This is a genomic window from Sphingomonas sp. URHD0057 (genome assembly GCF_000620665.1).
GTDB lineage: Bacteria > Pseudomonadota > Alphaproteobacteria > Sphingomonadales > Sphingomonadaceae > Sphingomicrobium.
In genome coordinates, this window is the sequence record NZ_JIAU01000006.1 from 1 (window position 1) to 54,665 (window position 54,665).

Here is a 54,665-nt window from a genome sequence, read left to right on the forward strand (position 1 = left end):
AAAGCGAGGTCATGAGCGCCAATGCGCCGGCAGCGCGTACCAAATACAGGCTCTTCATGACGCCTCCTTATCCTGGGCTAACCGATGACGTTCCTGATCAGGCCGGGCTGTTGGAATTGTTGTTGTTCTTGCGGACCAGGAAGTAAATGAGCGCACCCGCGGCAAGGGCGCCGAGCCCAAGCAGCAGCGGGTCGAACGCCAAGCCACCACCCGCGGCCTCGACCGGCGGAACCGGGATCGGGGCCGGCGGCACGCTTTGCGCCACCGGCGGCGCAGCGTCGGTCACCGGAAGCACGCAATTCGCGGGCGCCTGAGCAGCTGCGGCAACCGCGGCGGCACCGCACAAAGCGGCAGCCGGAGCGCCGCCGGTCATCGCCGACAATGTCGCCCACGGATTGGCAAAAACGGGGGCAGCGCTCGATGCGGCAACCGCACCTGTCGAGCTGACGAACAATGATCCCGCGATCAACGCGCCTACAACGCCCTTCAACTGCATCACGCTTCTCCCGGCTTTACGGTCGCGCCCCGGTGCCATAACCATCGTCTGACCGCAAACACTTACTTCGGATGAAAGTTCACCCGATCCTGTTAATAAGGCGGATCATCCGAGATTCTGTGACAATCATGCCGCATTTTCGATCCTCGCCTCGCGACTCCTGAGCCAGGCCTGGAACATCAGGATCGCCCATAAGGCCGGAGTCGACTCGCGGCGGCCGTCCAAATGCTCCCGCCACCGCCGCCCGACGATCTCCGGATCGAAGAAGCCTTCGAACCGCATTGCCGCGGGATCGAGCAGACTCTCTGCCCACGGCCGAAGCGGGCCCTTGATCCACTCTCCGACCGGGATGCCGAAGCCGGCCTTGGGCCGTTCCACCAGCTCGCGCGGGACGAGCCCATGGAGGAGTTGGCGAAGGATGAACTTGCCGCTGCCATTGCGAACCTTGAGGTCGAGCGGGATCCGCGCCGCAAGCTCGGCAACGCGGTGATCGAGGAACGGGACCCGGGTCTCCAGCGCCACCGCCATCGAGGCCCGGTCCACCTTGGCCAGGATGTCGTCCGGGAGATAGCTGACCGCGTCGCAATACATCATGCGCACGGCGTCCGGCGCATCCTCGCCGACGTCGAGATCGAATCCAACATCGTCGCCAGCACCGATCACCGGCAACGGCTCGTTGCCCCACTCATCGAGGAAGCTGCAATAGACCTGGTCGAAGTTGTCGGCGGATGCGGCAAGGCGAAGAGCCTTCTGAAGCTTGCCGCCGAGATGCGGCTGGTGCCGGCCCGGGAGGATGTTCGCGAGGCCGCTCCAGAATTGCGCCGGGAGTCGGCTTAGCGGCAGGCCCCCAGCCCGCAACGGCCGGGGAAGCTTTTGTAGCTGCGCCCACAGTCTTGGCGCGGTGACGTGCCGGTTGTAGCCGGCGAATAGCTCATCCCCGCCGTCACCCGTCAGCGCGACCGTCACCTGCTCGCGCGCGAACCGGCTAACGAGGTGAGTAGGGATTTGCGAAGAGTCCGCGAATGGTTCGTCGTACATCGAGGGTAGCAGCGGGATGACCTCCCGCGCCTCCTGGACCGTCACGTAGCGTTCGTGGTGGACGGTCCCAAGATGCTCGGCGACGCGCCGGGCATCGGCGGCTTCATTGTACCCGGCCTCCTCGAAGCCGATCGAGAAGGTGCGGATCGGGACGTCGGAATACTTCTGGTAGAGCGCACAGATCGTCGAGCTGTCGATGCCCCCGGAGAGGAAGGCGCCGACCGGTACGTCGGCCATCGACTGGCCGCGGATCGCGGATGCCAGCGTTCGTTCGAGCTCCTCCACCACTTCCGTCTCGTCCCGGATCGGGTCGCGAAGGCCGCCGCGCACGACGTCGCGGTAGGACCAATAGCGCTCGAGCGTAAATCCGCCCCCGGCCACTCCTTCGCCGGGCGCGTCGTCCCGAGGGTGGCTCGCAGCGTCGAGATCGATCGTCAGAACGCAGCCGGGCGGAAGCTTGAAGATGCGCCGGTAGATCGACAGCGGTGCGGGAATGTAGGTGCGCGAGGCGAACAGCCGGAGCGCGCGGCGGTCGATCGCATTGTCGAAACGCGGATGCGCCGTGAGCGCCTTCAACTCGGAGCCGAAGATGAAGTCGGTTCCGGCCCAGCCGTAGTAAAGCGGCTTCTCGCCAAAACGGTCGCGGACGAGCGTAAGGGTGCGGTCTCTGCGATCCCACAACGCGAAGGCGAACATGCCCGCGCTTCGGCGAAGGGTTTCGGCGAGGCCCAGGGTGGCGATACCTTGCAGCAGAACCTCGGTGTCCGAATGGCCGCGCCAGCCCCCTTCGGGGACCGCGCCACGCTGCTCGAGCTCGCGCCTGAGCTCGGCGTGGTTGTAGATCTCGCCATTGAAAGTGATGACGAACCGCCCCTCGGCCGAGCTCATCGGCTGGTGCCCCGCGGGCGACAGGTCGACGATCGCGAGCCGGCGATGCCCGAGGCCGATGCCGGCATCGACGTCGACCCAGATGCCATGATCGTCCGGACCGCGGTGAGCGATCGGACGGATCATCCGCGCGACCGACTGCTCGTCGATCCTTGCGCTGCTGAAAATGCCCGCGATCCCACACATTGCGATGGCTCAACCTTTATCCGGGCCAGTAGGGCGCAGGCCGATGGCCGACGTGTCGATGCCGATGACCCGCCGTACATAGATTAGCATGGCCAGATTCCAGCAGGACAGAGCCGTAGCGGAGGCGATTGCAGCGCCGACAATGCCGAACGGCGGAATGAGCAGGAGGTTGAGCGCGATGCTCACGATCAATCCGGCGGCGAAAATCAGCAGCCCCTGGTTCTGGCGTCCGGTCAAGGTCAGCAAATAGCCGACGATCCCGGTGAAGGCATTGACGATCGCGCCGCCGAGCAGGATCGCGAGCGCCGGATAGGCCTGGGGAAATTCGGGCCCGAACAGCGCCAGCAGCGGGCGCCCGACCACCAACAGCAGGCCCGACGCCACTACCGCAAAGGCCAGGCCGATCCGCGCCGACAAGCTCGTAATACGGTGCAGCTCGGCCCGGTCGCGGCGGTGATAGGCCGAGGCAACGAGCGGGCCGCTGACCACGCTCAACGAGACGAGTGCGAACGGAGCCAGGCTGGCCAACCGCCAGGCGGCCGAAAACAGTCCGGCTTCACGCGGGCCGGCGAGCGTTCCGAGGAGAATGATCTCCAGCTGATTGAGCAATTCCTGCATCGCGCCCATGATCAGCAACGGGATGCTGAGCGAAAACCACTCGCGCCAGTGCGAATAGTCGGCGGCCGTCCGCAGCTGTGGGGCCAGGACCCGCAGGAGATGAACGAGGAGCGCTCCAAGTGCCAGTGCCGCGGCGAGCGCGGTGAACATGAGCGCCGTGGCGGCATGGAGCGCAAGTCCGGCGACCGCAGTTCCACCGACCAGCAGGATGAGCAGCCCCGGGCGAAGCAACTGGTCATAGAATTGCGCGGCGAAGATGCGCCTGGTCGTGCGCAACAGCGCGGACCCGACGCCGAGCAGGGCAAGCGGGAGGATGGTCACCGCCCCCCAGACCAGCGTGGCGAACGGGATGCCCTTCCCGAAGCGGCTGGCCAACAGAACCATCAGGATGCCGGCGAGGATTGAGCTCAGACCAACCGCGACGGCCGCCACCTGGACGTAGCCGCGAAGGCTGCCGAACCGCCCGTCCTCGAGATAAATGGTGGAAAAGCGCAGCGCGCTGTTATCGAACCCGACGCGGGCCGGCAGGGCCAGGACCAACGCCCAGCCGAGAGCGACAACATATTCGCCGTAATTCTGAAGACCGAGGAGCCGCGACAGCAGAACATGCGCAAGATAACCAAGGGCTACTCCGCCAATGCGCAGCGCGATCGAGACGAAACTGCCCTTCAGGAGGAATCGCGTCACCGAATCCGACTGGCGCAATGGGTCCGCGCTCAAATCCGGTTTCCTTTGGTCACGATCGCCGTGTAGCCGACCGGACGAGGATTTGGAGCAGCATCATTGATGTCGAGCGAGCTCAAGAGAATTGTTCCGCGCGCCCTGTGGGTTGGGGGGCGACGAGCCGCGAATTACGTTCGGCGACTGCGCCACTGGCGGGCGGTCGTCCGCGAAGTCCACGGCGTCACCCTGGACGACACCGCCATCATCCAGCGCTCCGTCCGCGCCGGCGTGCGCGGCGCGGGGTCCGATCTCGATCGCTGGCGCGACCCGGTGCTCATCGCAGATGCGACGGTCCGCCTGGCCGGCATCGGCGAGTTCGCGATTCGCGGCCAAAGCGACGATCTGTTCGCCGTGCTGCCCTCACGCGAACGGGCGGTGGTGGCCGCCTTCCGGACGCACCTGAAGAGCGGGTCGACCTTCATCGATGCCGGCGCCAACATCGGCTTCTTCACAATTCTCGCCGCGCGCCTGGTCGGACCGGCCGGGCGCGTGATCGCGATCGAGATGATGCCGGATACCGCCGTCCAGCTGCGTGCCAACGTCGACCGCAATGGCCTGAGCAACGTCACGATCGTCGAGCATGCGCTGTCCAACCGCAGCGGGGAAGAGGTCGTGGCGACGATGCCGGAGGACCAGTTCGCACGTGCCAGCATCGCCGGAGCGACGATCCGCGGCGGCCGTCAGGTCCGCGTCCGCACGAAAACGCTCGATGACCTGCTGGCCGGCTTTCCCGAAGAGATCGATCTCATCAAAATGGATTTGGAAGGCGCTGAAGCGATGGCCATAGAGGGCGCCGGCGAGGTGCTCGCTCGAACGCGGGCCGTCATCTTCGAGCAGCTGGAAGGCGACGCGGCGGGCCGGCTATTGGCAAGCGGCGGCTTTGCCTTGCGAATGCTCGACGCAAACAACTTGCTGGCCGCGCGGGTCATGCCATAAAACAAGGGCGGCGGCGCCTTCCGGCACCGCCGCCCGAACTCTCAGAAGTAAGGGTGACTTACTTCAGGCTGTTCGACACGTTGTTGAACGTGGTGTTCAGCTTGTTGCCGATGCCCTGCATGGCGCCAATCGCCGCAACGGCGATCAGAGCGGCGATGAGACCGTATTCAATAGCGGTCGCACCCTCTTCATTGCGGATCAGCTTGATAAACTTGATCATGGTCTAGCTCCTTGGTTCCAAGTACCGAGGCGTTCGACGCCCCAACCTGCAGTCCACTGGCAGGATGGGTGGAAATTAGAGGGTGACCGGTTGAGAAAGAGTTACGCGCTAGGGTTGACGCGCATTAACCGAAGAAATCCCGGTTTTCAGGCGATTTTCTGGCCCGTCGCCTGCCAATCCTTGAGGAAGCTGGCGATTCCCGAGTCGGTCAGCGGGTGCTTGAACAGCTGATGGATGATTTTCGGCGGCGCCGTCATCACGTCGGCGCCGATCCTGGCGGCTTCGACGACGTGGATCGGATGACGCACGCTGGCGACCAGGATCTGGGTCGGGAAATCGTAATTGTCGTAAATCAGGCGGATGTCGGCGATGAGCGCCATGCCATCGAAGCCAACATCGTCGTGGCGGCCGACGAACGGCGAGATGAAGGTTGCCCCGGCCTTGGCCGCGAGCAGGGCCTGAGCCGCCGAAAAGCACAGGGTCACGTTGACCATCGTGCCGTCGGACGTGAGCGCCTTGCACGCTTTGAGGCCGTCGGGGGTCAGCGGGACCTTGATCGCGATATTGTCGCCGAGCTTCCGGAGGACGGCAGCCTCGCGCATCATCCCGTCATAGTCGAGCGCAACTACCTCGGCCGAGACCGGCCCGGCGACCACGCCGGCAATCTCCTTCACCACCTCGAGGAAATCGCGGCCCGACTTGTGAATGAGCGACGGGTTGGTGGTGACGCCGTCGAGCAGCCCGGTCGCCGCAAGCTCACGGATTTCGGCAATTTCGGCGGTGTCGGCGAAGAACTTCATGATTTGCGTGCGCCCCGGCTTTGGTCGATTGGCCGGCGATAGCCGCTGGCGGACGGTCCGTCATCCGATTCGAGGGAGCAGCGATGAGCGATCATGTGCGGGTCGAACGGGACGGCCCGATCCTCGGCATCACCCTCAACCGGCCCGAGCGGCGGAACGCGATCACGGTGGCGATGTATTCGGCGCTGGCCGAGGCGGTCGAGGAGGCAAGTGGCGATCCCTCCATCCGGGTCATCGTCTTTCGCGGCGAAGGCCCGGATTTCGCCGCCGGCAACGACCTCGCCGATTTCCTCACCGCCTTGCCGCGCGACCTCGACGAGATCCCCGTCTGGCGGCTGCTGCGGGCGCTGGTGAATTGCGACATCCCGATGGTGGCGGCGGTCCACGGCAATTGTGTCGGCATCGGCACCACGATGCTGCTCCATTGCGACCTGGTGATCGCGGACGACAGCGCGCGCTTCTCCCTGCCCTTCGTCGATCTGGGCCTGGTGCCGGAGGCCGCCAGCTCGCTGCTGCTGCCGCGCCTCGCCGGTCGTCGCCGCGCCGCTCGTTATCTGCTGCTGGCAGAACCGTTCGGGGTCGACGAGGCGATGGCGATCGGCCTCGTCAGCCATCGTGCGGCATCGGGATCGTTGGACGAGACCTTGGGGCAGGTGGTCGACGGCCTCCTCGCCAAGCCGCCCGAAGCCCTGCGCCAGGCTCAACGTCTGCTGCGTCATGGCACGCGCGAGGAACTGATCGAGCGAATGAACCTGGAGGGCGCGGCGTTCGCGGAGCGGTTGGCTTCCCCTGAGGTCAAGGAAGCGATCAGCGCATTCTTCGAGAAACGGAAGCCGGATTTCTTCCGGCTCGGCTGAAGTCAGGTCGCGGACGGAGTATAGACGAGCTTGCTCCGCGTCAGCGTGATCGCCGGCCCGGTGAAGAACAGGAAGTTCATGGTCCGGGTATAGGTGACCGTCAGCGTCTTGCTGCTGGTGCCGTCGACGACGTCCTGAACGGTGAAAACGCCGCCCACCGGCCCGAACAGCTTGGCATTCATCTTCGCCTTGATGTCGTCGTCGGTCTCGGCATTGCAGCCGGTCCCGGTCGGCACGCAGAGAGTGGCAAACCGCGCGCCTTCCCCGAGCGCGTGCTGCATTCCGGCATTCGCCTCATAGAGCTGGCTGAATTCGAAGATGCCATAGATCAAGGTGATGAGGATCGGCACCGACAAAGCGAATTCGACGGCTCCGGCGCCGCGTTCGTCGCGGCGGAGTTGGAACAGCTTGCTCATTGCGTCCTCAGTCCGGCCTTGCCGTGAAGGGTGTATGTGCCGTCGGCGTTGGAGCCTGGCCATTTGGACGACGCGAACATGGGCGTGAACGTCCCGCTGATGTCGACTGTGATCCAACGGTTCTCAGTCTGACCCGCGCAGATCGTGTTGTATGTCGCCTGCCGAGTGCCGTTGCACTCGAGGAAATAGTCGACGACGACGGTCGGGCTGGTGAACCCCGCGGCAGTCGCGGCGGTCGTCGCTTCCGACGAAATCGTGCTAAACGTGCTGCTGGTATCCCGATACTGCTGCACCTTCTCGATCGAGCGATAGGCGGCCTGCTCCAACCTGAGCTTGGCCGAATAGGCGCGGCTGATGTCGGCGACGCCGATGATCATTGTCGCAAAGAACGGCATGACCAGCGCCAGCTCGATGACCGAGGCGCCGCGGTCGTTGCGCGCGAAGCGTTTGATCAGGCGGATCATGCGACCAGCCTGACCTTCTTGCCATCGAACGCGCCGGAGCCCGAGCCTGCCGGGCAGGTGTTGCTGATGGCGCTGTTGCCGGAGAATTCCAGGATGAGCGCGACCATCTGCAGGCAGTTCGTATTCATTCCCGACGTGCCTTTGAAGGTTAGTTGCTGTTTGGGGACGTAAATGGCGCCCTGCAAAATGGAGCTGGCGTTACCGTTGATCAGGTTGCAGTTCCCCGAGCAGCTGGAAGCGTTTCGGTCCTGGTAGATCGCCAGGCCCTTATAGACGCCGGTATCGGGCGCGCTCAGGTCCAGCTTCCCCCCTTGCAGGCTGATATTGCCCGCTCCCGTTCCAGTGGCGCTCGTCAGGACGAACGTGCACGAATGGCATGTCAGGCTGGCATTGTTGTTGGTCATGCTCATGCTGGTTCGATCGAGGACGTAAGTCCCGCTGGGCAGGATGATGTTGCCCTTGATATCGAACGAGCCCCCGCTCTCCTTGAGGCAGTAAGTGCCCCCGGCGGTGATCGGCGACCCCGCGGCGGTCAGGTCGACCGTGCCACCCGGCTTGTTGTTGTTGCCGGTGTCCCAGTCGGAAAACTTCTGACAGCCGCTTGGAGTCGGCGGGTTCACGCTCGCGAACGGGTCTTCGGCGGCGATCGTGAACGGTTGCAGCACGGTGCCCGCGCCCCAATTGTCGGTGGCATCGATACCGCCGACTGCTGCGATCGGGCTCGCCGTCACGGTCGACGAGCCGAAGGCCACGGCCGCATCCATCGAAATCGAATTGGTGATCATCCCGCAGCCAAGATTGAGGTTGGTGCTGCCGCCCGCGCTGATGCCGGTCGTGCCGGTATTGATCAGGCTGATCGCGCAATATTTGCCCGAGGGTACGACCGTCGCGGTCGCGCTCGCGCTGATCACCGGCGCCGAGCTCATGAACATGCCGGAGAAGCTCAGTTGCTTCTGAACGGACAGGTCGACCCTCACCGCATCGGGGTCCGCCGCGAAGGCGCCCGTCGGCGCCGGCATGGTGCAGGTCGGGGTGATGTTGACGTGAACATTTTTCTGCAGGTCGTAGGCGACCGGATTGGCGTAGGTCGCGCCGGCGATGTCGGAACAGGTGCCGACTGTCTTGCCCTGGACGATCGCATAGACGCCGGCCATCGCGGCCGAATCGGCGGCGCGCTGGATCTGGCGCTTCCACAGCGCCCACTGAATGGTATCGCTGGCGAGGCCGGCCGAACCGACGATGAGCGGAAGGGCCGCGCCGGCAAGAACCAGCGCATTGCCGCGCTTGTTGCGCCACAGCTTCTTCAGAAACCCGATCATCGGCCGACTGCCCGGTTGTTATTGCGCATGACGCCGATTTAGCCGGGTTACGGTGAGCGAACCGTTGAGGGCTGTGGTTAACCCGAATTAGTCATGTTTGGCGGGTTCGCCTTGAACCGGCGTGTCTTAGGCTTATAATACAGCCGAGAAGTCCCTTGCGTGGCAAGCGGGAGCCGTTCACCGTCCCCGCGAGCCGTAACAGGGCGTTGAAAGGATGGGATTGATGGCCACCGAACCCACGGCGGAAGCCCAAGCAACGAAGACCGCGAGCAAGCTCAAGCTCGATCCGCCCGATGCCTTGCAGGCGGTGGCGCCGGCCGAAGCCGCCGGGCTGGTTCCGCTGAAGACCGAGGAGACGACTGAGCTCGACAAGCGCGTCTCCCAGTTCGTTGACGAGCTCGCCGCGCTGGACTCGAACAGCCCGGAGTTCGGCAAGAAGGTCGACCAGCTAACCGCGATGGGCCGTAAGGAGATCGCGGAAGCGGCCGGCGCCTCGAACCGTTTTCTCGACCGCCCGGTGAAGGCGATCGACAAGGACACCGGCATTGGCGCCGACTTGACCGAGCTTCGCCGCACGGTCGAAGCGCTCGATCCCAAGGAAGCGACCAAGACGCGCAAGTTCCTCGGCATCATCCCGTTCGGGAACCGGATCGACCGCTATTTCGACAAATACCGCAGCTCGCAGACCCACATTTCGAAAATCCTCAGCAGCCTCGGCAACGGCAAGGACGAGCTGCTGATGGACAATGCCGCGATCGACACCGAGCGCGCGAACCTGTGGAAGACGATGCACAAGCTCGAGCAGATGGTGCACATTTCGAAGAGCCTGGACCAGAAGCTCGAGGACAAGGCCAACGAGCTGGATGCGACCGATCCCGCCAAAGCCAAGGCGATCCGCGAAAGCGCGCTTTTCTATACGCGGCAGCGCACCACCGATTTGCTGACGCAAATGGCGGTGACGGTTCAGGGCTATCTCGCGCTCGACCTCGTCAAGAAGAACAATGTCGAGCTGGTGAAGGGCGTCGACCGGGCATCGACGACCACCGTCTCGGCACTGCGCACGGCGGTCACCGTCGCCCAGGCGATGACCAACCAGAAGCTGGTCCTCGAGCAGATCAGCGCGCTCAACACGACGACGGCGGGGATGATCGATTCGACGGGCGAATTGCTGAAGACGCAGAGCGCCGCGATCCACGAGCAGGCGGCGTCATCGACCATCCCGCTGGAGGTGCTGCAGCGCGCGTTCCAGAATATTTACGACACGATGGACCAGATCGACCAGTTCAAGCTCCAGGCGCTCGGCAACATGAAGCAGACCGTCGACACCCTGGGCAAGGAAGTCGAGAAGTCGCGCGGCTATATCGCCCGCGCCGAAGGCGTGAACCAGGCCAAGCTGGAGAGCGGCCCCTCGCCGCTCACCCCCATTGAGAGCAAATGACCGAAGTCACGGAGAAGGTTGAACGCGCGATTGCCCGTTTCGAGCGGGTCACCAGCCAGCTCGACCAGCGCAAGGGCCCTGTCCGCGACGCTGCGCGGCGCGAACGCCAGCGCCTGAACTCCGACCTCAAGGGACGCGCGGCACGCGTCGGGCTCGCGATCGGGATCGTCAGCCTGGCGGCGATCGTCATCGGGCTGATCATTCCGATCGGCATGTTCGGCTTTCTCGCCGCGGTCGGGCTGGCGATCGGCATCGCCGCGCTGCTCGCCTTCGCGCCCTCGCCCGATCGCAGCATTGCCGCCCCGTCCCCCGACCTGCCCAACGGCACGATGGTGCAGCGCTTCGATTCCTACCTTTACCGCACGCGCGCGGGGCTTCCCCCGCCGGCGCAGGGGGAGGTGGATGCGATCAGCGCCGCTTTGCCCTCGCTCAAGCAGACGCTGGAGCGAGTCGAGGAGCTCGATCCCAACGCCCAGGATGCGCGGCGCCTGATGTCGATCCACCTGCCCGGGCTGATCGACCGCTATGCCCACGTGCCAACCGCGTTCCGCGGCGAACAGGATGGCGAGGGGAAGACCGCGGACGAGCGCCTGGTCGAAGCGCTCGCGGCGGGCCGATCGGCGCTGCACGAAATCTCGGAGAGGCTGGCGCGGGCCGACATGGCGGCGTTCGAGACTCAGGGACGCTTCATCCAGTCGCGCTACGCCGATGACGGACCCGAGGCAGTCGACCCCGCCGAGACTCACTGATCAGCCGACGACGCCCGCCGACTTGAGGCGGGCGACTTCCGCCGAATCGAGACCCAGGCCCGACAAGACTTCGTCCGTGTGCTCGCCGAGCGCCGGCGGCGGCAGTTCGGAGTCTGTACGCTGACCATCCAGACGGAGCGGCGAGCCGACCACCGGCACCCCTGCGATCGTGCGCACCATCCCGCGATGCTGGGCCTGGACGTCGGATAGCGCCTGGCTGATCGTGTTGATCGGCCCGGCGGGAATCCCCGCATTCTCTAGCTGATCGAGCCATTCGGCCGCGGGCCGCTGGCGAATCACGTCGCTGACCAGCCGCACCATTGCTTCGCGGTTGGCGACGCGCAAACCATTGTCACGGAAGCGTTCGTCCGCCGTCCATTCGGGATGGCCGCAAATGTCGGCGAGGCGGGCGAACTGGCGGTCGTTGCCGACGGCGATGATGATCGGCTGATCCGCCGCATCGAACGGCTGGTACGGCACGATGTTGGGGTGGGTATTGCCCTGCCGAGGCGGGTCCCGGCCCGAGACGAGCGCATTCGACGCCTGGTTGGCGAGCATCGCCAGCTGGGTGTCGAACAGCGCCATGTCGATGTGGGCGCCCTCGTCGGTCTTCTCGCGGGCGTAGAGGGCGGAGAGAATGGCGATCGTCGTATAGAGTCCCGTGAACAGATCGACGACCGCGACGCCGACGCGCATCGGCCCGCCGCCGGGCTCGCCGTCCGGCAGGCCGGTGACGCTCATCATCCCGCCCATGCCCTGGATGATGAAGTCGTAACCCGCCCGGTCGGCGTAGGGCCCGTCCTGACCGAAGCCCGTGATCGAGGCGTAGACCAGCCGCGGGTTGGCGGCGCGCAGCGAGCCTGCGTCGAGGCCGAACTTCGCGAGTCCCCCGACCTTGAAATTCTCGACGACGACATCGGCCTGCTGCGCCAGCTTGCGGACCAGCGCGGCGCCTTCGGGTTGCGCGAAATCGATCGCGGCGGACTTCTTGCCGCGATTGCAGCTGAGGAAATAAGCGGCGACTCGCTGCTCGCCTTCGCCGTGCCACGGCGGGCCCCAGTGCCGGGTGTCGTCGCCGGCGCCGGGCCGCTCGATCTTGATGACCTCCGCGCCAAGATCGGCGAGCAGTTGCGTGCACCACGGCCCGGCGAGCACGCGGGAGAGATCGAGGACCTTGATGCCCTCGAGCGGCTTCAATGCCCGCGGGTCCAGAAGCGCCGGTCGCCGAGGATCGCCTGCGCGGCGTTATGGCCCGGCGCTCCGGTGACCCCGCCGCCCGGATGGGCGCCTGAGCCGCACAGGTACAGCCCCTTGAGCGGCATTCGGTAATCGGCGGCGCCGATCATCGGCCGCGCACTGAACAGTTGGTCGAGGCCCATCTTGCCGTGGAAGATATCGCCGCCGATGAGGCCGAAGCGGCGTTCGAGATCGAGCGGGGAATGGATCTGTCGTCCGATCACGGATTTGGCGAAGCCCGGCGCATGCGCATCCACCGTCGCGACGATCTGATCCGCGGCCTTCTCCCGCTCATCATCCCAGCTTCGTCCGGACCCGAGGTCGTAGCGGAAATGCTGACAGAACAGGCTCGCGACATGCTTGCCCTTGGGCGCGAGGCCCGGATCGAGCGTCGAGGGAATCAGCATTTCGATGATCGGCTGCCTGGCCCATCCGGTGTTGGCGGCATCGAGCCAGGCGCGGTGCATGTAGCCGAGGCTCGGCGCCATGATGATGCCGGCCGTCAGGTGATTGCCCTTCTTCGGCAGCACCGTGAACTTCGGCAGCTCCGACAGTGCGACGTTCATCCGGAAGGTCGCGCTCTCGCATTTCCAGCCGTGCATCCGGCTGGCGACGTCGTCGTCCACGGCGCCTTTAGGCACGAGGCGGTCGAACAGCAGCTTGGGGTTCACGCCGGCGACGACGCTGTCCGCCCGCCAAGCCTTCCCATCGGCGACGACACCCACCGCACGCTTGTCGGCGACGATAAGCTCCTCGACCGGCGAGTTGAGGACGATGTCGACCCCCGCCTCGCGGCACGCCCGCGCCATCGCCTGGGTAATCGACCCCATTCCGCCGATGGCGTGGCCCCATGCCCCGGGCACCCCCGCGGCCTCGCCGAACAGATGGTGGAGGAGGACGTAGGCGGTGCCCGGCGTTTCCGGCGATGCGAAATTGCCGACCACGCCATCGAAGCCGAACAAAGCCTTGGTGAGCTCGCCCTGGAAGTGCCGTTCGAGGATCTCGGACGCGCTGCGCACCGCGAAATCGTGGACGATGCGGGTCTCGGCGAGCGACAGCCCGGCCATGTCCTTCCCCAGCGTGAGCAACTTAGGCAGCGCGCTGACCTTCCGCCCGACGTTGGGCGGCGCGCGCAGCAGCCATTTCTTGAGCAGTCGGACGACCGTCTCGAGCTCGGCGACGTAGCGGTCGTAAGCCTCGGCGTCGGTTTTGACATGGCGCGCAATCTCCTTGCGCGTCAGGCCGCCACGGCCGGACAGCAGATAGTCGCCGTCGCCGGGCAGGAAATTGTCGGTCTTGCGCAAAACGACCTTGAGGCCGTGCCGCTCGAGCTGGAGGTCGCGGATGACCTTGGGGTTGAGCAGGCTCACGGTGTAGCTCGCCGCCGAGTTCCGGAAGCCAGGCAGGAACTCGTCGGTCACCGCCGCGCCGCCGACCGTGCCCGCAGCCTCGAGGATTGCGACCTTGAGGCCCTTTTTCGCCAGGTAATAAGCGCAAGTCAGGCCGTTGTGACCGGCGCCGATGATGATCGCGTCGTGCAAATTTTCCCCCAAAACTTCCGAATTAGCGCATCAGGACCAGCTCTTCGGCCATGGTCGGGTGAAGCGCAACCGTGGCGTCGAAATCCGCCTTCTTGAGCTTGGCCTTCACCGCAATCGCCGCTGCCTGAAGGATTTCCGGGGCATCGGGGCCGATCATGTGCAACCCGACGATCTCCTCCGTCGCGCCGTCGACCACAAGCTTGTAGAGCGAGCGCTCGTTGCGGCCCGCAAGCACATTCTTCATCGCCCGAAAGTCGGAGGTGTAGACCTTGACCGATCCCAAGCGGTTGCGCGCCTCGCCTTCGGTCAGGCCAACGCTGGCGAGCGGCGGATGGCTGAACACCGCCGATGGGACGCATTGGTAATCGACCTGCCATGGCTTGTTGCCGAAAAAGGTGTCGGCGAATGCCTGGCCTTCGCGGATCGCGACGGGGGTCAGCTGGATGCGGTCCGTCACGTCGCCGACGGCGAAGATCGAGGACGCCGACGAGCGATTGTCGGCATCGACCTTGATCTGGCACGTCTCGCCCAGCTCGACGCCGGCGGCTTCGAGCCCCAGGTCCTCGATGTTGGGGCGGCGACCGGTCGCAAACAGCACGGCGTCGGCCTCGATATCGTCACAGCCGGTCATCGCGACATGGAGGCGGCCGTCATCCCGCCGCTCGATCCGGTCGAGCGTCGCGTTGAACTTGAAGTCGATCCCCTTGCGCAGCGAAATCTGGACCAGCCGGTCGACCAGCTGCTGGTCGTATTGGCGCAGGATCACGTCGGTGCGGTTGACCAGAACAACCTGGCTCCCGAACTCCTGGAAGATCCCGGCGAACTCGCAGGCGATGTAACCGCCGCCGACGATCACGATCCGTTTGGGCAGTTCCTCGAGGTGGAACACCTCGTTCGAGCTGATCGCGTGCTCGATGCCCTCGATTTGCGGCATCTGCGGCCGGGCGCCGGTGGCGATCAGGATCTTGTCCGCGCTCACTTCGCGGCCACCCGCCAGATTCAGCGAATTTGGTCCGGTCAGAACCGCGCGCTCGTGGAAGATCGTCACGTCGTGGCTGGTCAGAGTCTCGGTGTAAGCGCCCTCGATCCGCCCGACCTCGGCGAGCACATTGTCGCGCAGCACCGCCCAGTCGAAGCGCTTTTGCGGAATGTCCCAGCCGAACATCGCGGCATCATCGAGGTCCTCGGCGAAATGCGCGCCATAGACGAGCAGCTTCTTCGGGACGCAGCCGCGGATGACGCAGGTGCCGCCGACCTTGTATTCCTCGGCGATGCCAACGCGCGCGCCATAGGCTGCAGCGACCCGGGCAGCACGGACGCCGCCCGAGCCGGCACCAATCACGAAGAGGTCGAAGTCGGCCATCAGAGCCCCGCCCTCTCCATCAGCGCCCGCGTCGAGGCATCGAGATCGTCGTCGCCCTTCCCTTCCGCGAGCGCGCGCGCGATGTCCTTGCCGAGCTCGACTCCGAACTGGTCGAACGGATTGATGCCGAGCAGCACGGCATTGGCGAAGGTGCGCTGCTCGTAGAATGAAATCAGCGCGCCCAGCGTGCGCGGGTCGAGCCGATCGAGGAGGATGGTCGCACTCGGGCGGTTGCCGGGATACGCGCGCTGAGGATCATCGCTTGCCCGGCCGGCCATGAGCGCGGCGCCCTGGGCGAAAGCGTTGAGAAGGAGCAGGCGGTGGCGCTCCGGATCCTGCTGGTCCTCACTCTCACGGACGGCAACGAACTCGACCGCCACCTGCACCGTGCCCTGGTGCAGAAGCTGGAACACCGCATGCTGCGCATCGGTGCCGACTCCGCCCCAGGTGACCGGCGCCGTGGCCTCCGCCACCGGCTTGCCAGCGCTGGTCACCGACTTGCCGTTCGATTCCATTTCGAGTTGCTGCAGATAGGGCGGCAGCAGCCGCAACCGTTCGTCATAGGCAAAGACGGCGCGCGTCTGGAACCCGCGCTCGACGTACAGGCGGTCGGCGAAGGCGGCGATCAGGGGCACGTTCTCCGCTGTATCCGCGAAGCGGAAATGGCGGTCCATCTCGGCCGCGCCCTCGAGCAGCTCCTCGAACGCCTCCCAGCCGAGCGCGAGGGCGGCACTCACTCCGACCGCGCTCCACAGCGAATAGCGCCCACCGACGCCCTCGCCGAACGGGAGGATGCGGGTTTCGTCGATGCCGGCGTCGAGCGCCTTATCGGGCTTGGCGGTGACCGCGATCAGGCGGCCTTCGGGGTCGGCAATCCCCGCTCCGCGCAGCCAGTCGAGCGCCGCGTCCATGTTGGCCAGGGTTTCGAGGGTCGTGAACGATTTCGACGCGACGACGACGAGCGTGGTCGCCGGGTCGAGGTCCTTGACCGCATCGTCGACCGCCGCCCCGTCGATATTGGCGAGGAAACGCACGTCGAGCTTTGCCGAGCGCCGTTCGAGGGCGTCGACGAGCAAGGCCGGGCCAAGCACCGACCCGCCGATGCCGATGTGCAAGACCCCCGTAACCGCCCCGAACGCGCCGGCCTCGATGGCGTCGACCAGGGCCCGCATCCGCTGCCGGTATTCGGCCGCGATGGCGACCTCGTCCGGCGACCCATTGCCGCGCTCCGCGACATGCGTCGCCGGGCGGCCCTCGCTCGGGTTGGCGATGCCGCCGCCGAACAGCGCATCGCGCGCTGCGGCAAATCCCGCCTTGTCGGCGCGCGCCGCGAACTCCGCCACGACGGCTTGGTCGAGGTTCGTCTTCGACCAGTCGAAATAGATTCCGGCGACGTCGAACGTCAGCCGCGACAAGCGGTCGGGCTCCGATTCGAACAGCTCGCCCAGCCGCTGAAGCTCATCCGTTCGCCGTTCCGCCATGGCCGGCCTCATAGTCGGCGGCGGGCCAAATGCCACCCCGGCTTGACCTTCATGGCCGGGGCGGAAACAAGCGGCCCGGCATGCGCTGGCCATTCCTTCGCGGCGGACGCCATGACGCCGCCAACCTCCCCGACGAGAAGCCCAAGGAGGAAGGCGGAAGCCTCCTCCGCTTCATCGTGACGCTCGTTCTGTTGGCGTGGGCGCTGCGCAGCTTCATCGTCGCCCCCTTCAGCATCCCCTCGGGCTCGATGCTGCCAACGCTCTACATCGGTGACTATCTCGCGGTCGCCAAATGGCCGTACGGCTATTCGCGCTACAGCTTTCCATTCGGCTTTCCGTCCTACGACGGCCGCGTTTTCAGCAACCTGCCCGCGCGCGGCGACGTCGTCGTCTTCCGCCATCCGAGCGAGGACGCGGACCTGATCAAGCGCGTGATCGGGCTGCCCGGCGACACCATCGAGGTCCGCGGCGGCGACCTGATCCTGAACGGCAAGCCGATCCCGCGCCAGGCCATGCGGCCCTACGCGATGCCGATCAGCGCCAACAGCCCGTGCAAGGTCGTGCCGCCGGCAACGCCGGTCGTGTCGGTGGTCAGGGGCCAGCCCTATTGCACCTATGCCGCCCATCGCGAGACCCTTCCCGGCGGCGTCGGCTTCACCGTGTTCGATCAGGTCGACGACGGCCCGGCCGACGATTTCGGCCCCGTGAAAGTGCCCGCGGATCACATCTTCCTGATGGGCGACAACCGCGACGACAGCCTCGACAGCCGCTTCGGCGCGGCCGAAGGGGGGATCGGCATGGTGCCGATGGAAAATTTGATCGGACGCGCGGTGTTCACCTTCTGGTCGACGGACGGAAGCGCGTCCTACGGGAAGCCGTGGACCTGGTTCACCGCGCTTCGCGGAACGCGCATCGGCAACGGTTACAAAGGCGAGGCGGAATGAGCGGCGGTCAGGACTTCGTGCGCAACCGGCTGGGCCATGACCCGAACGACGCAAAGCTGTTCGACCTTGCGCTGACCCATGCCAGCGTCGGCGGAGACAGCTACGAGCGGCTCGAATTCCTCGGCGACCGGGTGCTCGGAATGGTCATCGCTCGCGCGCTCTACGAGCGCTACCCGAGAGAGCCCGAAGGCAAGCTGTCGCGGCGCTATAATGCGCTGGTCGCGCGCGAAACCTGCGCTGAGGTGGGCCGCGAGCTCGGCATCCCGGCGCTGGTCCGGCTTGGACGCCAGGCGCGCGACGATCATGCCGCGCAGAGCGAGAATGTCGTCGGCGACGTCGTCGAATCGCTGATCGGCGCGCTGCTGCTCGACGGCGGGCTCGCGGTCGCGGAGAAATTCATCCTGCAGGCCTGGGGCGACTATCTCGACGAACAGGTTCGCGCGCCCGAACATCCCAAGTCGGCGTTGCAGGAGCTTGCCGCCGCTCGCGGCCTGCGCGCGCCAGTGTATGAGACGGTTTCGCGCACCGGCGCGCATCATGCGCCGGTCTTTACGATCAAGGTGTCCGTCGCCACCCTCGGCGAGGCGAGCGCGGAAGGCTCAAGCAAGCAGGACGCCGAAACCGCCGCCGCCGAAGCGTTGCTCGCGCAACTCAAATGACGCGGGCCGGGTTCGTTGCCGTCATCGGCGCGCCCAACGCGGGCAAGTCGACCCTGGTCAATGCGCTGGTCGGCCAGAAGGTCGCGATCGTCAGTGACAAGGCACAAACGACGCGCGCCCGGTTGATGGGCATCGCGGTCGAAGGCGAGACGCAAATCCTGCTGGTCGACACGCCGGGCATCTTCGAGCCGCGGCGGCGGCTCGACCGCGCCATGGTCGCAGCCGCCTGGACCGGCGCCGAGGATGCCGAGCTGATTGTGCTGGTGATCGATTCCTCGACCGGCGTCACCGCCGCGGTCGAGCGCATCCTTGCCGGCCTGGAAACCCGCAAGCACCCGCTGATCATCGCGCTCAACAAGATCGACCTGGTGAAAAAGCCGGCGTTGCTGGCGCTTTCCGCCGCGCTCACCGAGCGGCTCAACCCGGACAAGGTGTTCATGATCAGCGCCGCGCAGGGCGACGGCGTCCCCGATCTCAAGGCGGCGCTGGCGCAGGCGATGCCCGAGGGCCCGTGGCTGTACCCCGAGGACGAGCTCTCCGACGCGACCGACCGTATGATCGCCGCCGAGCTGACGCGGGAGCAGATCGTCAACCAGCTCTATCAGGAAATGCCCTACGCCACAGCGATCGAAACCGAGACGTGGGAGGACCGGCCCGACGGCGCGACCGTGATCCGCCAGCAGATCCTCGTCGCGCGCGACAGCCAGAAGGCGATCGTCATCGGCAAAGGCGGTTCACGCCTGAAACGCATCGGAGAAGCGGCGCGCAAGGCCATCGCCGAGCATCTCGGGCGGCCCGTGCACCTCTACCTGCATGTCAAGGTCAATCCCAAGTGGGACGAGGACCGCTCGCTCTATCGCGAGATCGGGCTCGAGTGGGCTGACTAGCGCGGGTCGAGAGGCTTGCGCGCGCGGTCCGATTGGCTCAACTTCGGCTGGCTCGGTCGGAGGGACTCAATGGCCAAGCCTCGCATATTCTTCGCGACCAACCGCAACTACCTGCCGGACAACAAGCTTGCCGTGTTCGGGGGCCAGTTCAATCCCGACGGCATCGGCGCCCTGCGGTTCGGCCAGGCCGAGCTCGACGATCAGGGCAAGCTAGTCCAACCGGTCTTCGTCTATCCCGACCCTAAGAAGAAGGATGCGGACAATCCACCTCCCGGCACCGGTAGCAGGGCCTTCCTCGACGATCTCCGCATCGCAATGCGCGACGGCTGCACCGATACACTCATTTTCATTCATGGCTTCAACGTCAGCTTCGTCGCCGCGCTCGAGGCAGGCGGCGCGCTGGCGTCGGAAATCACCATCGGCGGCAAACCGATCAACGTCGTCGTGTTCAGCTGGCCCTCCGACGGCAAGATGATCCCCTACATGTCCTATTACAGCGACCGCGAGGACGCGCGCACGTGCGGAGCGGCGCTCGCCCGGACTTATCTGAAGTTGTACGACTTCATGGTCGGTCTCAAACCCAAGGACTATTGCGACCAGTCGCTGCACCTGCTCGCACACAGCATGGGCAATTATGTGCTTCGGAATGGGCTCCAGGCACTCATCGCCAAGGACCCGACCAAGCTCGTGCGCATGTTCAAAGAGATCGTCCTGGCCGCGCCCGACGAAGACGATGATGCATTCGACACCGATCAGAAACTGCGGCTTCTTCCTGGCCTCTGCCGGCGGTTGACGGTCTATTACAACCAGAACGACCGGGCGCTGTTGATCTCGGACAAGACCAAGGGCAATCCGGATCGGCTCGGGTCCGACGGGCCGCGGATGCTCGACCTCCTGCCCAAGAAAGTGTTCGTGGTCGATTGCGGCCGGGTCGCTGGAGCAGGCGATCCGATGATCCAGCACAGCTATTACATCCACTGCCAGCCAGTCTCTGCGGACCTCCAGGCGACGCTCGGCGGGGTTCCGCCCGACTCGATCGTCAACCGCGACGTGATCCGGGCGGAACGGGCTTACCGCATCCGCAATTAGGATGTGGCGGCGAGCAATTCGTCGACCCACGCCGGCACCAGCTCCCCGGCGCGGCCGATCCGGCTTTCGCCGAAGTAAATGCTGCCGATCGACGGCTCAAGGTTCATTTCGAGCGTTCGAGCGCCGCAATAGCGCGCGGTCTGGACGAAGCCGGCGGCCGGATAGACCGCGCCCGACGTGCCGATCGAGACGAACAGGTCGCAGTCGCGGAGCGCCTCCTCGATCCGGTCCATGTCGTAGGGCATTTCCCCGAACCAGACGATGTCCGGCCGGAGCGCGCCGACCGCCCGGCATTCAGGACAGGGCGAATCCTCGCCTATCGGCGCGCTCCAAGGTGAGCGGCGGTCGCAAGCGATGCACCATGCCTTGCTGTTCTCGCCATGCATATGAATCAGTTGCTTCGAACCGGCGCGCTCATGGAGGTTGTCGACGTTCTGCGTGACCAGCAGGAACGCTCCGGGCCATTCGGCCTCGAGCCGAGCCAGCGCGAGATGTGCGGCGTTGGGCTCGACCTCCGCAAGCTGGGCGCGGCGGGCATTGTAGAATTTATGCACCAGGGCCGGGTCGCGGCCGAACGCTTCGGGAGTCGCGACGTCCTCGACGCGATGACCCTCCCACAGCCCGTCCTCGCCGCGGAAAGTGGCCAGGCCGCTCTCGGCGGAAATCCCCGCGCCGGTGAGGACGACGATTCGTGCCGGATATTGATCCATGTTAGCGCTTATCCACAGACGGCTTGCGCGACTCGCTGGTAAATGATTGTTTTGCAAGCGGGACCGGGGCGAACGCTGTTTAAAGAGGGGGCAAACGTACATTGAGGGAGATCCTCCGCTCGCGCCTACCGGAGCGGCTTGCCCACCGCGTCCCTGAGCCGGCGGTGGAGATCGCCGTCGGGTTGGCCGCGGCGGTGGTCTTCCTGGCGGTGCGCGTGGCGCTGATCCCGTTCGCCGGCGATCGCGCTCCCTATTCCTTCGTCTTTCTCGGGGTCGTGGTGTCGGCGGTGATTGCCGGCTGGCGGGGCGGAGCGGTGACGCTGATCGCCGGTCAAATCCTAGCATGGACCGTCATTGCGTCGCGGCCCGCGGCCGCGGCGGCGAGCGACAGTAGAGTAGGCGGACTGGTCATCGCGACATTGGCGCAGATCATCATCCTGCTCGTCATCGCGCTCTATCAACGTGAAGTTGCCAAAAATCTGTCGGAGCGCGAGCGCCGCATGGAATTGCTCGACCAGGCGCGGCGCGAAATCGATCACCGCGCCAAGAACAATTATCAGACCGTGCTGTCGCTGATCGAGCTTCAGGCAGCGCGCGCGACCAATCCGGACATTCGCGAGGCGCTGCGCCAGGTCACCGACCGGATCGCCGCGATTTCGGTTGCCACCGAGCATCTCGCCATCCGTGGCGAGGATTTGTCGACGGTGAAGCTGCGCGATCACCTTTGCGGCCTGTGCGCGCAGCTGGAGCGCGGGCTGGCGCGCGGCGACGTGCGCGTCGAATGCGACGTGCCGGACGTGGTCGCCAGCGCCGATACCGCGATCCAGCTCGCAATCATCGTCAATGAGCTCGTGACCAATGCTCTGAAGCACGCCTTCACCGACGGTCGTCACGGCATTGTTCGGGTTCTTTCGAAAACGGTCGGCGCCGGTCTCGAGCTCGAAGTCTCGGACAACGGCTGTGGCATGAACGGCCGCTCGGCTGCTGCCGGCACTGGGCTCGGCCGCAAGCTGGTCGACAGCTTCGCCCACCATCTCGGCGCCAAGCACGATGTTTCAACGTCGAAAGACGGAACGACCCATCGCCTGCTCGTTCCCGCGCTCGCGTAAACCGCTTGTGCGACTCGGCCGCGCATGATTGTTACGCGTCCGCGCCAATTTCGAGGGGAATTGCCATGATCAAGCCCGTCACGATCGCTCTGACCGGTGTCGCCGCGCTCGCTCTAACCGGCTGTCACCATCGCGAATGGAAAGACCACCACCACGCCGACGCGAGCAAGATCGCGGCCGACATCAAGGCGCAGGAGGTGCAGTGGGAGAAGGACTACGCCTCGAAGAACCCCGACGCACTGGCGTCGCACTATGCCGACAATGGCGCGCTCGGGTCGCCCGGCGCGGCGCTGGCCACGGATTCGGGCGCGCGGCGCAAAGAAATGGACTCGCTGACCAGCGACCCCAACCTCAAGCTCAGCTTCGCGTCCGACGTCGTCGAAGTCGCGCGGTCCGGCGACCTCGCCTATAGCCGCGGCCACTATTCGCTGCAGATGACCGATGCAGCGACCAAGCAGCCGGCGACCAGCACCGGAACCTACATCACGGTGTGGAAGCCGCAGTCCGATGGAAAATGGAAAGCCGTCGAGGACTATATCATTCCCGGCCCGGCGCCCGCGGCCAAGTAACGCCGGCAGCGTCGTTGCGCCCGTGAGCGAGGGCCAAATCCGCATCGGCATCGGCGGCTGGACCTATGCGCCCTGGCGCGGCGTCTTCTACCCCGACAAGCTGCCGCAGGCCAAAGAGCTCGAATATGCCTCGCGGGCAATGACCGCGATCGAGATCAATGCGACCTTCTATGGCCGGCAGAAGCCGAAAAGCTGGGAGAATTGGGAAAGCGTCGCTCCCGACGGGTTCCAGTTCGCGGTCAAGGGCTCGCGCTATTGCGTGATGAAGTCGAAGCTTGCCGAAGCCGCCGAAGGACTCAACGGGTTCTTCGCCCAGGGGTTTTCCGCGCTTGGGCCCAAGCTTGGCCCGATCCTGTGGCAATTCACGCCCTACCGCAGGTTCGACCGCGACGATATCGCGGGGTTCATCGACCTGCTGCCCGACCAGCTGGACGGAATGAAGCTCCGCCACGTCATCGAGCCGCGGCACAAAAGCTTCGACGACGACAGGTTCTTCGAACTGTGCCGAGCGCGGAACATCGCCGTCGTGTTCGAGGATTCCGATGATTATCCGTGCATCGACGTCGACACCGCCGACTTCGCCTACGCGCGGCTGCAGCGGATGAACGAAGCGGTCGAAACGGGTTATGACGACGTCGCACTCGACGGCTACGCGACACGCGCCCGCAAATGGCAGAAGGACGGACGCGACGCGTACATCTTCATGATCAACGGCGCGAAGGTCCGGGCACCCGCCGCCGCGCTAGCGCTGCAGGAACGGCTTCGCTAACCATCTGCGCATGCGCACTGCCGACCAGCCGATCCGGATCAGCCTCATCGCCCGCGAAGGCCGCATGGGCAAAGCCATCGCCACGGCGGTGGAAGACAATCCCGCGTTCGCGATCGACCAGGACCACGGCGACGTGCTGCTCGATTTCTCGGCGCCTGACGCGCTTGAGGGCAGCCTTGACCGCGCGATCGCGGCGAACGTCCCGATCCTGATTGGAACGACCGGGCTCGATGAAGCCGCCGGTCAACGAATTGCCAAGGCATCTGAACAGGCTGCGGTGCTGCGAGCGGCCAATACGTCGCTCGGGATCACCTTGCTTGCCGAGCTGGTTGCGCGCGCTGCCGAGGTCCTGGGGCCGGAATGGGACATCGAAATCGCCGAAACGCACCATCGGATGAAGGCCGATGCACCGTCCGGGACGGCGCTCCTCCTCGGACATGCCGCCGCGCGCGGACGCGGTGTCGATCTCGCACTCGAGGCTGGCCGCGAGGGGACCGGCCTCGCTCGCCAAACCGGCGCGATCGGGTTCGCCTCGCTCCGCGGTGGAACCGTCGCGGGCGATCATGACGTCAAATTCCTTGGACCGAACGAGCAGCTCATCCTGTCGCACCACGCCGAGAACCGAATGATCTTCGCCAGGGGTGCACTGGCCGGCGCCCGCTTCCTCGTGGGCAAGCCGGCCGGCCTTTATTCCATGCATGACGTCATCCGCGCCCTAGAAGCCAAAGCTTGAAGCGGGAGCAGGTTTTCGAATTCTTCCGTCGGCTGGCCGAGGCGAACCCGTCGCCGACGACCGAGCTTCAATCGACCAATCCCTATCAATTGCTCGTTGCCGTCGTGCTCTCCGCGCAAGCCACCGACGCCAGCGTCAACATCGCCACGCGTCCGCTCTTCGAGCATATCAAGACACCGCAACAGATGGTGGAATTTGGCGAGGACCGGTTGCGCGACGCGATCAAGACGATCGGCCTGTTCAACACCAAGGCGAAGAACGTCATCGCATTGAGCCGGGCCCTGATCGACCGGCATGGCAGCCGAGTCCCGCGCAGCCGTGAGGAATTGCAGGCGCTCCCCGGCGTCGGCCGCAAGACCGCCAACGTCGTCCTCAATACCGCGTTCGGCGAGGAGACCTTCGCGGTCGACACCCACGTGTTCAGAGTCTGCAACCGCACCGGGCTTGCACCGGGCAAAAGTGTCGACGCAGTCGAAGCGAAGCTCGAGAAGATCGTGCCGCAACCATTTCGCCGCGACGCGCACCACTGGCTGATCCTGCACGGGCGCTACACCTGCAAGGCTCGCCTGCCCGAATGCTGGCGCTGCCCGGTGATCGACCTTTGCCGCTATCAGCCCAAAACCCCGCCGCCGGGCGACAGGACTAAACCCAGCGCCGCTCGAACCGCGAACCGAGCGTCGTCAAAAGCTCGTATTGCGAGAGGCCCGACTGTTTCGAGGCCGACGGCAGGTCGTAGTCGAGCTCGACCCACTCGCCTTCCTTGAGCCCCGGCGCGGCATCGCAGCCGACCGCGATCAGGTCCATCGACACCCGCCCGAGCACCGGCAGCGCAAACTCGCCGGCGAACGCCGAGCCGCGCGAGGAGAAGCCGCGCAAATAGCCGTCGGCGTAACCGATATTGAGGATCGCCGCCTCGGTGTCTTCCGTGGCGACGAAGGTCGCGCCATAGCCGCAGCTCTCGCCGGCCGGGATGGTGCGCCGCTGGACGATTTCGGCGTCGACCCGCGCCACGCTGCGAATGTGGCCGTCCGCCTCCTCGCGCGGGACGCCGCCGTAGAGCGCAAGGCCCGGTCGGACGAGGTCGAAGCTGTAATCGCGCCCGAGGCAAATCCCGGCACTGTTGGCCATGCTGTATCGCTTGGCCGTCACCGCCGAAGCCACGGCGCGGAAGCGCTCGAGCTGCATCTCGTTGAGCGGATCGTCCTCGTCGGCGCAGGCGAGATGGCTGTGCAGCGTGTCGATCGCGAGCCGGTCGAGCGCCTCGATCTCCGTCGGCCGCAAGCCCAGCCGGTTGATCCCGGTGTCGATCATCACGTCGCACGGCCGCCCGGGCGCAATCTCTTTCCAGCGGCCGACCTGCTCGATGGTGTTGAGGCAGGGCCGCGCGGTGGACGCGAGCGGCGCCTCGGCGTCCGCTGGGCCGACGCCGTGAAGGACGACGAGGCCGGCGCCCAACGGGAGTGGCCCGAGCGCCTCGGCCTCCGCCCAGGTCGAAACGAAGAAGTCCCGGCAGCCCGCCTGATAGAGCGCCTGCGCGGTCTCGCGAGCGCCAAGGCCATAGCCGTCGGCCTTGATCGCCGCGCCCGCCGGTACGCCGGCGCGGTCCTGGAGCCAGCGCCAATTCTCCTGAATCGCTGTGCGGTCGATGGTCAGGCGAAGCGGACGGTGCATCAATACAGCTGTCCGCCATTGGGGACGCCAACGCTCGGGCCGATCAGCACGACTTCCCCGCCTTCGTCGGGGAAGCCGAGTGTGAGCACCTCCGACATGAACGGCCCAATCTGCCGCGGCGGGAAATTGACCACCGCCGCGACCTGGCGGCCGATCAGGTCTTCCAGCCTGTAGTGAGTGGTGATCTGCGCCGAGGAGCGCTTGGTGCCGATCGCAGGCCCAAAGTCGATCGTCAGCTTGTAGGCGGGCTTCCGCGCCTCGGGAAACGACTCGGCGCGAACGATGGTGCCGACGCGGACATCGATCTTTAGGAAGTCATCAAAGGTGATGGTATCGGCGCGCGGAGCATCCTGGTCGTGAAGCTTATGCACCTAACACCTCATTCGACCGTCACACTCTTCGCGAGATTGCGCGGCTGGTCCACGTCCGTGCCCTTCAGCACCGCCACATGATAAGCGAGCAGCTGCACCGGCACGGCATAAACCAGCGGCGCGATCAGCGGGTGGACCTGCGGCATCTCGATCGTCGCCATGCACCCCTCGCCGGCCTCTGCGATCCCCTTGGCATCGCTGATGAGGACGATCCTGCCGCCACGGGCGCGGACCTCCTGCATGTTGCTGACGGTCTTCTCGAACAGCAGACCCGACGGCGCGAGGACGATCACCGGCACCTCGTCGTCGATCAGCGCGATCGGGCCGTGCTTCATCTCGCCGGCGGCATAGCCCTCGGCGTGGATGTAGCTGATCTCCTTGAGCTTCAGCGCGCCCTCGAGGGCCATCGGAAAGTCCGGGCCGCGGCCGAGGTAGAGCACGTCGCGGGCCGGCGCGATCAGGCCAGCCATCGCCGCGATATCGTCGTCATGATTGAGCGCTGCATTGAGCGCCGCCGGGGCTTCCTGGAGATGGGCGACAATTTCCCGCTCCTCCTCGCGCGTCAGCCGTCCCTTGGCCCGCGCAAGATTGGCCGCCAGCGCCGCGAGCACGGCCAGCTGGCAGGTGAACGCCTTGGTCGACGCAACCCCGATCTCCGGGCCCGCATGGGTCGGCAGCAACAGGTCGGCCTCGCGCGCCATCGAGCTCGTGGGCACGTTGACCACGACGGCGATGCGCTGCTCCTGCGAACGCGCGTGGCGCAGCGCGGCAAGCGTGTCCGCGGTCTCGCCCGACTGGCTGACGAACAATGCCATGCCGCCCGGCTCGAGGATCGGATCGCGGTACCGGAACTCGCTCGCGACATCGATGTCGACAGGCACGCGCGCGAACCGCTCGACCCAGTATTTCGCGACCAGCCCGGCATAGTAACTGGTGCCGCAGGCGACGATGGTCAGCCGCTCGACCGATTCGAGGTCGGCGTCGGCCACCGGCAGCGCGATCTCGCCTTCGAACGGACGGACGTAGCTCTGGAGAGTTTGGGCAACCACGATCGGTTGCTCGAAAATCTCCTTCTGCATGTAGTGGGCGTAATTGCCCTTCTCGATCGGGGCCGAGGTCGCGCCGGATTCGACGATCGGCCGCTCGACGGAGCGGTTATCACGGTCGAAGACGTCGATGCGATCGCGGCGCACGACCGCCCAATCGCCCTCATCGAGATAGGCGATGCGCTGCGTCCACGGCGCCAGCGCCAGGGCGTCCGAGCCGAGATAATTCTCGCCGTCGCCGTAGCCGACGGTCAACGGCGCGCCCATTCGGGCGCCGATGATCAGGTCCGGATGGTCGCGGAACAGGAAAGCAATCGCAAACGCACCATGCAGCCGCGGCAGGACGGCCGCGACCGCGTCTTGAGGCGACGCGCCGCGCTCGACTTCGCGCGCGACCAGATGCGCGACGACTTCGCTGTCGGTTTCGCTCAGAAATTGTCGGCCGTCGGCGATGAGCTCGTCGCGCAGCGGCTTGAAATTCTCGATGATGCCGTTGTGGACCAGTGCGACCCCGCCGGCGATGTGGGGATGGGCATTGCCGACGGTCGGCGCGCCGTGGGTCGCCCAGCGGGTGTGCGCGATCCCGATGATGCCGTGCAGCGGATGGGCCCGCAGTTCGGCCGCGAGATTGTCGAGCTTGCCTTCGGCGCGGCGCCGCTCCAGTTCACCGCCTTCGATCGTGCAGATCCCGGCGGAATCGTAGCCGCGATATTCGAGCCGCTTGAGCCCGTCGAACAGCCGCTGAGCGACGTCCGATTTCCCGACAATTCCAACAATTCCGCACATCCAACATGAACCCTGCAGACTCGACGATTGCCGGCCTCGCTACAGCCAATGTTGCCGGAACGCATCACTTTGCTGTGGATCGGTTTCAAAGGGCTTTTGCATCCCGATTCAGCTGCTAGGTTTGCCTAAGGGTCTCGGGGGATTTTTCCGTGAATTTGAAGATGTTGAGCGCGGCCGCGCTATTGGCTGCGTGCACCGTGACAAGTGCGGCACGAGGTCAGGACCTGATGCAGCCCATCCCGCAAACCGGCGTGGAAGCAGCTACAGATTCTGGCGATGCAACGCCGGCGGCGCCGCTCGCGGCAGAGCGCAAGCTAGCCGCGCTAACCCCGGTCGAACTGGAAATCGTCACGGCCGCGAGCAGCAAGACCAGCCATCAGGGTGAACAAATTCGAATTCGCGTCGCTGCGTCGGTCTCGGTCGACGGCATGGTCGTCCTTCCGGCCGGCACGGAAGGATTTGCCGAGGTGATTCAGGTCTCGCATGGCGCTTTCGGCGGGAAGGCGGGAGAGCTTGTGCTCGGCGCGCCTTATGTGATGCTCGACGGCCAAAAGATCGGACTAAAGCGCTTCGGCTATGGCCCAAGCAGCGGCCGCGACCGCTTTGGGCAGGCGATGGTTGCGACTGCGGTAATAGGCGTTGCCGGCATGTTCATTGGCGGTGGCAATATCGACATTGCGAGCGGGACCCGCGCCAACGCGGTTGTGACCACCGACACCATCATCCACGCCCAGCCATAGATATCCAACAAGGAGTGAGTGAGAATGCGTTTGAATACAGTTTTGCTAATCGGCGCCGCCGCAGCTTTTTCCGTGCCGGCCAATGCTGCCGACACCGGTGCAAATGTCGAAACGGCCGCCCAGGATACGAAGGCCGCCAAAGTCGCGCCGCAGATTGCGCCGCCGCCGGCGGGGATGGGACAGGTTGTCTTCTATCGTCCATCGTCGATGGGCGGCTTGGTCAGCTGCCGCGTCAACGAAGGCGAGAAGGTCTTGAACCGCTTGCCGCCGGGCAAATATTTCGTTTTGCAGACGATCCCCGGAGTGCACGAATATTCGGTTCACAGCGAATCCAAGGACGTGGTGCGGGTCAACGTCGAGGACGGTGAGACGCAGTATGCGCGCTGCAACATCAGCATGGGTTTCCTCGTCGGACGGCCGAATCTTTCGACCCAGGACCGGGCCGATTTCGACAAGCGCGGCAAGAAGCTGAAACTTCAGCCGCCGTTCGATTCTAAGGAAGACGCCAAGGCCGAGACGCCGGAAGCGAATAAGGGCTAAGCTGCCTGCGCCGGCTGGGCTATTCCGCCGCTTTCCGAGTCATCCGCTCGCGAAAGCGCTTCGCCCAGCCGGCAACGCCCTTCTGGTCGCTACGCTCGACGGCGAGCGCGTCGGCCTCGACGTTTTCGGTGATCACCGAGCCGGCCCCGACGATCGCGCCGTCGCCGATCGTCACCGGCGCGACCAAAGCTGTGTTCGACCCGATGAAGGCGCCCGCCCCGATCACCGTGCGGTACTTGCCGAACCCGTCGTAATTGCAGGTGATGGTGCCGGCGCCGATGTTGGCGCGCGCACCGACTTCAGCGTCGCCGACATAGGACAGATGATTGACCTTGGCGCCCTCGCCGACCTGCGCCTTCTTGAGCTCGACGAAATTGCCGACCTTGGTCCGCGCGCCGAGCGTCGTGCCGGGGCGGATCCTGGCGAACGGGCCGATGCTCGCCTTCGTCCCGATGATTGCGCCCTCGATGTGGCTGAACGCCTTGATCACCGCCCCCTCGGCGATCTCGACGCCTGGCCCGAATACGACATGCGGCTCGACCGTCACGTCTCGCGCGAGCCTGGTGTCGTAGGCGAACCAGACGCTTTCGGGATCGATCAGCGTCGCGCCCTCGTCGAGCACTTCCTCGCGGCGGCGGCGCTGCCATTCGAGCTCCAGATGCGCGAGCTCGGCACGGCTGTTGACGCCGGCGGTCTCATACGGATCGCCTTCGATCACGACCGCGTCGCGGCCTTCGGCGGCAGCGATGTTGACGATGTCGGGGAGGTAGAATTCGCCGGCCGCATTGTCGTTACCGACCTCGCCCAGCCACCGGAATAGATCCCGAGCCCGCACCGCCATCATGCCGGAGTTGCACAGGCGGACCGCCCGCTCCTCCTCGGTCGCGTCCTTATATTCGACCATCCTGGCGATGCGGTCGCCGTCGCCGAGGATGATCCGTCCGTATTTCAGCGGGTCAGGCGGGGTCGAGGCGAGGACGACCACGCCGGGGCCGCCGTCGCCGTCGAGCCGGTCGAGCATTCGCCGCAGCGTCTCGGCCTCGACGAAGGGCGTGTCGCCATAAAGGACCAGAACCGGCCCGTCGTAGCCGGCGAGCGCTTGCTCGGCCTGCTGCACCGCATGGCCGGTACCCTTTTGCTCGGCCTGGAGCGCTACCGCGACGTCGCGGTCGCGGATCGCGGCTTCGACCTGCTCCCGGCCCTTGCCGACCACCACGACGCGCTTGTCGGCGCCAAGGGCGTCGACGCGGTCGATGAGGTGGAGGAGCAGCGGCCGGCTGGCGATCGGGTGCAGCACCTTGTGCGTGTCGGAGCGCATGCGCGTGCCCTGCCCGGCGGCGAGGATGACTACGGCGAAACGGCGCTGGTCGCTCATCGTGGCGCGAGCAATGGCATGGCGCCGAAGCCAGCGCCAGTGGCTGGCGCCGGTCAGTAGCTCGCGTAAGCTTCGTTGCCGATAAAGCCGAACTTTCGGACATGTTCGCGCTTGATGACGCCAAGCACTTCATCGACCGTCTCGTACCGAGCATCGGGCGCTGGGCGCAGATGAAGCTCAGGTGCCGGCGTGATCCTCTGCGATTGCCGAAGCACGAACCGCAACTGATCCTGCGACACCGGCCCTTCATTCCACAGGATCTGCCCTGAGGACTGAATCGCGATTTCGTTAGAGACGTGCCGTACGTAAGGACATGTCGGGCACGGCGGCGGGACGTCCAACTTCACCGCGTGGGTCTGGATTGGAATGGTGATGACGAACATCGCCAGCAAGACCAGCATGACGTCGATCAGCGGCGTTGTGTTCAGGTCCAAGATGGGCGGCGGAGTGGCGACGGCCGAGGCAACGCGCATTGATCGCTCTCCTAGCTGTTATAATATCTCATAACCGGCACAGCGACGCAAGAGCGCAAAAAAAGCGGCCCCCGGAGGGACCGCCAAATCTGTCGAAAGCCTGAGGCTTCCTAGAAGATGTTCATATAATATTCGTTGCCGACGAAGCCCATCTTTTGGACGTGCGCCTGCTTGGTAACCGCGAGCACCTTGTCGACGATCTCGTAGCGAGCGGTCGCGTCCGGCTGCAGGTGAAGCTCGGGGACGGGGTTCATCTGCTGCGTTGTGTCGAGATAGGCGCGCAGCTGCGGCATTGTGACCGGTGAACCGTTCCACAGCACCTGATCCTGAGCGTTGATCGATAGCACGTTCTTGATCGGATCGATCACCTGGGGCGGCGGATTCTGCTGCTGAACCGGAAGGTCGAGCTTCACCGCGTGCGTCTGGATCGGAATGGTGATGATGAACATGATGAGGAGAACCAGCATGACGTCGATGAGCGGCGTCACGTTCATGTCGATCATGGGTTCGCCGGAGTCATTGTCACCGGTAGTTTGCATAGACATGCTGAAAAGCTCCTATTCGGCGCGATAGCCGGTCAGCGGCGGCGGCTCGGAAATGAAGCCGACGCGCTGGAAGCCAGCCTGTTGCATGGTGATGATCGCCGCGCCGATGCACTTGTACCGCGTGTTGACGTCGCCACGGATATGCGCCTCCGGCATATTGTCTTCGTTGATGTTCTGGACCCCGCCGACCTTCTTGATCTGATCCTCGAGCTTCTTGACGGCGCGATCGAGCAGGTCCTTCTGGTTGACCCTGGTCACGCCCCAATAGACCTCGCAGGAATCGCCAGGACCGTTGCGGACCACCAGCGAGACGTTGTCCGGCTTCGTCGTCGTCGGCTCGTACCGCACATTCGGCAATTTGATGGGAATCGTCTGCTTGATCACCTGGGTTGTGATCAAGAACACGATCAGAAGCACCAGCATCACGTCGGTCAACGGTACAACGTTGATGTCGGATATGGCTTCGTCTTCGTCGCCTTGGATTACTTGACCTGCCATCGTTCCTCTACTTTATCCGGGCGGGGCCCCGGCTCTAGAAGAGCCGGAGCCTGGCGCGATTATTGGGCGGTGGTCGGCGTGCGGACCGGCTCGCTCGGCGCGGCGCCGCGAGCCGGAGCGCTGGTGCGTGCGGCCGAGCCCGGAGCGCCCCCAACACGCGGCTTCACCGCACCGTCGGACATCAGATAGCCGTGAAGGTCGTTGGTGAAGGCCGCGAGGTCCTCCATGATCGACTTGTTGCGGCGGACCAGCCAGTTGTAGGCGAGCACGGCCGGAACCGCGACGACGAGGCCGAGCGCGGTCATGATCAGCGCCTCACCGACCGGGCCGGCGACCGCGTCGATCGACGCCTGGCCGGAAGCGCCGATCCTGATCAGCGCGCGATAGATGCCCACGACGGTGCCGAACAGACCGATGAATGGCGCGGTCGAGCCCACCGTCGCGAGGAAGGCGAGGCCTTCGCCGAGGCGCGAGCTGATCGCGCCCTGGCTGCGTGCCAGGCTGTTCGCCATCCAGTCATGCTGATCGATCGGGTCGGTCAGCTTGCTGTGCTGGTCCTGCGCAATGAGCGCGTCGTCGACGATCGAGCGATAGGCGCTGCGCGCCTCCAACTTCTGCGCCGCTTCGCGCAGGTTAGCCGAGTTCCAGAAGCTTGAGCGGACTTTGCGGCCCTGAGCGATGATCTTCTGCTGCTGCATTAGTTTGGTGAACAGGATGTAGAACGAGAAGATCGACATCAGGACGAGAATGGAGAACACCGAGATGGCGATGATGCCACCCTGCTGAAGGGCGGGAATCAGGCCATAAGGGTTGGCCGTTGCGGCGGGTGCTGCTTGCATGACTGTGCTTTCCTTCTGAATAGAATTTAGTGCAATTTATTCGGCCGGGACGACCCAGGTAATCGTTGGCGTCCGGATGGTATCCGTGGTCGCGTTGCCATTGCTGTCGCGCGCCGGCGAGAACTTGGCGCGGCGACGCAAAATATTGCAGGTCGCCGAGTCCAACGCTCCGTTGCCCGTCGAGCGGATCAGATTGCAAGCGACGACGCGTCCGTCCGTACCGATCGTCAGCTCTGCTTGTGCAGTGCCTCCCGCGCCGGCGGCAAGCGCCGAGGCCGGATAATCGTCCGTGCTAAATAGCGTTCGCAGATCACCCTTCGCACTCTGAGCTGACTGCGTCTTACGTGGCGGTGGTGGCGGGGCCGGCGGAGGCGGCGCCAAGGCGACCTGCGGGATCGGCGGCGGATGAGGTGCCTCGATCACCTGGATCGGCGGCGCCGGCGCTTCCATGCGCACCAGCGGCGGCGGAATGGTCGGCGGCGGCGGGACCTTCGGCATGTCCTTGGGCGGCGGCGGCGGCTCCTCAGGGGGCGGCGGCTGCTCCTCGACGTCGAAAGTCTTGAGGTCCTCCGCGGCCTTTTTGATTACGTTGTAGGCCAGACCAGTGACGATGGCGTAGCCCAATCCGAGCTGGAGAATGGCAACGATGATGATCGCCAGTGTCCGGTTGCCGCTGAGTTCTTTTTTTTGGGCGTATGACATTAACCCAGTGCTCTCCCTCGATGCGCCGTGCTGCCACGGTCAGACCAGGCGTCGGCCGCGCCCCGTCCATTGAACCCTAGCCGATGTATCAACATATCATCGACGCACAAGCGCGCTTCCTTATCCCCCACTCAAAGGCCGCGCAACGGATTTTGTTCCACGTCCGGAAGGCGTGAAACCCCGTGTCCTAAGGTGAGTCGTTCAGGCTTCGGGCCAAGGTCCGGAAAAGGAAGCGATTTCGACACCCACCCCATGCGCGTCCGGATAAACGTCGGGCTTCGAGGTCCGTACCCGCACGGCCTTGACTCCGCGGAAGGCGGCGATCCGTTCGAACACGGCATGAGCCAGGGTCTCCTGGAGATTGTAGCGCCGAGCGGATGCAAGCTCCTCGACCTCGGTGCGAAGGAAATCATAGTTCCATGCATGCGCCGGATCGTCGTCGTGCGGCATGCTCACATCGTCGAGCCAGATCTCGACCGAGACCAGCAGGCGCTGCGGTGCTCCCACTTCGAAATCGTGAAAGCCGATGTCCACCTGGACCGCTAGGGATTCGAGCAGGATGCGCGCCGAACGGACCTTGAGATGGTCCGGCACCAATCCGATAAGCTTGGGTTCGGTAATGGTCATGCATCCCCCAGGAATTGGACGTCCCGCTCCAGGGTCATGAAGCGATGGCCGGAATCGATCACCAGCACCTGGCCAGTGACGCATTTCGCGTCGGCGAGGTAGCGGACGGCGCCAATCACGTCATCCGCGGTTACGCCGCGACCAAGCGGATTGTCGGCGTACCTGGCGCGAAAGTTTTCCTCCGATTGCCCGCTTGATCGAAGCATCAGGCCCGGCGCCACGGCATTGACCCGGATACCGCGCGACGCCAGCGCGCGAGCGGCGAGCTCGGTCAGGCCCGCCAGCGCCTGCTTGGACAAGGTGTAGCTCAGATAATCGGGGTTCGGCGCCGCCAGCTTCGAATCGAGCAGGTTAACGATCAGCGCATCCTCCGCCCCGTCATGCTGCCTGGCGAAGCGATCGCTCAGCAAGGCCGGAGCGCGGGCATTGACCGCCATGTGCGCGGCGAATTCATCGGCGTCGAACGCGCCGAAGCCGTCGTGCGCGAAACGGGCCGCATTGTTGACGAGCAGCCTCACCGGCGGAAGGCCGGATGCCGCCTTGAAGATGATCTCCGCGCAGTCCGGCTGACAAAGATCGGCGACGATCCTGGTCGCCCCGTCGGGAACCTGGTCGGCCTCGTGATGGACATGGGCAATGACCGACCAGCCGTCCGCGAGCAGCGCGCGAGCGATGTCGGCGCCGACGCGCTTGCCGGCGCCCGTGACGATGGCCGTCCTTGTTGCCGTCATTGCGAGCGACGAAGTGGCGGAGCAATCCGGGTGGCGCAAGGCTGGATTGCGTCGCTGCGCTCGCAATGACAGGGGGGTGCATGCCCGAAACCCGTCCCCCGATCGAGCTGCGCGGCCTCAGCCTGTCCGAGCTGCAGCGCATGATCGACGAGCGTCGGCTGCCTCCGGTCGACCGCTGGAACCCCGATCACTGCGGTCATTCGGAAATGCGGATCGCGCGCGACGGCACCTGGTTCCACCAGGGCGCGCTGATCCGCCGGCCGGCGATGATCCGGCTATTCTCAACCGTGCTGCGGCGCGAGCCCGACGGCCGGCACGTCCTCGTCACGCCGGTCGAGAAGCTTGAGATCGAGGTCGAATCGACCGCCTTTCGCGCCATCGAGATGTCGAGCGAAGGCCACCACGAAGGTCGGACGATCGCGTTCAAGCTGGACAGCGGCGATGCCGTGATTCTTGGCGCGGATCATCCGCTCACGGTCAAACCGTCGCCGCGAATATCGATTCGTCACGGCCTCGAGGCGGAGCTTAGCCGCCCGGTCTATTACGAGCTGGCGGAAATCGCGCTGGCCGAAGATCATCATCCGCCGGGCGTGTGGAGCAATGGTGCCTTCTTCGCGCTGGACGGCCCGGAATGAGCCTTGCCGACCGGCTCCGCGCCGCGCTTCGCCGGCCACCATCGCAACTGCCGCTCGAAGGCGATCTCGAGGAGCTTGGCGCGGGGCCGTCGGTCCATGCCGCGGTCCTGATCGCCATTACCGATCGCGCGGAGCCTGGCGTCATCCTCACCGTTCGCCGCGAGCATATGCGCACGCACGCCGGCCAGATTGCCTTCCCGGGCGGCCGTGTCGACGAAGGCGAGACCGCGGTCGCGGCTGCACTTCGCGAAGCCAATGAAGAAATCCTTCTCGACCCGGCCGACGTCGAGGTGATCGGAGAGATCGGGCCTTATCGGACCGTTACTAACTATATCGTCACTCCGGTCATCGGCGTCGTGCCGCCCGACCTCCCGCTGACGCCGCACGAGCATGAGGTTGCCGACTGGTTCGAGGCGCCGCTCGCCTTCATCCTCGACCCGGAAAACCAGAAACGCGCGAGCGCCCTGTTCCGCGGGCACGAGCGCCATTATTACGAGATCCACTGGAGCGAACGCAGGATCTGGGGGGCAACTGCGGCGATGATCGTAAATCTGTCACGAAGACTGGAGGAGGCGTGAAGCTCGACGCCGCCAAATGGCGCAAGCGGCGCGGCATGGCGCGCGTGCTCAACGCGCTCGGCGCCGACGAGGGCCTCACGCGCTACGTCGGCGGCGCGGTCCGCGACGACCTTCTTGGACTGAAGGTCAGCGACGTCGATCTTGCCACGAAAATTCGCCCCGAAGACGTGATGACGCGGCTGCAGACGGCGAGGATCAAGGCGGTGCCGACGGGAATCGACCACGGCACGATAACCGCGGTCAGCGACGGGCATGCGGTCGAGATCACCAGCCTCCGCCGCGACGTCTCGACCGATGGCCGGCGCGCGACGGTGGCGTTCACCGACGATTGGCAGGAAGACGCGGCCAGGCGCGACTTCACGATCAACGCTTTGTCGGCCGATCCGGTAACCGGAGAATTGTTCGACTATTTCGGCGGCCTCGAGGATCTCGAAGCGCGCCGGGTGCGGTTCATTGGCGACCCGCTCGCCCGCATCGCCGAGGACCATCTTCGGATCCTCCGCTTCTTCCGCTTTCATGCCCGGTTCGGTTCGGGCGAGCCGGATGCCGCGGCGGTCGACGCCTGTGCCGCGCGGGCGAACGATTTGATGGCCCTGTCGCGCGAACGAATTGCCGACGAGATCCTGAAACTGCTTGGCATGGCCGACCCCGCACCGACCGTCGGGGTCATGCTTCAGCGCGGAATTCTCAAGCCCGTGCTTCCGGAAATCGCGCCCGAGAGTCTTTGCGACCTTGAAGCGCTGCTCGATAGCGAGCGCTCGGCACGCGTGGCTCCCGACCCGTTACGCCGTCTCGCCGCGCTGCTTCCGCGCGACCCCGCCCTGGCCGAGGATATCGCCGCCCGCCTGCGCTTTTCGAACAAGGCAAAGAAGCGGTTATCATGCGCGGCGTCTACCGATCTCTCTTCATCGCCGCAGGCGCTCGCCTATCGCGTCGGCAGTGATTGCGCGATCGACCGGCTGCTGCTCGCGGGCCAAAGCGCGGACGCGGCCGCGATCGCGGGATGGAAGGCGCCGCGCCTGCCGATCGGTGGTGGCGAACTCATTGCCCGCGGTCTCAAGGAGGGCCCGATCGTCGCCCGGACCCTGCGGACGATCGAGGATCGCTGGGTCGCCGACGGATTTCCCGCCGGCGAGGACTTCGACAGAATCGTCAGCGACTCACTGGCGGGGGCATGACAATGTTCCGGGGGTTGCGCAGCAATGCCGCATAACCCTGCGCCAGCTCCTGATGGATCCGGCGGGCGGCGTCGGTAACCGCATTCTTGGCGGCGGCGCGCTCGGCGCGCTCGCGGCGGAGGAAATATTCGTGGCTTTCGGGATTCAACATCGGACGTGTGCCTCCACCCCTCAGCGGGCTACCTCGAACAGCGTGCGTGACTAAGCGATGAATGTGACAGGGCGCTGAAGTTCGTGTTTCAGGAATGTCGCACACTCGAGCGTGCGACCGCGAGCTCCGGAATCACGCCGGAGTCCGCGCCTGCCAAAATCGGCATCGGGCTGAATACCGGCATCGAGGCCACCTGCGCATAGAGCGCGAACAGCTCGGCGAAATGCTGATCGATCGTGCGCACGCCGGATGCCCGGACGGCGGCAGCGCGTTGAAGCTCGACGCCGCCGTCGATGAACCGACCGATCGCCCGTTGGAGCGAGCGTTCGCTTCCTGCGCGAAAGGCGTGGCCGGCGTGCGGCGCGAGAAGGTCAAGCGCCGCGCCGCGGTCGGGCACGATCATCGGGATCCCGCTGGCGCGCGCTTCGGCCGCGACCAGGCAGAAAGTCTCGGCCTCGCAGCCGTGGATCAACGCGTCCGCGCTGGCGACCATGCGCGCCAACTCGGCGCGATTGTCGAGCCGGGGCAGGACAGCGACGCGATCCATGCGCGCCACCATGATCTCCAGCCTGGCCCGTCTGGGGCCGTCGCCGATGAGCAGCATGCCGACGGGGCGCTGGCGCGAGCAGACATCGACGGCCCGCACGACCATCTCCCAACGTTTTTCGCCCGAGAAGCGCCCGATGCCGGCCAGGAGCGTGGCGTCCGAATCCAAGCCAAGGGAACGCAAGGCATCCGCGCGCAAGGCGGATGAGCGAAGCGCCGGCGAAAAGCGTTCCGGTTCCACGCCCATCGCGATGGTCCGGGCATTTCCGATGCCGGCGGCGCGGAGCCGTCCCGCCAGCTGGCCGTTCGCGCAAATCACTGCGTCGAACATCTGGCCGAGCCCGCGCAAATGGCGCCAGAAGGCGCCGAACCAACGGTCGATCGTTTCGATCCGGACGACCCCGCCAAGCCAGCGATAGGCGTAAGCCGCCATCGGATCGGCATGCATGACCAGCGAGCGCGACGCCGCGCCCTGCCAGCGGCCGACCATCGTCGCACTCGACCAGGGGGAGGATGCCTCGACATGGTCTGGGCGCCACGCGGCCAGAGTTCGATGCAGCGCCTGCTGATCGTCGAAATAGCGATAGCGGCGATCGACCGGCAGCGTCGGCGATGCGAGGCTGACAAGATAGGCTCCGGGACCGCGGCGCTCGACCGCATTGTCTCTTCCCGGCACGACCACGATCATCTCATGCCCAAAGCGCGGCGCGGCGCGCAGCTTGGCTTCGACGTAGGTGCGGACTCCGCCACCCGCGGGCGAATAAAAGGCGCTGACGTCGACGATCCGCATCGCGCAGCGTCGAGCCGGGAAAGCGCACGAACATCAAGTGAAGCTTTTTTAATGCGGAAGGCCGCTCGCGGACGCGCATAATGTCCTCGAATGCCCCGATTGCTGCTCGCCTCCATCCACGACGTCTCGCCCCGTTTCGAAGGCGAGGTGGATCGCCTGCTCGAGATGCTCCGCCCCTCGGTCGGCGAGCGGATCGCGATGCTCGTCGTGCCGAACCATTGGGGGGATGCGCCGATCGTGCCCGGATCGGCATTTGCGACGCGGCTCCGCGCCTGGTCGGCTAGCGGGTTGGAGATATTCCTCCACGGTTTCTTCCATCGCGACGAGGCCCGCCATCGAGGCCGCGATCGGTTCCGCGCCACGATCATGACCGCGGGCGAAGGGGAATTCCTCGGCCTGTCGCGGACAGAGGCCGCCAGACGTATCGCGGCTGGCCGCAGGCTTCTCGAAGACATCACCGGCCGGGAAATCGCCGGCTTCGTCGCCCCCGCCTGGCTATACGGCGCCGGAACGCTCGAAGCGCTGGCGGACTGCGTTATGCCGATGGCCGAAGACCATTGGCGCGTCTGGTCGCCCGCGACCGACGCGAAGCTCGCCCGCGGCCCCGTCATCACCTGGGCCAGCCGAACCACTCTACGCCTGGCGTCATCCCTTGCCGCGGCGGCAACGCTAGGCAGGTCGCCCCAGAAGGTCCTGCGGATCGCCGTTCACCCGCCCGACAGCCGTCATCCCGCTGTGGTCCGCAGTATCAAGCAGACGTTTCGGACTGGGATGAGGGGCCGCCAAGCGGCGCGTTATGCCGATCTGGGTGTCAGAATTTAAGGACGAAGGTAACGGCCGGTTTGCGAGACGGTGTGGGCCGCGTGTCGCCGGCGCGCCATTCGGACGGCGTCTTCTTTCGATACATATTGGCCAAGCCAAGGCCAAGGGTCGCATTGGCGGCGACCCTCCGTCCAATCAGCATGCCGCGCACGAGCGGTTCGGTTCGTGGCGCCTCGCTGCTCTCCGCCAGCCGAAGATCAAGGGTGCGCGCGACGGCAACATGCGCGACGTCATTCGCACCAATCGGCCGCATTTGCGCCTGCGATCCCGTCGCCGTGGCGAGCAATCCCATCGCAGCCATCGCGAGCCGTCGCGACATGGCGCTTCAACTCCCCTGTTGCGGGAGCCTAAACCCGAAGCGTCAGTATGGAGTTCCAGCGAGCGAGCGGGTGAGCTGAAATGGCTCAGTGGCGGCGTGATTTCCAATAATCGAGCGCGGCCTCGGCTTCGAGCGGCTTGGCAAAGTAAAAGCCTTGTCCCGACGCACAGCCCAGCGTCGCCAGGGTGGTCGCCAGTTCGACCGTCTCAATCCCTTCCGCGGTGGTCGACATGCCGAGCGCTTCGGCGAGGCTGAGCACGGCCCGGACGATCGCCACCGCATCGGGGTCGACCATCATTCCGGAGACGAAGCTCTTGTCGATCTTGAGGACGTCGATCGGCAGGCGCTGAAGATAGGCCAGGCTCGAATAGCCGGTCCCGAAATCGTCCATCGCGACCGTCGCGTCGAGCGCCTTCAAGGCATCGAACACGCGCGTCGCCCGCGCGGGATCCTGGACGATCGAGCTCTCGGTGAGCTCCAAGGTGAGGCGATCGCCGGCCAGCCCGCTGGCGCGCAGCGAGTCCTCGACCATCTCCGCGATATTGTCGCGCGCGACCTGAATCGCGGAGAGGTTGACGCCGACGTAGAGCGGCAATTTCTCGCCGCACCTTTTGTCCCAGTCGGCGAGCGTCTGGACGGCGCAGTCCATCGCCCAGCGGCCGAGCTGAAGGATCAGCCCGGATTCTTCGGCGACGGGAATGAATTCGCTCGGGCTGATCTCGCCGCGATCCTCGTGCGTCCAGCGCGCGAGCGCCTCGAACCCGGCCACCTCACCCGACTTGAGGTCGATCAGCGGCTGATAAAAAAGCCTGAGCTGGTCCTTGTCGAGCGCGCGCCGAAGCTCGGTCTCGATCGAGAAGCGGCGCCGCGCCTCGCTCGCCTGCTTGGGCTCATAGACCTGCGGTTTGCCGGCGATCTTGGCCTGCTTGACCGCGAACTGGGCATTGCGGAACAGTTCTTCGGGATCCTGCCCGGCATGCATGAGAGCGACGCCGATCGCGCATTCGACGCGAATCTCGAGGTCCGAGATCTTGAACGGCGTGGTCATCACGTCCTGGATTCGCTGGGCGGCCTTGAGCGCATCCTCAACGCCGCGGCGGAGCGAGACCAGCACGCCAAACTCATTACCACCGGTGCGTGCCAGCACGTCGCCGGCGCGAAGCGCGAGGATCAACCGGCGGGCGAAGGTGATCAACAGCTCGTCCCCGGCGAGGCTGCCCATCGACTCATTGATTCGGCTGAAGCGCAGCATGTCGACGACGAGGACCGCATGTTCGAGGTCGCGATGGACCGTTTCCCCGGCCTTCTCGACCGCCTCGGTGAACGCCAAGCGGTTGGGGAGCCCGGTGAGGCTGTCGCGAAGCATTTCGGCCCTGAGCGTCCGCTCCGCCTGAACTTCGACGGTGCGGTCGACCACGCTCAACAGGCAGCGCGGGCCGTTCCCTTTTTGCGGAAGGGGCGCGAGCTTGAGGCGGAAATGGTGGGACGACACGCCCTCACCATCCTTGAAATCGAGCTCGCCCCGGGTGTCGCTGCCGTCGAAGAACTTCGTCAGCGCTTCGGCGATCGGCCCCGACTTGAGGCAATCGGCCGCGTTCCAGTCGCGCGCGGCGGAGCTCGATTGCTGGACAGTGTCGAAAAAGCGGCTGTTGTGGGCGCTGATCTGCATGGAGCCTTTGGCCGCTTGCTCGATGATCGCCGCCGCAATCGGCAGCGCATCGAGCAAGCCAGTATCGTCCGCACTCGCCGGATGCGGTTTCGCGCCAGAAATGTGCCCCCGCCGGCGCCTGTCGATCCCGGACGAGCGGCTTGCTGCAGCCTGCATGGCGCCTGCTATGCCGCAGACCGGTTAATTCGAAGTATCCAAAACGCCGGTTTTTCCCTCTGCGGCGGCATGTTAACCCAGGTTGGTTAACCGGCTCATCCGAAGCGGTTGCTGCGGGGGAATCCGATCGGCGGCATTCGGCCCGCCGCTCCGCGCGCGGCACGCCACGAGGTGAGATCGGTCTCAGTTCGGACCCGGCCGCTCTCACCGCCAAGCACCCAGCTCAGCCCATCCGCGAGCTTGAAGGCGAGCGCATCGGACAGCCCGCCATCGCGGTAGCGCTGCAGCGTCACCCCCTGCCCGCGTCCGAGCTCGGGCAGCTCGGTGAGCGCGAAGACGAGCATCTTGCGGTTCTCACCGATCACGGCGACCGCATCAGCGTCGTCGGCCATCGCCCGCACGACCGCGAGTCGAGCGCCGGGACGAACATTGACCAGCTGCTTGCCCTTGCGAGTTTCGGCGAGCGTCGCCTCGCCGCTGGTGACGAAGCCCTTGCCGTCGGACGAAGCGAGCAGCAGCTTCATGTCCGGCCGGACGACGACCAGCTGGACGATCTCGACCTCGGCATCCAAGTCGATGAACAGCCGCACCGGCTCGCCGAACCCGCGCGCGCTCGGCAGCTTGTCGCCGGCGAGCGTGTACACCCGCCCGTTCGAGGCAAAGAGGGCGAGCCTGTCCGTCGTCTGCGCGTGGAAATGGATGAATGGGCCGTCGCCTTCGCGCCATTTGAGGTCGGCGACCTGTTCGAGCGCGAGATGGCCCTTCATCGCCCGGATCCAGCCGCGCTGCGACAGGATTACGGTGATCGGCTCCTTCTCGATCATCGCGGCCCAATCGATTTCGCGCACCGGCGCGACTTCGTCGATCCGGGTGCGGCGGTCGTCGCCGAACTTGTCCTTGAGCGCGGCGAGCTCCTTCTTGAGCCGGCGGCGCTGACGGGCCGGCTCGGCGACCAGCTTCTCAAGCTCCTCCCGCTCCTTCGCGAGTCCCCCGCGCTCGCGGCCGATTTCCAATTCCTCGAGCTTGCGCAAGCTCCTGAGGCGCATGTTGAGGATCGCCTCGGCCTGGCGGTCGCTCAGCGAGAACTCGGCCATCAGGACCGGCTTGGGCTCATCCTCGCCGCGGATGATCGCGATCACCCGGTCGAGATTGAGATAGGCAATGAGGAGCCCGCCGAGGATTTCGAGCCGGTCGTCGATCTTTCCGATGCGGACCTGGCTGCGGCGGACCAGCACCTCGATCTGAAACGCGAGCCACGCGGTCAGCGCCTGCTTGAGGCTCATCACGCCGGGCGTGCGGGTCGCGTCGAGCACGTTGAGGTTGAGCGGGAAGCGGACTTCGAGGTCGGTCAGCCGGTAGAGGCTCTCGAGGAGGAGATCCGGATCGACAGTGCGCGCCCGCGGTTCCAGGATCAGCCGCACCGCCTGGTCGCTCTCGTCCTTCACGTCGGCGAGGATCGGCAGCTTCTTGTCGGCGATCAGCGCCGCGATCTGCTCGATCAGCTTCGCCTTCTGCACGCCATAGGGCATTTCGCTGACGTGCAGATGCCAGCCGCCGCCCTTCTCGCGTTCGACCTCGATCCGCGCGCGCAGCCGGAACGCCCCGCGACCGGTCGCGTAGGCGAGAGCGATCGTGTCGCGGCTGTCGACCAGCACGCCTCCAGTGGGGAAATCGGGCCCGGCGACGAAGTCCATCAAGGCGCTGTCCTCGGCCTTGGGATTGTCGATCAGGTGCGCCGCGGCGTCGATCAGCTCGGCGACGTTATGCGGGGGAATCGAGGTCGCCATGCCGACCGCGATCCCGCTCGCGCCATTGGCGAGCAGGTTGGGGAACAGGCCGGGGAAGACCTCGGGTTCCTCCTCCTCTCCATTGTAGGTGGGCTTAAAGTCGACCGAGCCTTCATCGAGCCCGGCCATCAGCTGCGTCGCGACGGCCGTCAGCCGCGCTTCGGTGTAGCGGTAGGCAGCCGCATTATCGCCGTCGATGTTGCCGAAATTGCCCTGGCCGTCGACCAATGGATAGCGCAGCGCGAAATCCTGCGCGAGGCGGACCATCGCATCATAGACGCTCTGGTCGCCGTGCGGGTGGTACTTGCCGATGACGTCGCCGACCACGCGAGCGGACTTCTTGTACGCCGAGGCCGGATCGAGCCGGAGCAGGCGCATCGCCCACAACAAACGCCGGTGGACCGGCTTCAACCCATCGCGGACGTCGGGCAGCGAGCGCGCGGTGATCGTCGACAGGGCATAGACAAGATAGCGCTCCTCAAGCGCGGAGCCGAAAGGTGTCTCGATGACGGAGGAAATGTCGGGGTCAGCCATGCCGCTGCCTAGCAAGGCAGTCTGCCCGCTGCCACTCATTCGCTCGCGCCGAAAGACCTAAATATCTCGACGAACCGAGTGGCAGAGCTATTCCCTAGTCTATGACTAGAGATTAGGACAGCTCAGCCGCGCTTCCCACTCCCCTGCTCAGCGCGGCCGGGGGCAGGTTGGCACGCAGGCCTGCCCCCACCTTCAGCTTTGGGCCGGCATTTGCGCGGCCGCCGGCACTCGGCCCTGTGCGGTCCAGCCGCCGTCGATCTCATCGAGCGCCAACCGCATTTCGGCGAGCAGCCATTCCCGGAAACGCTTGACCTTGGGCACCATGCGGCGCTCGTGCGGATAGACCAGCCAATAGGACCAGCCGCGGACGGAAACGCGCTCGGGAAAGAGCATGCACAACCGGCCGGCGGCGACGTCGCCTTTCCATAATAAAGGCGTCAACAAAGCGAAGCCTTGGCCGGCCATCGCGGCATGGCCTTCATTGGCCTGGTTCTCGAGGCGGATGCCAGCGCGGCGGAGGATCGATTCGTCGGCGGGAACGCCGTTGTCGGCGAACCATTGCTGCCACCAGTCGTCGCTTGGGTTGATGCGGTTCTGACCGGGAAGATCGCCGGGCTCGAGCGGCCTGCCGAGCTTGCGCTCGACCGCGGCAATGCACTCCGGGCTGGCCATGGGCGTGAAGGCCGACTCGAACAGCCGGTATTCCTCCATTCCCTCCCAACCGCCGCCGCCGCCGCGGATCGCGATGTCGGCATCGCCGCCGCGCAGGTCGCAAAGCTCGTTGCTGGTCGTCATCCTGACCGCGAGATCGGGATGCTCCATCTGAAACGACCCGACCCGCCACGCCAGCCAGGTGTTGGCGAAGGTATGGGTGGTGGTGATGGTCAACAGCGATTCGTCTTCCTGCTGATGGCTGGCGAACGCGGCCTCGATCGCATCGAAGGCGCCGGTCAGCGCCGGCAACAACCGCGCCCCGAGCGGAGTGAGCCTAGCCCGTCCGCGCTCCCGCACGAACAGGGGCGAGCCCAGCCGCTCCTCGAGGCTTTTCACCTGATAAGATACGGCCGCCTGGGTCATTCCGAGCTCAGCGGCGGCGGCCGTGAAGTTCTCGGTCCGGGCGGCGGCCTCAAAGGCCCGGACGGCAGCCATTGGCGGGAGTCGACGCATTGCCCAGCTTTCGGTTTTGTGAACCCCTGTCGGAGCGTGCTCCGACGGCAGCATTCATAAGGCCAGTTTATGGTATCTGTCGAGCGTTTGATTGGCGAAACGAGCGCCCCGAATCTACATAGACTTCCAGCCGCCAGTGAGGTTGATCCCCTCCCTTAGCCAGCCCCCTCGCTGGCGGCCCACAACAGGAAAGGAGGTACGCCATGACTTATGGCCTCAGTCCCCGTGTGTTCATCGAAGACGGTCCCGCCGAGCAGGTCATGAAGCTGCAGTCGACACGTTCGACGGCGCGGTCGTGGCGCTCCCTCGACGCCGACGGTCGCCTCGCGGCGATCGAACGCGCCCTGAAACCCGCCAACGACCTCATCGACGCCTACCCGATGGCGCTGTGAGAAAAGATAAAGCGAGGAAAGGAATGGTTACCATGGTGGATGAAATCTTCGACCGGACCTACCAATCCGCTCGAGCCGACCTCAACGATGGCCTTCGCGTTCTGTTTTCGGGCATCGGCCGGGCGGTCGGCGATAGCCTGAAGGTCCTTCACCGGATCGAGTGGAGCGCCCCTTGGGAAGCTCCGACCAAACCCGCTCGCCGTGTGTAACGGCAAGGCGAGGAGCGCGGACTAGCACGCGCCGCGCTCCTCGCTTATAGCGCGCCCTCCTCTCCCTGGAGCGATGCGCAAAAACATGGCCCGCCGCCGGCAAATCTACGAGGGCAAGGCCAAGATCCTCTATGAGGGTCCCGAGCCGGGCACTCTGATCCAATATTTCAAGGACGACGCCACCGCCTTCAACGCCCAGAAGCGCGGCACCATCAGCGGCAAGGGCGTCCTCAACAACCGCATCTCCGAGCATATTTTCACCGCGCTGCAGACGATCGGCGTGCCGACGCACTTCATCCGCCGGCTCAACATGCGCGAGCAGCTGATCCGCCAGGTCGAGATCATCCCGATCGAGATCGTCATCCGCAACGTCGCGGCGGGCTCGCTGTCGAAGCGGCTCGGTATTGAGGAAGGCACCCAGCTGCCGCGGACGATCATCGAATATTATTACAAGGACGACGCGCTCGGCGACCCAATGATCGCGGACGAGCATATCGCTTGCTTCGGTTGGGCCAGCCAGGACGAGATGAACGACATCGCCGATATGGCGATCCGGGTGAACGATTTCCTGTGCGGCATGTTCGCGGCGATCGGCATCCGCCTGATCGACTTCAAGCTGGAGTTCGGGCGGGTGTGGGACGGCGATTACGCCCGGGTCATCCTGGCCGACGAGATCAGCCCCGACGGCTGCCGCCTGTGGGACCTCAAGACCAACAAGAAGCTCGACAAGGACCGCTTCCGCCAGGACCTCGGCGAAGTCGAGGAAGCCTATCAGGAAGTCGCCCGCCGGCTCGGCTTGCTCCAGCCCGACGACGAGTCCGCCGTGCTCGACCTCGACAGCCACCGCAAAAAGCGCGGGAAGTAGGTCCGCCGCTCAAATCCCGTTCGCCCTGAGCTTGTCGAAGGGCCGTCTTTCTTGAAAGAGCAGGACGGGGCTTCGACAGGCTCAGCCCGAACGGAGTTTACGAGTTTGCGCCGCGCCCGTGTCGTCACCTTGAATGCCGCGCTCGGGTCGCTCGATTATCGCGTGCCCGACGGCATGGCGGTCGAGCCGGGGTCGATCGTGGTCGCGCCGCTCGGCCCGCGCCAGCTGCTCGGCGTGGCGTGGGAGGCGGAGCGGCTGGCGACCAATGAAGTGCCCGACGCACGGCTGCGGCCTTTGGCCGGCCTCGTCGGGGTGCCGCCGATCGCTGCCCCGTTGCGGCGGCTGTGCGAATGGACCGCGGATTACTATCTCGCCCCCCTCGCCTCGGTGTTGCGGATGGTGCTGCCTTCGTCGGCGGCGCTCGAAGGCCCGCGTCAGCTCACCGAATATCGCCCTACCGGCGTCTCGCCTGAACGCCTGACGCCACAGCGCGAGAAAGCGCTCGCCGCGCTCGATGGCCGCCAAGGCACAATCCGCGAGCTCGCCGATATCGCCGAGGTCGGCGACGCCGTCATGCGCGGGCTGGTCAATGCCGGCGCGCTCGAAGCGGTCACGGTCGACGCCGACCGGCCCCTGCGCTGTCCCGACCCCGACCATCAGCCGCCCGACCTGAATGACGATCAGCGCGAGGCCGCGCATAGTCTCGCCGCGGCCGTCGGGAAGGGGTTCGATCCGGTCCTGCTCGACGGAGTTACCGGATCGGGCAAGACCGAAGTCTATTTCGAAGCGATCGCGGAGTGTCTCCGGCAGGGAAGCCAGGCGCTGGTCCTGCTGCCCGAGATCGCGCTCACCGAGCCGTTCCTGAAGCGGTTCGAGGCGCGGTTCGGCTGTGCGCCGGTCGCCTGGCATTCGGGCCTGCGCTCATCCGAGCGGCGGCGGAACTGGCGCGGTATCGCGAGCGGCGAGGCCAAAGTCACGGTCGGCGCCCGCTCCGCATTGTTCCTTCCCTACCCGAAGCTCGGATTGATAATTGTCGACGAAGCGCACGAGCCGAGCTTCAAGCAGGAGGACGGCGTCCAGTATCACGCCCGTGATACGGCTGTGATGCGGGCCAAGTTCGAGGATATCCCGGTGATCCTGTCCTCCGCGACCCCGGCGATCGAGAGCAGGCAAATGGTCGAAGTCGGCCGCTATCGCGAAGTGAGCCTGCCCGAACGATTCGCCGGCGCCGCCATGCCGGAAATCCGGCCGATCGACCTGACGGAAGACCCGCCGGCGCGCGGCCGCTGGCTCGCACCGACCCTGGTCGCCGAGCTCGACGCCAACCTCGCGCGCGGCGAGCAATCGCTGCTGTTCCTCAATCGCCGGGGTTTCGCGCCGCTAACCCTGTGCCGCAACTGCGGCCACCGCTTTCAATGCCCGAACTGCACCGCGTGGATGGTCGAGCACCGGCTCATGCATCGCCTCGCCTGCCACCATTGCGGGCATGTCATGCCGCCGCCGAAAGCGTGCCCTGAATGCGGCGAAGAGGACACTTTGGTCGCGTGCGGCCCCGGCGTCGAGAGAATCGCCGATGAAGTCGCCGAGCTGTTCCCTGACGCCCGCACCGCGATCGTCACCTCGGACACCATCTGGTCGCCGCAACGCGCAGCCGAGTTCGTCGACGCCATGGACGCGGGCGAGATCGACATCGTCGTCGGCACGCAGCTGGTGACCAAGGGCTACCACTTCCCGAACCTGACGCTCGTTGGCGTGGTCGACGCCGATCTCGGCCTGGCCGGAGGCGACCTGCGCGCGGCCGAACGCAGCTTCCAGCAAATCCAGCAGGTCGCCGGCCGCGCCGGCCGCGGCGACAAGCCCGGGCGGGTACTCGTCCAGACCCACGATCCGGACGCGCCGGTCATCGCGGCCTTGGTGAAAGGCGATGCGCCAGGTTTCTATGCGGCCGAGACCGAATCTCGACGCGAGGCGGCGATGCCGCCATTCGGGCGACTCGCTGCCATCATCGTCTCGGCGGAGGATGCCGGCGATGCCGAAGCTGTCGCGCGCCGCATCGCGAATCGCGCGCCCGACGTCGAAGGGATGGCGGTCTTCGGCCCTGCCCCCGCGCCGCTGGCGATGCTCCGCGGCCGCCATCGCCAGCGCCTGCTGGTCCACGCCCGCCGCAGCCTCGACGTCCAGGACGTCATTCGCGACTGGCTGGCCGACATCGAATGGAGCCCGAAGGTCCGAGTCAGCGTCGACGTCGATCCGTACAGCTTCCTCTAAGATATTAAAAATGCTTGATTTCTAACAACCCCCTCGTCAATCGGGCTTGGGGAGCCGCGGGAGGGATCATGCGAAAACTTGTGATTTTTTCGGCAGTGTTCGTTCCTTTGATGGCTTCCGCGCCTGCAAACGCGTCGTGGTTCGAGGCCAAGTCCGCTCACTTCGTTATTTACGCCGATGAAGCGCCCACGCCGCTCGAAGCCTTCGCGACCCGTCTCGAGAAGTTTGACAAGGCCGTTCGAATCCTTCGGGAAATGGACGACCCTCCGCTGGGCGATGGTGGCCGGGTCACGGTATACGTGCTCCCGTCGACCGACGCCGTATCTAAGCTCGCGGTCGGTAAGCGGAGCCCAATCGCCGGCTTCTACATCCCGCGCGCTTCGGGCTCGGTTGCGTTCGTGCCGAAGAAGTCGGGATCGGGGCAAATCTGGGATCTCGATGCCGATACCGTCTTTTTTCACGAATATTCTCACCATCTGCAGCTGCAGAATACCGACGCGGCGCTGCCGCCCTGGCTGATCGAAGGCTTCGCCGAATTCTACAGTACTGCGGATTTTCAGCGCGACGGCTCGGTTCGCCTGGGCACGCCCGCAAACCACCGCGTGGCGGGACTCTATCTGCTTCCGAAGCCAGCAATGGAAGTACTCCTGGGCGGCGGGATGAAAAAACCGACCGGTGAGCAGCTCGAGGCTTTTTACGGCTGGTCGTGGGTGCTGACCCATTACTTGACCTTCGCGCCGGAAAGGAAAGGCCAGCTGTCCCGCTATGCCGAAGCGATACGCCGTGGCGACGATTTGATGAAGGCGGCCACGGACGCGTTCGGAGACCTGAAGCAACTCAATCAGGATACTGACCGCTACCTTCACGTGAACCGCTTCAGATATCTTCAGGTCAACGACCCAGAGCTAAATAGGACCACTGTTTCCGTGCGGCCTCTGCGTGCCGGCGAGGCCGCCCTCATGCCCGCGCGAATTCGCTCGACCCGGGGAGTCGACAAGAAGGCGGCCCCCGAGATTGCGGCGCAAATCCGTGCGACCGCAGCTACTTATCCCACTGACCCCGTCGTGCAGCGCGCGCTGGCAGAGGCGGAGTTCGACGTCCATAATTATCCGGCATCGGAACAGGCTGCCGAGCGTGCGTTGGCAATCGATCCCAAGTTCGAAGAGGCCCTAATCTACAAAGGCCGCGCCGAGATGGAGCTGGCCGCATCGAACCCGAAGGCGGACTGGACTGCCATTCGCGACAACTTCCTGAAGGCCAATCGCCTCGAAACGGAGGATGCAGAACCGCTGATGCTCTATTACGAGAGCTTCGGCCGCGCAGGCGTTCGGCCACCGGTGAACGCCAGTGAAGGCTTGCTTTACGCACTGGTGCTGGCTCCTCAGGACAAGTCGCTGAGGATGATGGCCGTCGAGCAGTTGATCGAAGATGGCAAATTCGCGGAAGCCAAGAATACGCTGGGTCCGGTTGCCTTCGATCCTCACTCCAGCGGCGGCCGGGACCAGGCTCGCAAGATCATGAATGCGCTGGCTGCAAAGGATGCGAAATCCGCACTGGCGGCGCTGTCGGCGCCTGCGCCAGATGACGACGACACAGGGGAATGAACGAGTAGCGCTATCCCTGCATCCACATCGGCCGCTTGAGCTCGCCGCGCCGGATCGCCAGCCACAGCAGCCACAGGCCGAACAGCGTCGCGATGACCATGGCGATGAGCGACGCCTCGAGCCCGAAGCCGTTGCCGGTGAGGAGCGGATTGCAGCACAGCCGCGCGTCGACGACGCCGTGGACCGGCATGCCCGACACTGGAATGTCGTAGATCTCGCCCTGAGTGAAGTTCCACGCGGCGTGGATCCCCATCGGCAGCCACAAGCTGCGGGTCAGCATGTAGGCGGCGCCGAGCATCACGCCGGCCTCGACCGCGATGCCGATGGCGGCGATCGAACTTGCATTGGGGTTGAGGAGATGACTGGCCCCGAAGAACGCCGAGGTCAGGAACAGCGCGAGCCAGCTGCCGCCGAACTCTTCGAGCCACCGGAACAGTACGCCGCGAAACAGCATCTCCTCAGAAAGTGCGGGGAACAGCGCCGAGCCCAGTAGCGCGGCAACCATCCCGCTCGTGTCACCGGGCCCGACAATCCGATAAACGCCGAGTGCGGCTGCGACCGCCACCACCACTGAAAACAGCAACCCGCCAGCGGCCAGGCCGGCGACCCCGCGCTGAACCGCCTTGGGGTCGCGCAAATCATTGCGTGGATGTCGGCCAAGCTTCGCGATGACGAAGACGTAAAGCAGGACAAGGATCGGCATCGCGACCAGGTAGAAGCCGGTCAGATAGTTCACCGGCCCGGCGGCCTTGCCGGGGATCGCGAACTTGGCGATCGCGCCGGCGACGGTCAGCCCAATCAGGATAACGAGAACGCCGATGACCATGCTCACCAGCGGAAAATCGACGATCCGCCGCCACAGGCTTCGTTGCTTCATGCTTGCCCTCCGTTGCGCCCGTTTGAGCGGAACGCGAGGGCGCCCGCAACCGCCTAATCGACCAGCGGCAGCTCCGGCGACGCGGAGAGGTGGCCTTCGACGGCCAGCAAATGACGCTTGCGGTCGAGGCCTCCGGCATAGCCGCCGAGCGTGCCGTCGCTGCGGATCACGCGATGGCAGGGAATGAGCACCGCGACGTGGTTGTCGCCATTGGCCGTGCCGACCGCGCGAACCGCCGTGGGCTGGCCGATGGCGGCCGCGATCTCGGCATAGCTGCGTGTCTCGCCGAGCGGAATCTTGCGCAGCTCGCGCCAAACCTTCTCCTGGAAGGCGGTACCGGCGACATCGATCGGCAGCTCGGGGGCGGCATTCGGGTGCTCGATCGCGGCAAGCGCGCCCTCGACCAACTCGCGCATGCCGCCATCATCCTGGACGATGGTGGCGTTGGGAAAATGGCGCGCCAGCGACGCTTCGCTGTCGTCGAACGTCAGCCGGCAGATGCCTTTCGAGGTCGATGCGATCAGCATCGTCCCCAGCGGGCTGTCGAAGGTTGTCCAGCGGATCGTCTCCCCGCGCCCGCCATCGCGCCATGCCGACGGAGTCATGCCGAGCCGCTCCTTCGCGTCGCTGTAAAAGCCGCTCGGGCCGGAATAGCCGGCGTCATAGATGGCATCGGTCACTCGATCATTCTCCTTGAGAGCGGATTGCGCGCGGAGCATGCGCAGCGCCCGCGAATATTCGGCCGGCGAAACGCCAAGGTCGCGCTTGAACAGCCGCTGGAAGTGGTGCGGCGCGTAGCCGACGGCTGCGGCCACCTCGTCGAGCGTCGGCGCTTCTTCCGCCGCCTCGATCAGCTTGACCGCTTGGGCGACCGCCTCGCGGTCGCGGCCGACCTCGTCCGGCTTGCAGCGCAGGCAGGGGCGGAAACCCGCCGCGCGAGCTTCCTCGCCACTGGCGAAGAACTGGACATTCTCCCGCTTGGGACGACGCGCCGGGCAGCTCGGCTTGCAATAGATGCCGGTCGTTTTGACCGCGCCGATGACCCGTCCGTCCCAGGCGCGGTCGCGGCGCATGAAGGCGGCCCAGGCGGTCTCGGGATCGAGGCGCGCGACGTTGCTCACGGCTTCTGATCTAGGCGCGTGGATGGTCTGTGCAAGCGTTGCCATGGTTATGCCCTTTCGATCTTGGCCGAGAAGCAGCCGCGCGTCGCATTGTGGGCGTGGATGGTCTCGATCGCCGGGTCGCCGAACAGCTTGCGGATGCCGGCGTCCGCCTCGCCCGGCTGGGTGAGGATCGCGTCGGCCATCATGCCGTCGGCATCGAACCCGCGCAGCGACAGCACGCGGGTTTCGAACACCGGCGGGATCGCATCGACGAATTCGGCGGCTTCTTCCGCGCTTTCGGCAACGAAGATCGCGTGACTGGCGCGATAGGGGTTCGCGACGTCGTGACTGACGTGGTTCACGAGCAACACGCTCTCGCCGATGTCGCGATCGGTGAGGCTCACCCGGCACGGAAAGCTCGGCTTGGCCGTAACCATCATCCGGACGATGCCGCGTTTCGCCAGCTCCTCGTCGGAGAGGCCGAACAGCGCTTGATAGGGGACGGGGTCCAATCCGGTGATTCGGTAGGTCATGGCGTGGTTGTACCGGTCGCCAACATTTCACGCTTCCTGCGTCTTGCGTTCAAAGTTAGGGGTTCACTGATGACCCTCAGCTTCCATGTCGGCGACCTCGAAAGCTTCGACGTCCAGGCGCTGCTCGATTTCCATTGCGCTCAGATGCACGCGATCTCGCCTCCCGACGCTTGCCGCGTGCTTCCGGCGGTCGGCCTGCGCGACCCATCCGTGACCTTCTGGTCGGCGCGCGAGGACGGCGAGCTGGTCGGCGTTGGCGCCCTTAAAGAATTGGCGTCCGACCACGGCGAGCTCAAATCGATGCGGACCGCCCCCGCCGCTCTCGGCCGCGGGGTCGGCCGGGCCGTCCTCCGCCACATCGTCGCCGAGGCGCGTGACCGCGGTTACGCTCGCCTCAGCCTCGAGACCGGCAACACCGAGCCCTTCACCCCTGCCCTTCGTCTCTACGAAAGCGAAGGCTTCCAGCCGTGGGGACGGTTCGGCGACTACCACGACATCCCGTTCAGCAGCTTTTTGTCGCGCCGGTTGTAGCCGAACCGACCATCGCCTTGCATCACCGCCGACCCCTTGCTAGGGGCCGCGCATCCCATGGGGGCGTGCCGGGGCAACCCGTTCCTGCGCCCCGTTTTTTCATGGGGCAAAATTCCAGTTCTGGAGCTTTTCGCGCGTGGAGACATCCAGCGGCATTCGGGCCAGCTTAGCGGGGCGCTACGCGTCCGCGCTGTTCGACCTTGCGCGCGAGCAGCGCCAGATCGACGCCGTCGGCCGCAGCCTCGATGCGCTTGGCTCGGCGCTCGTCGATTCAAAGGAATTTGCGCAGCTGACGGCAAGCCCGCTGATCGGCCGTCAGCAAGCGGGCAAGGCGTTTGCCGCGCTAGGCGCCAAGCTTTCGCTTGATCCGATCACTGCCAACTTCCTCGGCGTCCTCGCCCGCAATGGCCGCAAGAGCGAGCTCCGCTCGATCATCCGGGCTTACGGACGCCTCGCCGCCGACCACCGCGGCGAGACCATTGCCGAGGTCGTCACCGCCTACCCGCTCAAGGACGACCAGGTCGCCGCTCTGAAGCAGCAGCTGCGCGCTCGCGCCGGCCGCGACGTCACGCTCGAAGCCTCGGTCGACCCCGCCGTCCTCGGCGGCATCGTCGTCAAGCTGGGCAGCCAGATGATCGATTCCTCGATCCGCACCAAACTCAACCGTCTCGCATCCGCGATGAAAGGCTAAGCTAAACCATGGATATCCGCGCCGCTGAAATCTCCCGCGTCATCCGCGACCAGATCGCGAATTTCTCGGCCGACGCAG

General features: G+C 65.4%; 59 protein-coding genes and 1 pseudogene (1 of these 60 running past the window's edge). 27 read left to right on the forward strand and 33 right to left on the reverse strand.

What is annotated here, in order from left to right:
- Positions 1–97: 97 nt before the first annotated feature.
- The 3 genes from N539_RS0103885 to N539_RS0103895 form a co-directional block, all read right to left on the reverse strand.
- Positions 98–496, reverse strand: a complete 399-nt coding sequence (locus N539_RS0103885; RefSeq protein WP_156029744.1) for a hypothetical protein — start codon at positions 494–496, stop codon at positions 98–100.
- A 126-nt stretch (positions 497–622) separates the two neighbouring features.
- Positions 623–2,608, reverse strand: coding sequence for an asparagine synthase (glutamine-hydrolyzing) (gene asnB, locus N539_RS0103890; protein WP_028969213.1), 1,986 nt, complete (start codon positions 2,606–2,608; stop codon positions 623–625).
- 9 nt (positions 2,609–2,617) lie between these two features.
- Entirely contained in the window at positions 2,618–3,913 is a 1,296-nt protein-coding gene (locus N539_RS0103895) for an oligosaccharide flippase family protein (protein ID WP_197018334.1), read from the reverse strand.
- Between the two features lie 99 nt (positions 3,914–4,012).
- On the opposite strand from N539_RS0103895, the gene N539_RS17620 reads away from it, so the two are divergent.
- A complete protein-coding gene (locus tag N539_RS17620) occupies positions 4,013–4,885 on the forward strand; it encodes an FkbM family methyltransferase (protein WP_051531315.1) in 873 nt (290 codons plus the stop codon).
- Positions 4,886–4,943: 58 nt separating this feature from the next.
- On the opposite strand, the gene N539_RS15295 is transcribed toward N539_RS17620, so the two are convergent.
- Both N539_RS15295 and fsa read right to left on the reverse strand, forming a co-directional pair.
- Positions 4,944–5,102 (reverse strand): Flp family type IVb pilin, encoded by a 159-nt coding sequence (locus N539_RS15295; protein ID WP_081774220.1) that lies wholly within the window; start codon positions 5,100–5,102, stop codon positions 4,944–4,946.
- 149 nt (positions 5,103–5,251) lie between these two features.
- On the reverse strand, positions 5,252–5,905 hold the full coding sequence (fsa, locus tag N539_RS0103910) for a fructose-6-phosphate aldolase (RefSeq protein WP_028969215.1): 654 nt from the start codon (positions 5,903–5,905) through the stop codon (positions 5,252–5,254).
- Between the two features lie 83 nt (positions 5,906–5,988).
- Here fsa and N539_RS0103915 point away from each other — a divergent pair, with 83 nt between their 5' ends.
- Positions 5,989–6,762, forward strand: a complete 774-nt coding sequence (locus tag N539_RS0103915) for an enoyl-CoA hydratase (protein ID WP_028969216.1) — start codon at positions 5,989–5,991, stop codon at positions 6,760–6,762.
- Between the two features lie 2 nt (positions 6,763–6,764).
- Here the strand turns inward: N539_RS0103915 and N539_RS15300 are convergent, their stop codons facing one another.
- From N539_RS15300 to N539_RS0103930, 3 genes are read right to left on the reverse strand one after another with little or no spacing between them, the layout of a single operon-like run.
- On the reverse strand, positions 6,765–7,178 hold the full coding sequence (locus N539_RS15300) for a TadE/TadG family type IV pilus assembly protein (RefSeq protein WP_037552105.1): 414 nt from the start codon (positions 7,176–7,178) through the stop codon (positions 6,765–6,767).
- Complete coding sequence (locus N539_RS0103925) at positions 7,175–7,642, reverse strand: TadE/TadG family type IV pilus assembly protein (RefSeq protein ID WP_028969217.1); 468 nt, start codon at positions 7,640–7,642, stop codon at positions 7,175–7,177. Before N539_RS0103925 ends, N539_RS15300 begins: the two co-directional genes overlap by 4 nt.
- On the reverse strand, positions 7,639–8,961 hold the full coding sequence (locus N539_RS0103930) for a pilus assembly protein TadG-related protein (RefSeq protein WP_028969218.1): 1,323 nt from the start codon (positions 8,959–8,961) through the stop codon (positions 7,639–7,641). Before N539_RS0103930 ends, N539_RS0103925 begins: the two co-directional genes overlap by 4 nt.
- Before the next feature lie 223 nt (positions 8,962–9,184).
- Here N539_RS0103930 and N539_RS0103935 point away from each other — a divergent pair, with 223 nt between their 5' ends.
- Positions 9,185–10,399: a toxic anion resistance protein gene (locus N539_RS0103935; RefSeq protein WP_028969219.1), complete on the forward strand. Its 1,215-nt coding sequence runs from the start codon at positions 9,185–9,187 to the stop codon at positions 10,397–10,399.
- The gene (locus N539_RS0103940; RefSeq protein ID WP_028969220.1) at positions 10,396–11,148 is read left to right on the forward strand and encodes a hypothetical protein; all 753 of its coding nucleotides are present in this window, start codon (positions 10,396–10,398) and stop codon (positions 11,146–11,148) included. Before N539_RS0103935 ends, N539_RS0103940 begins: the two co-directional genes overlap by 4 nt.
- Here the strand turns inward: N539_RS0103940 and N539_RS0103945 are convergent, their stop codons facing one another.
- Genes N539_RS0103945 through pgi form a run of 4 tightly spaced genes read right to left on the reverse strand, consistent with a single transcriptional unit; the run spans position 11,149 to position 16,769 of the window.
- Entirely contained in the window at positions 11,149–12,345 is a 1,197-nt protein-coding gene (locus N539_RS0103945) for a CaiB/BaiF CoA transferase family protein (RefSeq protein WP_037552107.1), read from the reverse strand.
- Positions 12,342–13,937 (reverse strand): phytoene desaturase family protein, encoded by a 1,596-nt coding sequence (locus N539_RS0103950; RefSeq protein WP_197018335.1) that lies wholly within the window; start codon positions 13,935–13,937, stop codon positions 12,342–12,344. Before N539_RS0103950 ends, N539_RS0103945 begins: the two co-directional genes overlap by 4 nt.
- 10 nt (positions 13,938–13,947) lie before the next feature.
- Positions 13,948–15,288, reverse strand: coding sequence for a glutathione-disulfide reductase (gorA, locus tag N539_RS0103955; RefSeq protein ID WP_028969223.1), 1,341 nt, complete (start codon positions 15,286–15,288; stop codon positions 13,948–13,950).
- Positions 15,288–16,769, reverse strand: a complete 1,482-nt coding sequence (gene pgi / locus N539_RS0103960; protein WP_028969224.1) for a glucose-6-phosphate isomerase — start codon at positions 16,767–16,769, stop codon at positions 15,288–15,290. The genes gorA and pgi overlap by 1 nt, the downstream gene beginning before the upstream one ends.
- Positions 16,770–16,849: 80 nt before the next feature.
- Here pgi and lepB point away from each other — a divergent pair, with 80 nt between their 5' ends.
- From lepB to N539_RS0103980, 4 genes are all read left to right on the forward strand, one after another.
- On the forward strand, positions 16,850–17,713 hold the full coding sequence (gene lepB, locus N539_RS0103965; protein ID WP_028969225.1) for a signal peptidase I: 864 nt from the start codon (positions 16,850–16,852) through the stop codon (positions 17,711–17,713).
- Positions 17,710–18,372 carry a ribonuclease III gene (gene rnc, locus N539_RS0103970; protein WP_028969226.1) on the forward strand — a complete coding sequence of 221 codons (663 nt, stop codon included), beginning with the start codon at positions 17,710–17,712 and terminating at the stop codon, positions 18,370–18,372. The genes lepB and rnc overlap by 4 nt, the downstream gene beginning before the upstream one ends.
- Entirely contained in the window at positions 18,369–19,259 is an 891-nt protein-coding gene (era, locus tag N539_RS0103975; RefSeq protein ID WP_028969227.1) for a GTPase Era, read from the forward strand. The genes rnc and era overlap by 4 nt, the downstream gene beginning before the upstream one ends.
- 69 nt (positions 19,260–19,328) lie before the next feature.
- Positions 19,329–20,348: an alpha/beta hydrolase gene (locus tag N539_RS0103980; RefSeq protein ID WP_028969228.1), complete on the forward strand. Its 1,020-nt coding sequence runs from the start codon at positions 19,329–19,331 to the stop codon at positions 20,346–20,348.
- On the opposite strand, the gene N539_RS0103985 is transcribed toward N539_RS0103980, so the two are convergent.
- The gene (locus N539_RS0103985) at positions 20,345–21,058 is read right to left on the reverse strand and encodes an NAD-dependent deacylase (RefSeq protein WP_028969229.1); all 714 of its coding nucleotides are present in this window, start codon (positions 21,056–21,058) and stop codon (positions 20,345–20,347) included. The genes N539_RS0103980 and N539_RS0103985 overlap by 4 nt on opposite strands.
- 101 nt (positions 21,059–21,159) lie before the next feature.
- On the opposite strand from N539_RS0103985, the gene N539_RS0103990 reads away from it, so the two are divergent.
- From N539_RS0103990 to nth, 5 genes are all read left to right on the forward strand, one after another.
- Positions 21,160–22,167, forward strand: a complete 1,008-nt coding sequence (locus tag N539_RS0103990; RefSeq protein WP_156029746.1) for a sensor histidine kinase — start codon at positions 21,160–21,162, stop codon at positions 22,165–22,167.
- 65 nt (positions 22,168–22,232) lie between these two features.
- Entirely contained in the window at positions 22,233–22,736 is a 504-nt protein-coding gene (locus N539_RS15305; protein WP_051531316.1) for a YybH family protein, read from the forward strand.
- A 22-nt stretch (positions 22,737–22,758) separates the two neighbouring features.
- Positions 22,759–23,505 (forward strand): DUF72 domain-containing protein, encoded by a 747-nt coding sequence (locus N539_RS0104000; RefSeq protein ID WP_028969231.1) that lies wholly within the window; start codon positions 22,759–22,761, stop codon positions 23,503–23,505.
- A 10-nt stretch (positions 23,506–23,515) separates the two neighbouring features.
- Entirely contained in the window at positions 23,516–24,238 is a 723-nt protein-coding gene (gene dapB / locus N539_RS0104005) for a 4-hydroxy-tetrahydrodipicolinate reductase (protein ID WP_037552110.1), read from the forward strand.
- On the forward strand, positions 24,235–25,002 hold the full coding sequence (nth, locus tag N539_RS18925) for an endonuclease III (RefSeq protein ID WP_028969233.1): 768 nt from the start codon (positions 24,235–24,237) through the stop codon (positions 25,000–25,002). Before dapB ends, nth begins: the two co-directional genes overlap by 4 nt.
- Here nth and alr read toward each other — a convergent pair.
- The 3 genes and pseudogenes from alr to glmS form a co-directional block, all read right to left on the reverse strand.
- A pseudogene (alr, locus tag N539_RS0104015) lies at positions 24,887–25,909 on the reverse strand (alanine racemase); the annotation flags it as partial. The gene nth and the pseudogene alr sit on opposite strands and share 116 nt — an antisense overlap.
- Positions 25,909–26,280 carry a tRNA-binding protein gene (locus N539_RS0104020; protein ID WP_028969235.1) on the reverse strand — a complete coding sequence of 124 codons (372 nt, stop codon included), beginning with the start codon at positions 26,278–26,280 and terminating at the stop codon, positions 25,909–25,911. The gene N539_RS0104020 and the pseudogene alr, both read right to left, overlap by 1 nt.
- A gap of 8 nt (positions 26,281–26,288) precedes the next feature.
- Positions 26,289–28,112, reverse strand: coding sequence for a glutamine--fructose-6-phosphate transaminase (isomerizing) (gene glmS / locus N539_RS0104025; protein ID WP_028969236.1), 1,824 nt, complete (start codon positions 28,110–28,112; stop codon positions 26,289–26,291).
- A 227-nt stretch (positions 28,113–28,339) separates the two neighbouring features.
- On the opposite strand from glmS, the gene N539_RS0104030 reads away from it, so the two are divergent.
- Positions 28,340–28,852, forward strand: a complete 513-nt coding sequence (locus tag N539_RS0104030; RefSeq protein WP_156029747.1) for a hypothetical protein — start codon at positions 28,340–28,342, stop codon at positions 28,850–28,852.
- A gap of 24 nt (positions 28,853–28,876) precedes the next feature.
- Entirely contained in the window at positions 28,877–29,392 is a 516-nt protein-coding gene (locus N539_RS0104035; protein ID WP_156029748.1) for a DUF2846 domain-containing protein, read from the forward strand.
- A gap of 19 nt (positions 29,393–29,411) precedes the next feature.
- Here the strand turns inward: N539_RS0104035 and glmU are convergent, their stop codons facing one another.
- The 8 genes from glmU to N539_RS0104075 form a co-directional block, all read right to left on the reverse strand.
- Entirely contained in the window at positions 29,412–30,767 is a 1,356-nt protein-coding gene (gene glmU / locus N539_RS0104040; RefSeq protein WP_028969239.1) for a bifunctional UDP-N-acetylglucosamine diphosphorylase/glucosamine-1-phosphate N-acetyltransferase GlmU, read from the reverse strand.
- Positions 30,768–30,820: 53 nt separating this feature from the next.
- On the reverse strand, positions 30,821–31,240 hold the full coding sequence (locus tag N539_RS0104045) for an ExbD/TolR family protein (protein ID WP_028969240.1): 420 nt from the start codon (positions 31,238–31,240) through the stop codon (positions 30,821–30,823).
- 110 nt (positions 31,241–31,350) lie between these two features.
- Positions 31,351–31,785, reverse strand: coding sequence for an ExbD/TolR family protein (locus N539_RS0104050; protein WP_028969241.1), 435 nt, complete (start codon positions 31,783–31,785; stop codon positions 31,351–31,353).
- Positions 31,786–31,797: 12 nt separating this feature from the next.
- Entirely contained in the window at positions 31,798–32,283 is a 486-nt protein-coding gene (locus N539_RS0104055) for an ExbD/TolR family protein (protein ID WP_028969242.1), read from the reverse strand.
- 59 nt (positions 32,284–32,342) lie between these two features.
- Positions 32,343–33,122 carry a MotA/TolQ/ExbB proton channel family protein gene (locus tag N539_RS0104060; protein ID WP_028969243.1) on the reverse strand — a complete coding sequence of 260 codons (780 nt, stop codon included), beginning with the start codon at positions 33,120–33,122 and terminating at the stop codon, positions 32,343–32,345.
- 36 nt (positions 33,123–33,158) lie between these two features.
- The gene (locus tag N539_RS19105; protein ID WP_028969244.1) at positions 33,159–33,824 is read right to left on the reverse strand and encodes an energy transducer TonB; all 666 of its coding nucleotides are present in this window, start codon (positions 33,822–33,824) and stop codon (positions 33,159–33,161) included.
- Between the two features lie 201 nt (positions 33,825–34,025).
- Complete coding sequence (locus N539_RS0104070) at positions 34,026–34,451, reverse strand: dihydroneopterin aldolase (protein ID WP_028969245.1); 426 nt, start codon at positions 34,449–34,451, stop codon at positions 34,026–34,028.
- Complete coding sequence (locus N539_RS0104075; protein WP_028969246.1) at positions 34,448–35,182, reverse strand: SDR family oxidoreductase; 735 nt, start codon at positions 35,180–35,182, stop codon at positions 34,448–34,450. The genes N539_RS0104070 and N539_RS0104075 overlap by 4 nt, the downstream gene beginning before the upstream one ends.
- An 80-nt stretch (positions 35,183–35,262) precedes the next feature.
- Here N539_RS0104075 and N539_RS0104080 point away from each other — a divergent pair, with 80 nt between their 5' ends.
- The 3 genes from N539_RS0104080 to N539_RS0104090 are packed head-to-tail and all read left to right on the forward strand — an operon-like array spanning position 35,263 to position 37,573.
- Positions 35,263–35,817 carry a DUF1285 domain-containing protein gene (locus N539_RS0104080; RefSeq protein ID WP_028969247.1) on the forward strand — a complete coding sequence of 185 codons (555 nt, stop codon included), beginning with the start codon at positions 35,263–35,265 and terminating at the stop codon, positions 35,815–35,817.
- On the forward strand, positions 35,814–36,395 hold the full coding sequence (locus N539_RS0104085) for a CoA pyrophosphatase (RefSeq protein WP_028969248.1): 582 nt from the start codon (positions 35,814–35,816) through the stop codon (positions 36,393–36,395). The genes N539_RS0104080 and N539_RS0104085 overlap by 4 nt, the downstream gene beginning before the upstream one ends.
- A 35-nt stretch (positions 36,396–36,430) precedes the next feature.
- Positions 36,431–37,573 (forward strand): CCA tRNA nucleotidyltransferase, encoded by a 1,143-nt coding sequence (locus N539_RS0104090; protein WP_051531489.1) that lies wholly within the window; start codon positions 36,431–36,433, stop codon positions 37,571–37,573.
- On the opposite strand, the gene N539_RS18375 is transcribed toward N539_RS0104090, so the two are convergent.
- Together N539_RS18375 and N539_RS15310 are read right to left on the reverse strand one after the other, a co-directional pair.
- The gene (locus N539_RS18375; RefSeq protein WP_156029749.1) at positions 37,548–37,724 is read right to left on the reverse strand and encodes a hypothetical protein; all 177 of its coding nucleotides are present in this window, start codon (positions 37,722–37,724) and stop codon (positions 37,548–37,550) included. The genes N539_RS0104090 and N539_RS18375 overlap by 26 nt on opposite strands.
- An 88-nt stretch (positions 37,725–37,812) precedes the next feature.
- Positions 37,813–39,060, reverse strand: coding sequence for a glycosyltransferase (locus tag N539_RS15310; protein ID WP_081774181.1), 1,248 nt, complete (start codon positions 39,058–39,060; stop codon positions 37,813–37,815).
- A 90-nt stretch (positions 39,061–39,150) separates the two neighbouring features.
- Between N539_RS15310 and N539_RS0104105 the strand changes: the two genes are divergently transcribed.
- Positions 39,151–39,882 (forward strand): DUF2334 domain-containing protein, encoded by a 732-nt coding sequence (locus N539_RS0104105; RefSeq protein ID WP_037552116.1) that lies wholly within the window; start codon positions 39,151–39,153, stop codon positions 39,880–39,882.
- On the opposite strand, the gene N539_RS0104110 is transcribed toward N539_RS0104105, so the two are convergent.
- The 4 genes from N539_RS0104110 to N539_RS15320 form a co-directional block, all read right to left on the reverse strand.
- On the reverse strand, positions 39,872–40,201 hold the full coding sequence (locus N539_RS0104110; RefSeq protein ID WP_028969251.1) for a hypothetical protein: 330 nt from the start codon (positions 40,199–40,201) through the stop codon (positions 39,872–39,874). The genes N539_RS0104105 and N539_RS0104110 overlap by 11 nt on opposite strands.
- Before the next feature lie 85 nt (positions 40,202–40,286).
- On the reverse strand, positions 40,287–42,026 hold the full coding sequence (locus N539_RS15315; protein WP_081774182.1) for a putative bifunctional diguanylate cyclase/phosphodiesterase: 1,740 nt from the start codon (positions 42,024–42,026) through the stop codon (positions 40,287–40,289).
- A gap of 95 nt (positions 42,027–42,121) precedes the next feature.
- The gene (gene parC, locus N539_RS0104120) at positions 42,122–44,347 is read right to left on the reverse strand and encodes a DNA topoisomerase IV subunit A (protein WP_028969252.1); all 2,226 of its coding nucleotides are present in this window, start codon (positions 44,345–44,347) and stop codon (positions 42,122–42,124) included.
- A gap of 192 nt (positions 44,348–44,539) precedes the next feature.
- Positions 44,540–45,496, reverse strand: coding sequence for a LysR substrate-binding domain-containing protein (locus N539_RS15320; protein ID WP_231462865.1), 957 nt, complete (start codon positions 45,494–45,496; stop codon positions 44,540–44,542).
- Between the two features lie 221 nt (positions 45,497–45,717).
- Between N539_RS15320 and N539_RS0104130 the strand changes: the two genes are divergently transcribed.
- The 5 genes from N539_RS0104130 to N539_RS0104150 all read left to right on the forward strand — a co-directional run bounded on the left by N539_RS0104130 (position 45,718) and on the right by N539_RS0104150 (position 50,852).
- Positions 45,718–45,906 (forward strand): hypothetical protein, encoded by a 189-nt coding sequence (locus tag N539_RS0104130; RefSeq protein WP_028969253.1) that lies wholly within the window; start codon positions 45,718–45,720, stop codon positions 45,904–45,906.
- Between the two features lie 32 nt (positions 45,907–45,938).
- Positions 45,939–46,115, forward strand: coding sequence for a hypothetical protein (locus N539_RS18380; RefSeq protein ID WP_156029750.1), 177 nt, complete (start codon positions 45,939–45,941; stop codon positions 46,113–46,115).
- 85 nt (positions 46,116–46,200) lie between these two features.
- Entirely contained in the window at positions 46,201–46,980 is a 780-nt protein-coding gene (gene purC / locus N539_RS0104140) for a phosphoribosylaminoimidazolesuccinocarboxamide synthase (RefSeq protein WP_028969254.1), read from the forward strand.
- 105 nt (positions 46,981–47,085) lie between these two features.
- Positions 47,086–49,248, forward strand: a complete 2,163-nt coding sequence (locus N539_RS0104145) for a primosomal protein N' (RefSeq protein ID WP_028969255.1) — start codon at positions 47,086–47,088, stop codon at positions 49,246–49,248.
- A gap of 14 nt (positions 49,249–49,262) precedes the next feature.
- On the forward strand, positions 49,263–50,852 hold the full coding sequence (locus tag N539_RS0104150) for a tetratricopeptide repeat protein (protein ID WP_231462869.1): 1,590 nt from the start codon (positions 49,263–49,265) through the stop codon (positions 50,850–50,852).
- Between the two features lie 10 nt (positions 50,853–50,862).
- On the opposite strand, the gene N539_RS0104155 is transcribed toward N539_RS0104150, so the two are convergent.
- The 3 genes from N539_RS0104155 to N539_RS0104165 form a co-directional block, all read right to left on the reverse strand.
- Positions 50,863–51,729, reverse strand: coding sequence for a CPBP family intramembrane glutamic endopeptidase (locus N539_RS0104155; RefSeq protein ID WP_028969257.1), 867 nt, complete (start codon positions 51,727–51,729; stop codon positions 50,863–50,865).
- Positions 51,730–51,782: 53 nt separating this feature from the next.
- On the reverse strand, positions 51,783–52,802 hold the full coding sequence (locus N539_RS0104160) for a methylated-DNA--[protein]-cysteine S-methyltransferase (RefSeq protein WP_051531491.1): 1,020 nt from the start codon (positions 52,800–52,802) through the stop codon (positions 51,783–51,785).
- 95 nt (positions 52,803–52,897) lie between these two features.
- Positions 52,898–53,365 carry a DUF1203 domain-containing protein gene (locus tag N539_RS0104165; RefSeq protein WP_028969259.1) on the reverse strand — a complete coding sequence of 156 codons (468 nt, stop codon included), beginning with the start codon at positions 53,363–53,365 and terminating at the stop codon, positions 52,898–52,900.
- A 69-nt stretch (positions 53,366–53,434) separates the two neighbouring features.
- On the opposite strand from N539_RS0104165, the gene N539_RS0104170 reads away from it, so the two are divergent.
- The 3 genes from N539_RS0104170 to atpA form a co-directional block, all read left to right on the forward strand.
- Positions 53,435–53,896, forward strand: coding sequence for a GNAT family N-acetyltransferase (locus N539_RS0104170; protein WP_028969260.1), 462 nt, complete (start codon positions 53,435–53,437; stop codon positions 53,894–53,896).
- 136 nt (positions 53,897–54,032) lie between these two features.
- Positions 54,033–54,587 carry a F0F1 ATP synthase subunit delta gene (locus N539_RS0104175; RefSeq protein WP_028969261.1) on the forward strand — a complete coding sequence of 185 codons (555 nt, stop codon included), beginning with the start codon at positions 54,033–54,035 and terminating at the stop codon, positions 54,585–54,587.
- Between the two features lie 8 nt (positions 54,588–54,595).
- Positions 54,596–54,665, forward strand: partial view of a F0F1 ATP synthase subunit alpha gene (gene atpA, locus N539_RS0104180; protein WP_028969262.1) — the 5' end (the start) only. The gene runs 1,460 nt beyond the window's last position; 70 of the gene's 1,530 nt are visible here — the first part of the coding sequence; the start codon lies at positions 54,596–54,598; the stop codon falls past the right edge of the window.

What these genes read in the sequence shown, in the direction of transcription:
- N539_RS0103885 (WP_156029744.1), bottom strand. Translation starts at nt 496, where the DNA reads ATGCAGTTGAAGGGCGTTGTAGGCGCGTTGATCGCGGGATCATTGTTC.
- asnB (WP_028969213.1), bottom strand. Translation starts at nt 2,608, where the DNA reads ATGTGTGGGATCGCGGGCATTTTCAGCAGCGCAAGGATCGACGAGCAG.
- N539_RS17620 (WP_051531315.1), top strand. Translation starts at nt 4,013, where the DNA reads ATGTCGAGCGAGCTCAAGAGAATTGTTCCGCGCGCCCTGTGGGTTGGG.
- fsa (WP_028969215.1), bottom strand. Translation starts at nt 5,905, where the DNA reads ATGAAGTTCTTCGCCGACACCGCCGAAATTGCCGAAATCCGTGAGCTT.
- N539_RS0103915 (WP_028969216.1), top strand. Translation starts at nt 5,989, where the DNA reads ATGAGCGATCATGTGCGGGTCGAACGGGACGGCCCGATCCTCGGCATC.
- N539_RS15300 (WP_037552105.1), bottom strand. Translation starts at nt 7,178, where the DNA reads ATGAGCAAGCTGTTCCAACTCCGCCGCGACGAACGCGGCGCCGGAGCC.
- N539_RS0103925 (WP_028969217.1), bottom strand. Translation starts at nt 7,642, where the DNA reads ATGATCCGCCTGATCAAACGCTTCGCGCGCAACGACCGCGGCGCCTCG.
- N539_RS0103930 (WP_028969218.1), bottom strand. Translation starts at nt 8,961, where the DNA reads ATGATCGGGTTTCTGAAGAAGCTGTGGCGCAACAAGCGCGGCAATGCG.
- N539_RS0103935 (WP_028969219.1), top strand. Translation starts at nt 9,185, where the DNA reads ATGGCCACCGAACCCACGGCGGAAGCCCAAGCAACGAAGACCGCGAGC.
- N539_RS0103940 (WP_028969220.1), top strand. Translation starts at nt 10,396, where the DNA reads ATGACCGAAGTCACGGAGAAGGTTGAACGCGCGATTGCCCGTTTCGAG.
- gorA (WP_028969223.1), bottom strand. Translation starts at nt 15,288, where the DNA reads ATGGCCGACTTCGACCTCTTCGTGATTGGTGCCGGCTCGGGCGGCGTC.
- pgi (WP_028969224.1), bottom strand. Translation starts at nt 16,769, where the DNA reads ATGGCGGAACGGCGAACGGATGAGCTTCAGCGGCTGGGCGAGCTGTTC.
- lepB (WP_028969225.1), top strand. Translation starts at nt 16,850, where the DNA reads ATGCGCTGGCCATTCCTTCGCGGCGGACGCCATGACGCCGCCAACCTC.
- rnc (WP_028969226.1), top strand. Translation starts at nt 17,710, where the DNA reads ATGAGCGGCGGTCAGGACTTCGTGCGCAACCGGCTGGGCCATGACCCG.
- era (WP_028969227.1), top strand. Translation starts at nt 18,369, where the DNA reads ATGACGCGGGCCGGGTTCGTTGCCGTCATCGGCGCGCCCAACGCGGGC.
- N539_RS0103980 (WP_028969228.1), top strand. Translation starts at nt 19,329, where the DNA reads ATGGCCAAGCCTCGCATATTCTTCGCGACCAACCGCAACTACCTGCCG.
- N539_RS0103985 (WP_028969229.1), bottom strand. Translation starts at nt 21,058, where the DNA reads ATGGATCAATATCCGGCACGAATCGTCGTCCTCACCGGCGCGGGGATT.
- N539_RS15305 (WP_051531316.1), top strand. Translation starts at nt 22,233, where the DNA reads ATGATCAAGCCCGTCACGATCGCTCTGACCGGTGTCGCCGCGCTCGCT.
- dapB (WP_037552110.1), top strand. Translation starts at nt 23,516, where the DNA reads ATGCGCACTGCCGACCAGCCGATCCGGATCAGCCTCATCGCCCGCGAA.
- glmS (WP_028969236.1), bottom strand. Translation starts at nt 28,112, where the DNA reads ATGTGCGGAATTGTTGGAATTGTCGGGAAATCGGACGTCGCTCAGCGG.
- N539_RS0104030 (WP_156029747.1), top strand. Translation starts at nt 28,340, where the DNA reads ATGCAGCCCATCCCGCAAACCGGCGTGGAAGCAGCTACAGATTCTGGC.
- N539_RS0104035 (WP_156029748.1), top strand. Translation starts at nt 28,877, where the DNA reads ATGCGTTTGAATACAGTTTTGCTAATCGGCGCCGCCGCAGCTTTTTCC.
- glmU (WP_028969239.1), bottom strand. Translation starts at nt 30,767, where the DNA reads ATGAGCGACCAGCGCCGTTTCGCCGTAGTCATCCTCGCCGCCGGGCAG.
- N539_RS0104045 (WP_028969240.1), bottom strand. Translation starts at nt 31,240, where the DNA reads ATGCGCGTTGCCTCGGCCGTCGCCACTCCGCCGCCCATCTTGGACCTG.
- N539_RS0104050 (WP_028969241.1), bottom strand. Translation starts at nt 31,785, where the DNA reads ATGTCTATGCAAACTACCGGTGACAATGACTCCGGCGAACCCATGATC.
- N539_RS0104055 (WP_028969242.1), bottom strand. Translation starts at nt 32,283, where the DNA reads ATGGCAGGTCAAGTAATCCAAGGCGACGAAGACGAAGCCATATCCGAC.
- N539_RS0104060 (WP_028969243.1), bottom strand. Translation starts at nt 33,122, where the DNA reads ATGCAAGCAGCACCCGCCGCAACGGCCAACCCTTATGGCCTGATTCCC.
- N539_RS19105 (WP_028969244.1), bottom strand. Translation starts at nt 33,824, where the DNA reads ATGTCATACGCCCAAAAAAAAGAACTCAGCGGCAACCGGACACTGGCG.
- N539_RS0104070 (WP_028969245.1), bottom strand. Translation starts at nt 34,451, where the DNA reads ATGACCATTACCGAACCCAAGCTTATCGGATTGGTGCCGGACCATCTC.
- N539_RS0104075 (WP_028969246.1), bottom strand. Translation starts at nt 35,182, where the DNA reads ATGACGGCAACAAGGACGGCCATCGTCACGGGCGCCGGCAAGCGCGTC.
- N539_RS0104080 (WP_028969247.1), top strand. Translation starts at nt 35,263, where the DNA reads ATGCCCGAAACCCGTCCCCCGATCGAGCTGCGCGGCCTCAGCCTGTCC.
- N539_RS0104085 (WP_028969248.1), top strand. Translation starts at nt 35,814, where the DNA reads ATGAGCCTTGCCGACCGGCTCCGCGCCGCGCTTCGCCGGCCACCATCG.
- N539_RS0104090 (WP_051531489.1), top strand. Translation starts at nt 36,431, where the DNA reads ATGGCGCGCGTGCTCAACGCGCTCGGCGCCGACGAGGGCCTCACGCGC.
- N539_RS18375 (WP_156029749.1), bottom strand. Translation starts at nt 37,724, where the DNA reads ATGTTGAATCCCGAAAGCCACGAATATTTCCTCCGCCGCGAGCGCGCC.
- N539_RS15310 (WP_081774181.1), bottom strand. Translation starts at nt 39,060, where the DNA reads ATGCGGATCGTCGACGTCAGCGCCTTTTATTCGCCCGCGGGTGGCGGA.
- N539_RS0104105 (WP_037552116.1), top strand. Translation starts at nt 39,151, where the DNA reads ATGCCCCGATTGCTGCTCGCCTCCATCCACGACGTCTCGCCCCGTTTC.
- N539_RS0104110 (WP_028969251.1), bottom strand. Translation starts at nt 40,201, where the DNA reads ATGTCGCGACGGCTCGCGATGGCTGCGATGGGATTGCTCGCCACGGCG.
- N539_RS15315 (WP_081774182.1), bottom strand. Translation starts at nt 42,026, where the DNA reads ATGCAGGCTGCAGCAAGCCGCTCGTCCGGGATCGACAGGCGCCGGCGG.
- parC (WP_028969252.1), bottom strand. Translation starts at nt 44,347, where the DNA reads ATGGCTGACCCCGACATTTCCTCCGTCATCGAGACACCTTTCGGCTCC.
- N539_RS15320 (WP_231462865.1), bottom strand. Translation starts at nt 45,496, where the DNA reads ATGGCTGCCGTCCGGGCCTTTGAGGCCGCCGCCCGGACCGAGAACTTC.
- N539_RS0104130 (WP_028969253.1), top strand. Translation starts at nt 45,718, where the DNA reads ATGACTTATGGCCTCAGTCCCCGTGTGTTCATCGAAGACGGTCCCGCC.
- N539_RS18380 (WP_156029750.1), top strand. Translation starts at nt 45,939, where the DNA reads ATGGTGGATGAAATCTTCGACCGGACCTACCAATCCGCTCGAGCCGAC.
- purC (WP_028969254.1), top strand. Translation starts at nt 46,201, where the DNA reads ATGGCCCGCCGCCGGCAAATCTACGAGGGCAAGGCCAAGATCCTCTAT.
- N539_RS0104155 (WP_028969257.1), bottom strand. Translation starts at nt 51,729, where the DNA reads ATGAAGCAACGAAGCCTGTGGCGGCGGATCGTCGATTTTCCGCTGGTG.
- N539_RS0104160 (WP_051531491.1), bottom strand. Translation starts at nt 52,802, where the DNA reads ATGCGCCGCGACCGCGCCTGGGACGGACGGGTCATCGGCGCGGTCAAA.
- N539_RS0104165 (WP_028969259.1), bottom strand. Translation starts at nt 53,365, where the DNA reads ATGACCTACCGAATCACCGGATTGGACCCCGTCCCCTATCAAGCGCTG.
- N539_RS0104170 (WP_028969260.1), top strand. Translation starts at nt 53,435, where the DNA reads ATGACCCTCAGCTTCCATGTCGGCGACCTCGAAAGCTTCGACGTCCAG.